Origin of the sequence: Gillisia xinjiangensis (assembly GCF_046298265.1) — a bacterium.
GTDB classification, from domain to species: Bacteria; Bacteroidota; Bacteroidia; order Flavobacteriales; family Flavobacteriaceae; genus Gillisia; species Gillisia xinjiangensis.
The window spans coordinates 115,344-169,725 of the sequence record NZ_JBKAHK010000009.1; the positions used below are offsets into that span (position 1 = coordinate 115,344).

General features: G+C 36.4%; 42 protein-coding genes and 1 pseudogene (1 of these 43 running past the window's edge). 18 read left to right on the top strand and 25 right to left on the bottom strand.

Annotated features, from left to right (window positions below):
* The 12 genes from ACKGJN_RS14610 to ACKGJN_RS14665 form a co-directional block, all read left to right on the top strand.
* A protein-coding gene (locus ACKGJN_RS14610) for a universal stress protein (RefSeq protein ID WP_409540292.1) crosses the window boundary here: on the top strand, positions 1-66 show its 3' portion. The gene continues 783 nt to the left of window position 1, outside the view; the window shows 66 of its 849 coding nt (coding positions 784-849); the start codon falls outside the window, past its left edge; it ends in the stop codon at positions 64-66.
* Positions 67-178: 112 nt separating this feature from the next.
* Positions 179-1,021, top strand: a complete 843-nt coding sequence (locus tag ACKGJN_RS14615; RefSeq protein ID WP_409540293.1) for an ATPase — start codon at positions 179-181, stop codon at positions 1,019-1,021.
* A 109-nt stretch (positions 1,022-1,130) separates the two neighbouring features.
* Positions 1,131-2,504 carry an MBL fold metallo-hydrolase RNA specificity domain-containing protein gene (locus tag ACKGJN_RS14620; RefSeq protein WP_409540294.1) on the top strand — a complete coding sequence of 458 codons (1,374 nt, stop codon included), beginning with the start codon at positions 1,131-1,133 and terminating at the stop codon, positions 2,502-2,504.
* A gap of 80 nt (positions 2,505-2,584) precedes the next feature.
* Complete coding sequence (locus ACKGJN_RS14625) at positions 2,585-3,004, top strand: hypothetical protein (protein WP_409540295.1); 420 nt, start codon at positions 2,585-2,587, stop codon at positions 3,002-3,004.
* Positions 3,005-3,051: 47 nt separating this feature from the next.
* Positions 3,052-3,495 carry a hypothetical protein gene (locus ACKGJN_RS14630; RefSeq protein WP_409540296.1) on the top strand — a complete coding sequence of 148 codons (444 nt, stop codon included), beginning with the start codon at positions 3,052-3,054 and terminating at the stop codon, positions 3,493-3,495.
* Between the two features lie 276 nt (positions 3,496-3,771).
* Positions 3,772-4,218: a hypothetical protein gene (locus ACKGJN_RS14635; RefSeq protein WP_409540297.1), complete on the top strand. Its 447-nt coding sequence runs from the start codon at positions 3,772-3,774 to the stop codon at positions 4,216-4,218.
* Between the two features lie 583 nt (positions 4,219-4,801).
* Positions 4,802-5,608, top strand: coding sequence for a pyrroline-5-carboxylate reductase (gene proC, locus ACKGJN_RS14640; protein ID WP_409540298.1), 807 nt, complete (start codon positions 4,802-4,804; stop codon positions 5,606-5,608).
* A 25-nt stretch (positions 5,609-5,633) separates the two neighbouring features.
* The gene (gene proB, locus ACKGJN_RS14645) at positions 5,634-6,404 is read left to right on the top strand and encodes a glutamate 5-kinase (protein WP_409540299.1); all 771 of its coding nucleotides are present in this window, start codon (positions 5,634-5,636) and stop codon (positions 6,402-6,404) included.
* Positions 6,405-6,480: 76 nt separating this feature from the next.
* Positions 6,481-7,680 carry a glutamate-5-semialdehyde dehydrogenase gene (locus tag ACKGJN_RS14650; RefSeq protein WP_409540300.1) on the top strand — a complete coding sequence of 400 codons (1,200 nt, stop codon included), beginning with the start codon at positions 6,481-6,483 and terminating at the stop codon, positions 7,678-7,680.
* Positions 7,681-7,881: 201 nt separating this feature from the next.
* Complete coding sequence (locus ACKGJN_RS14655) at positions 7,882-9,759, top strand: M61 family metallopeptidase (RefSeq protein WP_409540301.1); 1,878 nt, start codon at positions 7,882-7,884, stop codon at positions 9,757-9,759.
* Positions 9,760-9,954: 195 nt separating this feature from the next.
* Positions 9,955-11,955, top strand: coding sequence for a cation:proton antiporter domain-containing protein (locus tag ACKGJN_RS14660; protein ID WP_409540302.1), 2,001 nt, complete (start codon positions 9,955-9,957; stop codon positions 11,953-11,955).
* Between the two features lie 105 nt (positions 11,956-12,060).
* Positions 12,061-12,372: a hypothetical protein gene (locus tag ACKGJN_RS14665; protein WP_409540303.1), complete on the top strand. Its 312-nt coding sequence runs from the start codon at positions 12,061-12,063 to the stop codon at positions 12,370-12,372.
* Between the two features lie 146 nt (positions 12,373-12,518).
* Here the strand turns inward: ACKGJN_RS14665 and ACKGJN_RS14670 are convergent, their stop codons facing one another.
* Positions 12,519-14,708 (bottom strand): bifunctional SulP family inorganic anion transporter/carbonic anhydrase, encoded by a 2,190-nt coding sequence (locus ACKGJN_RS14670; RefSeq protein ID WP_409540304.1) that lies wholly within the window; start codon positions 14,706-14,708, stop codon positions 12,519-12,521.
* A 302-nt stretch (positions 14,709-15,010) separates the two neighbouring features.
* Between ACKGJN_RS14670 and ACKGJN_RS14675 the strand changes: the two genes are divergently transcribed.
* Entirely contained in the window at positions 15,011-16,681 is a 1,671-nt protein-coding gene (locus ACKGJN_RS14675; protein WP_409540305.1) for an ABC1 kinase family protein, read from the top strand.
* A gap of 45 nt (positions 16,682-16,726) precedes the next feature.
* Positions 16,727-18,211, top strand: coding sequence for a S10 family peptidase (locus ACKGJN_RS14680; protein ID WP_409540306.1), 1,485 nt, complete (start codon positions 16,727-16,729; stop codon positions 18,209-18,211).
* A gap of 59 nt (positions 18,212-18,270) precedes the next feature.
* Here the strand turns inward: ACKGJN_RS14680 and thrC are convergent, their stop codons facing one another.
* The 5 genes from thrC to ACKGJN_RS14705 form a co-directional block, all read right to left on the bottom strand.
* Positions 18,271-19,566, bottom strand: a complete 1,296-nt coding sequence (gene thrC / locus ACKGJN_RS14685; RefSeq protein WP_409540307.1) for a threonine synthase — start codon at positions 19,564-19,566, stop codon at positions 18,271-18,273.
* Positions 19,567-19,651: 85 nt separating this feature from the next.
* Entirely contained in the window at positions 19,652-20,572 is a 921-nt protein-coding gene (locus ACKGJN_RS14690) for a homoserine kinase (RefSeq protein WP_409540308.1), read from the bottom strand.
* A gap of 2 nt (positions 20,573-20,574) precedes the next feature.
* Complete coding sequence (gene thrA / locus ACKGJN_RS14695) at positions 20,575-23,022, bottom strand: bifunctional aspartate kinase/homoserine dehydrogenase I (protein WP_409540309.1); 2,448 nt, start codon at positions 23,020-23,022, stop codon at positions 20,575-20,577.
* Between the two features lie 418 nt (positions 23,023-23,440).
* Positions 23,441-24,904 carry a magnesium chelatase gene (locus ACKGJN_RS14700; RefSeq protein WP_409540310.1) on the bottom strand — a complete coding sequence of 488 codons (1,464 nt, stop codon included), beginning with the start codon at positions 24,902-24,904 and terminating at the stop codon, positions 23,441-23,443.
* A 57-nt stretch (positions 24,905-24,961) separates the two neighbouring features.
* Positions 24,962-26,092 carry a vWA domain-containing protein gene (locus tag ACKGJN_RS14705; protein ID WP_409540311.1) on the bottom strand — a complete coding sequence of 377 codons (1,131 nt, stop codon included), beginning with the start codon at positions 26,090-26,092 and terminating at the stop codon, positions 24,962-24,964.
* A 346-nt stretch (positions 26,093-26,438) separates the two neighbouring features.
* Between ACKGJN_RS14705 and ACKGJN_RS14710 the strand changes: the two genes are divergently transcribed.
* On the top strand, positions 26,439-27,518 hold the full coding sequence (locus ACKGJN_RS14710) for an endonuclease/exonuclease/phosphatase family protein (protein ID WP_409540312.1): 1,080 nt from the start codon (positions 26,439-26,441) through the stop codon (positions 27,516-27,518).
* Here ACKGJN_RS14710 and ACKGJN_RS14715 read toward each other — a convergent pair whose 3' ends face one another.
* The 5 genes from ACKGJN_RS14715 to ACKGJN_RS14735 form a co-directional block, all read right to left on the bottom strand.
* Positions 27,519-27,917 carry a response regulator gene (locus ACKGJN_RS14715; RefSeq protein ID WP_409540313.1) on the bottom strand — a complete coding sequence of 133 codons (399 nt, stop codon included), beginning with the start codon at positions 27,915-27,917 and terminating at the stop codon, positions 27,519-27,521.
* Complete coding sequence (locus ACKGJN_RS14720; protein WP_409540314.1) at positions 27,911-29,683, bottom strand: PAS domain S-box protein; 1,773 nt, start codon at positions 29,681-29,683, stop codon at positions 27,911-27,913. The genes ACKGJN_RS14715 and ACKGJN_RS14720 overlap by 7 nt, the downstream gene beginning before the upstream one ends.
* A complete protein-coding gene (locus ACKGJN_RS14725; RefSeq protein ID WP_409540315.1) occupies positions 29,680-30,123 on the bottom strand; it encodes a response regulator in 444 nt (147 codons plus the stop codon). The genes ACKGJN_RS14720 and ACKGJN_RS14725 overlap by 4 nt, the downstream gene beginning before the upstream one ends.
* Before the next feature lie 37 nt (positions 30,124-30,160).
* Positions 30,161-34,720 (bottom strand): PAS domain S-box protein, encoded by a 4,560-nt coding sequence (locus tag ACKGJN_RS14730; RefSeq protein ID WP_409540316.1) that lies wholly within the window; start codon positions 34,718-34,720, stop codon positions 30,161-30,163.
* Positions 34,721-34,792: 72 nt separating this feature from the next.
* On the bottom strand, positions 34,793-36,130 hold the full coding sequence (locus ACKGJN_RS14735; protein ID WP_409540317.1) for a capsule assembly Wzi family protein: 1,338 nt from the start codon (positions 36,128-36,130) through the stop codon (positions 34,793-34,795).
* A gap of 89 nt (positions 36,131-36,219) precedes the next feature.
* On the opposite strand from ACKGJN_RS14735, the gene ACKGJN_RS14740 reads away from it, so the two are divergent.
* Positions 36,220-36,963 carry a tyrosine-protein phosphatase gene (locus tag ACKGJN_RS14740; protein ID WP_409540318.1) on the top strand — a complete coding sequence of 248 codons (744 nt, stop codon included), beginning with the start codon at positions 36,220-36,222 and terminating at the stop codon, positions 36,961-36,963.
* Here ACKGJN_RS14740 and ACKGJN_RS14745 read toward each other — a convergent pair.
* The 8 genes from ACKGJN_RS14745 to ACKGJN_RS14780 all read right to left on the bottom strand — a co-directional run bounded on the left by ACKGJN_RS14745 (position 36,960) and on the right by ACKGJN_RS14780 (position 47,245).
* Entirely contained in the window at positions 36,960-39,365 is a 2,406-nt protein-coding gene (locus ACKGJN_RS14745) for a GumC family protein (protein ID WP_409540319.1), read from the bottom strand. The two genes, ACKGJN_RS14740 and ACKGJN_RS14745, sit on opposite strands and share 4 nt — an antisense overlap.
* Before the next feature lie 6 nt (positions 39,366-39,371).
* Positions 39,372-40,136, bottom strand: a complete 765-nt coding sequence (locus tag ACKGJN_RS14750; protein ID WP_409540320.1) for a polysaccharide biosynthesis/export family protein — start codon at positions 40,134-40,136, stop codon at positions 39,372-39,374.
* Between the two features lie 87 nt (positions 40,137-40,223).
* Positions 40,224-42,197, bottom strand: coding sequence for a polysaccharide biosynthesis protein (locus ACKGJN_RS14755; protein WP_409540321.1), 1,974 nt, complete (start codon positions 42,195-42,197; stop codon positions 40,224-40,226).
* 17 nt (positions 42,198-42,214) lie between these two features.
* Positions 42,215-43,393: a DegT/DnrJ/EryC1/StrS family aminotransferase gene (locus ACKGJN_RS14760; RefSeq protein ID WP_409540322.1), complete on the bottom strand. Its 1,179-nt coding sequence runs from the start codon at positions 43,391-43,393 to the stop codon at positions 42,215-42,217.
* 5 nt (positions 43,394-43,398) lie between these two features.
* The gene (locus ACKGJN_RS14765) at positions 43,399-43,998 is read right to left on the bottom strand and encodes an acetyltransferase (protein WP_409540323.1); all 600 of its coding nucleotides are present in this window, start codon (positions 43,996-43,998) and stop codon (positions 43,399-43,401) included.
* Between the two features lie 2 nt (positions 43,999-44,000).
* Entirely contained in the window at positions 44,001-44,606 is a 606-nt protein-coding gene (locus ACKGJN_RS14770) for a sugar transferase (protein WP_409540335.1), read from the bottom strand.
* Between the two features lie 126 nt (positions 44,607-44,732).
* Positions 44,733-45,926: a glycosyltransferase family 4 protein gene (locus ACKGJN_RS14775; RefSeq protein WP_409540324.1), complete on the bottom strand. Its 1,194-nt coding sequence runs from the start codon at positions 45,924-45,926 to the stop codon at positions 44,733-44,735.
* 83 nt (positions 45,927-46,009) lie between these two features.
* Positions 46,010-47,245 carry a hypothetical protein gene (locus ACKGJN_RS14780; RefSeq protein WP_409540325.1) on the bottom strand — a complete coding sequence of 412 codons (1,236 nt, stop codon included), beginning with the start codon at positions 47,243-47,245 and terminating at the stop codon, positions 46,010-46,012.
* 303 nt (positions 47,246-47,548) lie between these two features.
* Here ACKGJN_RS14780 and ACKGJN_RS14785 point away from each other — a divergent pair, with 303 nt between their 5' ends.
* Both ACKGJN_RS14785 and ACKGJN_RS14790 read left to right on the top strand, forming a co-directional pair.
* A complete protein-coding gene (locus ACKGJN_RS14785; RefSeq protein WP_409540326.1) occupies positions 47,549-48,187 on the top strand; it encodes an alpha/beta hydrolase in 639 nt (212 codons plus the stop codon).
* A 32-nt stretch (positions 48,188-48,219) separates the two neighbouring features.
* On the top strand, positions 48,220-49,497 hold the full coding sequence (locus ACKGJN_RS14790) for an NRAMP family divalent metal transporter (protein WP_409540327.1): 1,278 nt from the start codon (positions 48,220-48,222) through the stop codon (positions 49,495-49,497).
* A gap of 15 nt (positions 49,498-49,512) precedes the next feature.
* On the opposite strand, the gene ACKGJN_RS14795 is transcribed toward ACKGJN_RS14790, so the two are convergent.
* From ACKGJN_RS14795 to ACKGJN_RS14820, 6 genes and pseudogenes are all read right to left on the bottom strand, one after another.
* Positions 49,513-49,701, bottom strand: coding sequence for a hypothetical protein (locus ACKGJN_RS14795; RefSeq protein WP_409540328.1), 189 nt, complete (start codon positions 49,699-49,701; stop codon positions 49,513-49,515).
* Between the two features lie 129 nt (positions 49,702-49,830).
* A complete protein-coding gene (locus ACKGJN_RS14800) occupies positions 49,831-50,217 on the bottom strand; it encodes a hypothetical protein (RefSeq protein WP_409540329.1) in 387 nt (128 codons plus the stop codon).
* A gap of 284 nt (positions 50,218-50,501) precedes the next feature.
* Entirely contained in the window at positions 50,502-51,080 is a 579-nt protein-coding gene (locus tag ACKGJN_RS14805; protein WP_409540330.1) for a hypothetical protein, read from the bottom strand.
* Complete coding sequence (locus ACKGJN_RS14810) at positions 51,071-52,528, bottom strand: hypothetical protein (RefSeq protein WP_409540331.1); 1,458 nt, start codon at positions 52,526-52,528, stop codon at positions 51,071-51,073. The genes ACKGJN_RS14805 and ACKGJN_RS14810 overlap by 10 nt, the downstream gene beginning before the upstream one ends.
* Positions 52,529-53,097: 569 nt before the next feature.
* Positions 53,098-53,529 carry a hypothetical protein gene (locus ACKGJN_RS14815; RefSeq protein ID WP_409540332.1) on the bottom strand — a complete coding sequence of 144 codons (432 nt, stop codon included), beginning with the start codon at positions 53,527-53,529 and terminating at the stop codon, positions 53,098-53,100.
* Positions 53,529-54,382 (bottom strand): annotated as a pseudogene (locus ACKGJN_RS14820) (hypothetical protein); the annotation flags it as partial. The gene ACKGJN_RS14815 and the pseudogene ACKGJN_RS14820, both read right to left, overlap by 1 nt.

Here is a 54,382-nt window from a genome sequence, read left to right on the forward strand (position 1 = left end):
ACAAAATCCCTGGTAAAAGAAATTGGATTTAAACCTCTTGTTCCTGTTTTGGTAATGCACCCGTAAAAGGATAGAGAACAAAGAAGAATTTCAAAATCAGGTTTACAGGAAACCAGTTCTCATTCTCATTTTGATGATAGAAGAAAATTCAAATTAACAAAATTCAAACATCAATAATATGAACAGCCGGAATCTCCAGATTACAAAAGCTTCAGGAGATAAAGATATTTTTTCAGTTGAAAAAGTCAAGGCGTCTCTAAGAAAGTCGGGAGCAGATGAAGAAGTTATAAATCATATAATTAGCAATCTGGAAGATGAATTATATGATGGAATTTCTACAAAGGAGATCTATAACAGGGCTTTTAATCTTTTAAAGAAAAAGAACCGATCATTTGCCTCCCGGTATAAATTGAAAAATGCTATTTACGAACTGGGCCCCACCGGATTTCCTTTTGAAAAATTTATCGCTGCTATTTTAAAACACAGCGGATTTAAAATAGAGGTTGGAAAAATTTTACAGGGAACTTGTGTAACCCATGAATTGGATGTTATCGCCATAAAAGATAACGTGAAAAATTTATTTGAATGTAAGTTTCATGCCGATCCTGGCAAAGCCTGTGATGTAAAAATCCCACTATATATCCACAGTAGATTTCGGGACATTCAAAATTTTTTAGATAAAAAACATCCGCACCTTCCAGTCTTTAAAGGTTGGGTGGCCACTAATACACGATTTACTGAAGATGCCAGGAATTATGGAAAATGTGTAGGCTTAAATTTGCTGAGCTGGGATTTTCCAAAAGGGAATGCTTTAAAAGACAGGATAGATCATACCGGCCTATATCCAATTACAGTTTCTACGCTGCTTTCTTCAAGGGAAAAGCACTTCCTATTAAGCAGGGATGTAGTATTGTGCAAAGAATTGATAGATGATAAATTTTATCTGGATCATTTAGGTATTTCCGAAGGAAGAAAATCCAGGATTTTAAAAGAGATGGAGATGCTGTGTGCGGGATCATAAAAGAACTTGGAAGACAAGAACTTTTGATGTATAAAAAAAAGATATTTCATAAAATAATTTAAAGAAAGTAGGTAAATACAGCCCTTTGTTAAGATTAAATTATCCAGTTATGAATTCAGAAATAAAAATTCATTTTTTAGGAGCTTCAAGTACCGTTACAGGATCCAAATTTCTCATGGAAACACCCCAAGCCAACATTATGGTGGACTGTGGAATGTTCCAGGGATTAAAAGAATTGAGAAACCTAAATTGGGAACCATTCCCATTCCCCCCAGACAAAATTGATGTAATCCTGCTTACTCACGGACATTTGGACCACTCCGGATATTTACCGAGGCTGGTAGCACAAGGTTTCAAGGGTAAAATAATGGGAACCGCACCCAGCCTGGCGATCGCTTCAATTATTGTTTTGGACAGCGCAAAAATTCAGGAAGAACAGGCTCAAAAAGCAAATGATGAAGGTTTTTCCATCCACACTCCGGCTTTACCGCTTTATTCGGTGAAAGATGCAGAAAATGCGATTCGGCTATTTAAATCTGTAGAACCAGAAAAATGGTCTAACATTACTCCAGATATTAAATTCAGACTGGAAAAAAATGGACATATTATAGGAGCAACCTATATAGAATTGGATATCCTCGGAAAAATATTTCTTTTCTCGGGAGATATTGGTCGGGAACAAGACCAATTACTGGATCCTCCAAAACCACCGGAATGGGGTGATTATATCTTCCTGGAAAGCACGTATGGCAACAGGTTACATCCGGAAGATAGCTCTGATAAAATACTGAAAGATGCTATTAATGAGACCATAAAAAATAATTCGATTTTAATAATCCCAAGTTTTGCGGTAGAAAGGCTTCAAATCTTGATGTATAAATTGTGGCAACTTTACAAGAAAAATATAATTCCGAAGATTCCCATTTTTATCGATAGCCCAATGGGAAACGAAGTCTTTGGGGTTTTTGAACGTTTTCCTTCCTGGCATAAACTCAACCTTCAGGATCTGGCAGCAATGAAAAATCATTTTAACATTATAACATCCTATAAAGATACCTGGAAAACAATAGATGATAAAAGAGCTAAAGTTGTAATTGCAGGAAGCGGCATGGTAAGTGGCGGAAGGGTTCTTACCTATTTGAGATATTTTATCGATAAACCGGAAACAACGGTTTTACTCGTGGGCTTTCAGGCAGAAGGAACCCGGGGAAGACAACTTTTGGAAGGCGACCAGGAGATTAAAATATTTGGAAAATACTGCGAGGTGAAAGCCAAAATAAAAATGATTGAAAGCCTCTCTGCCCATGCAGATCAAAAAGGTATAATCGATTGGTTGGGAAAAATAAAAAACATCCCGGAAAAGATATTCCTGATCCATGGAGAGCCCACTGCCCTTGATGTTTTAAGGGTGAAAATAAAAGATACGTACCAGTGGCCAGTACACATTCCACATTTGAGTGAAACCATCAGCATTAAGCTTTAAATATTTTCCAATCCTGATAATTATCATTTATATTTTCGTTTTAAAAATTTAAATTTAGATGAAAAACAAACTGTACTACAATGATTACATCAGAAAAAGATAATTCGTTTTACAGTGAAAAGAGTCTCAAAAAATACCAATTGGAACTTTTACATTGGAAAGACCTGTTAATATATAATTTAGATGAAATAAGTTTCCTCAAGCTCTTTTTAAATGCTGAAATTTTCAAACCCAATATTCCTAATTTATTTGAAAATTTAAAGGAATACTTAGACAGTGTGGAAGATATAAAATCTCAGAATTCACGATTTTACAACCTGATAGAAAAAAATTTGAAAATACTGAAGGATGCCATAGAAAACGGGAAGGTTCCCGAAGAAAATTTCATTACAGCGTTTGAGAAATTAAGAAAGGATATAGGAAAATATTTTGAAGAATTTTACGATCTCAAACTGGAAATTTTCCATTATACAGGCAGCCTTCTGAAACAAAACGACTAACATGTTTTAATAAGAAACCACCTGAGACAATTTAAATCAAAAATATTATGGATACATCAAATCAAAATTTTCGATATGTAGAATGGAAAAGTTCTGATGAAATGCATTATTCCTGTTTACAATGGATCTCCGAGTTAAACTTTATAAAAGATGAACAAATCTTCTTTCAGGATATGTTAAAAGAATACACCGTTCCAATTCTGGAATCTCACTTGCTTGAAGAAGCAAAAAGTTTAATTTTTAAATTAACTGAATCCGAAAAAGAAGTTGAAAATTTGCTTAAAGAAACCACAAAACATCGAAATGGTTTACAAATACTGGTAGACGGTATTGACCAACCAGAGCAGGAAAAGGAATACAGGGAAGAGCACAGGAGGTTATTAAAAGAAGTGAATAAATTTACCGTTGAATACCAGTCTCTTAAAAAAGGTATTTTTACAACGGTTACCCGGGCTTTGAAACAGCAAAAACAAAAAAGACTATTGGGTTAAACTGAAAAACTAAATGGAAATATATTCCCCAATCAATGGATCTTAATATCTAATTGCAGATTTACATATTTTAATTTTGACCTTTAAAAAATAAGAAATTATACATTGTGAAAAACACCCAGCAGCGTTAAGCTGAAAATAAGTAAAAAGAAAGCTATGACTAATAGCGGCTTTATTTTTACCTATTAACTGTGATTTAATATAACAAGGTTTAATAAACACAATACCTGTAAAATCTTTAAGTAATCTACGTTTAAACCATTAAAAATTTCGATCATGGCTACTCTCGATTATTCCTATAAATCTGTAAATGAAAAAAACGTTGAAGAACTTGAAAATGACACGCTCGAATGGGATAAAACTCTTCAAACCTGTACTGATGAACTGGTGTTTTTAAAGCATTTTTTAACATCCGAAGTTTTTCAAACCATTAACCCAAATACTTCTGAAAAGATAAAATCTTATACTGAAGAATTTGAAGATATAAAAACCGAAAAGATTGAAGTACAACTCGCATTACGAAATCATAAAAATGACCTCAAAGGAATGTTGGAATGTGAGGATATAAGTTGTGACATTTTTTACCAAAATCAGCATCAGGAACTTCTCAACAGACTAAAGGATCTCCTAGTGAATTTTCAGCAATTAAAACTTAGTATTTTCCATTTTAGCAGTCCCTTTCTTAAAAGAAAATCAATTATTTCAAAAGTAGCACATAATTAAACTCAAGGGGATTAAAATTGGAAACAAGCTGATTCTCTATTTTTATTTTATAAATCAAACAGGGATTAAGAAATCAACGGCATCAGAAAAATCAAATGTCTCAGAACGGTTTAAAAGAGCGATGGTATAATAGATTTTGATACCACTAGATAAGTATTTGAGCTGTTATGAGTAGAGTCATCCAGGCATAAACAGGAAAAAAACTGACATAATTTCAGGTTTTCGCCATGGAGTCACATTATAACAAGTTAACCTATGATGAAAAAAGAAATTACGTTTTATTTTTCCAGATATTAGACAGTAGGAGTACAATTCCCCCAATATTTTATCTTTTAAGTGCACCTTTACATAGCAATAGCGATAGTTAACAGCAATTATTTAATACAAGACCATTTTCCTTTTTTAACAAATATTCCCCCTGTCTCAATTTTTTCAGGAAAAAATGGATCGAATAACCAGTTTTTTGATCGATTTCAAAGATTTTTTTTATCAAAACAGCTGGATAGTATGATTTTTGGAACTACATTACTAAAGAAGACGGGTTTAAAAAGCCGGTTAAATTTTATTAATCAAAAAATATAGAATGAGAGTATTAGTAATTGGAGCAGGAAACATGGGATTAACATACGCAGAAGGCATGTCAAAATCTACATTATTAAACCGGCACAATTTGATGATATATGATAAGTCTCGGGAATTGATAGCATCGTTAAGCAAAATAGAATACTTTGATGTTTATGAGGATATTGAAAAGTGTTTACCAACAGCAGATATAGTTTTTCTTGCCGTAAAACCTTATCACTGTGAGGAAATGTTCAAGGAGTTAAAGCCATTGGTAAATAAAGAGCAGGTTTTTGTTTCTATTATGGCAGGAGTTACCATTAATACAATTCAGGAAGGTCTTGATTTAGAAAAGGTAGTTCGAGCAATGCCAAATTTACCCGCACAGGTTGGAAAAGGGGTAACATCCTATACCGCATCCGGTGAAGTTTCAAGAATTGAATTATTAACGGTACGAAACCTTTTAGATACTACAGGAGAATCCATTAAAGTGGAAAATGAGAATTTCATTGATGCCTCTACGGGAATTTCAGGAAGTGGACCGGCGTATATATTTTATTTTATGCAATCCATGCTGGAAGCTGCTCTAAAAATGGGATTCTCTAAAAATGATTCCAAAATACTGGTTAGCAAAACATTTGAAGGCGCGGTAGAACTATTCAACCAATCTGATCTTTCTCCGGAATCCTGGATGGACAGGGTTGCGTCTAAAGGCGGAACTACAAGGGCTGCCCTAGATTCTATGGATGATAATAATGTGAAAGAATTGATAAAAAATGCCGCATATGCCGCTTTTGAAAGAGCTGTGGAACTTGGAAAAGAAAAGTAACCGAAGAACTATTTAGAAAAGAGAGATGGAAAAAAGGAGAATAGTTGTGAAAGTTGGCACCAATGTAATGACCAACAAAGACAATCGGATTTTAGGACCTGTATTAAGCAACCTGGTAGAACAAATAGCCACTTTATATGAAGAGGATATTATGGTGGTACTGGTTTCCTCGGGATCGGCAATAGCAGGAAAAGAGATTCTTGGGGAAATAAGCATAACAGATCCCGCCAAAAGAAGACAGGTTTACTCTGCCGTTGGACAACCAAGAATGATGCGGCATTATTATAGCATTTTCCATAATTTCGGAATGCGCTGCGCACAGGTTTTGGCTACAAAAAGAGATTTCACTCCTGGAATACACCGGGAAAATATGATAAATTGTTATGAGTCTTTATTGGCTGAAGGAATTATTCCAATTGCAAATGAAGATGATGCAGTTTCTGTAACCATGTCCATGTTTTCTGATAATGATGAACTGGCAAGCCTGGTAGCTGAACTTATAAGTGCGGATGCCCTTATAATCTTAAGCGATACAGATGGGCTGTATACCGGTCATCCGGATGATGATAAATCAGAAAAACTGAACAAAGTTCAAGTAGATGAAAATGTCGAAAAATATGTTCAGGAATCAGGTAAAGGTGAAGGTGAAGGCCGTGGAGGTATGGAGTCCAAAATTAAAATAGCAAAAAGTACAGCGGCAAAAAATATTCCTACCTACATCGCTAATGGAAAACAAAAAAATGTGATCCTTGATATTGTTGCAGGAAAGCCTGTAGGCACAAAATTTACAGCCTGATTGAAAAATCAAAATAAATCAAAAATCTTGGGAAATTAAACCCTCAATGAGGGATTAAATTTTAAAAAAAATCAAAATGAAGTTAATAAAGACAAAAGTTAAAAATAACGTTTTGAAATCTATGATGAAAATTCTTGATTTAAGACGCAAAGAAATAATCAAGGCAAATAAAGCCGATCTGGAAGCTTTTGGTGAAACTGAAGGCGCCATGTATGACCGGTTAATCCTAAATGACAAGAAGGTTGATGGGATGATTTTGTCTATAAAAGAAGTCATGGATCAGGAAGATCCTGTTGGGCAAACCATTTCACACACAGTTTTGGACAGTGGTCTTGATATCACCAATAAAACAGCACCTTTTGGGAATATAATGATCATTTACGAATCCCGCCCGGATGTAACAATTGAAGCTGCAGTACTCGCTTTTAAAGCAAATAATAAGATCTTTCTTAAAGGAGGAAAAGAAGCGATACGAAGCAATGAAATTCTGGTAGCTTGTTGGCATGAGGCTTTAAAGGAAAACGGACTGGACACCAATTGGGTCGAGTTATTGAATTTGGACCGAAAGGAAACACAGGAATTTCTGAAAAATCCACCAGTGCAGTTGGATTTAATAGTTCCTCGTGGAGGCGAAAAATTAATTGCATTTGTAAAAGAACACGCTACCGGGGCAGTTTTGGTTAGCGGTAGAGGTAATAATTTCCTATATGTATCACCGGAAGCAGATTTTGAAATTGCCAAAAAAGTGATTTTAAACGCTAAAACCGATAAAATCTCCGGTTGTAATGCCTTGGATAAAGTCTTGATAGATAAAAAACTTCCTGATTATGAAAATAAACTGAAGGAACTTCAGCATATAATGAAGGAACTTCAGGTTGAAATTGTGGTGGATGATGAAGTAAGCAACATATTAAAAGAAGAATCTAAGATTCCGGGAGAAGATACCTGGTTCGAAGAATTCCTTGCTATGAAAATAGCCCTTGGCGCTGTGGATGGTTTAGATGCAGCCATTGATAAGATCAATCATTTTTCAGGAGGACATTCCGCAGTTATCATTACAAAAAATAAAGAAGAAGCTCTGGAATTTATGGAACAGGTAGATAATGCAGCTGTATATCACAACGCCTCCACCCGGTTTACAGATGGTGGACAAATGGGTGTGGGAGCAGAACTCGCAATAAGTACAGATAAACTTCATCACCGTGGACCTCTTGGACTAAAACAACTGGTTACCAACAAATATTATGTCCTGGGAGAAGGGCACATAAGGGAATAATAATCCTATAGAAAATAAGTTCTATGGAGTTTATTATTTGAAAGATCTGTCTGGGTATTAAATCCCGGACAGATCTTTTTTTTAGCAATAGATAATTAAAGAACAAAACCTTAAATTGCGGTCGCTTAAAACCCCTGGAAGGAAAACATATTCCCGGTTTTGAAATTGGAATATCAAATTATAAACAACAAATAATTACACATGAAAAAATTAATCTATTTCATGGCAGTACTCACTGTCACCTATAGTTGTAAAACCACTCAGGATCTTGAAACAATTACACCGGAGCCGGTGGTGGTAAATATCGATTTGGTAAACGTTCAAAATGATAAAGTAAAGGTCACGTTAGACCCTGGTAAATTAACAGGTGCTCAAACCACATTTTATATTCCAAAGACGGTTCCCGGGACCTATTCTGTAGATAATTACGGGAAATTTATTGAAAACATGAAGGCTTTTGATTATCTGGGAAAAGAGCTTTTGGTTGCAAGAAAAGATGATAATTCCTGGTTGATCGATAATGCTGAAAATATGGATAAGATCACCTATTGGGTAAACGATTCTTTTGATGTGGAGGGAGAAGAAGGAGTATTCTCACCGGCCGGAACAAATATTGAAAAAGATAAAAACTTCATGCTTAACCTTCACGGTTTTGTTGGGTATTTTGAAAACTTGACAGAACAACCCTATAAATTGGTTATCCACCGGCCAACCGGGCTTATTGCGGGAACCAGCTTACAAATATCTCATTCAACCACCCAACAGGGTCCTCCCGGAACGACGATTGAATCCTATAACACCAAAAGATATTTTGAGGTTGTGGATAATCCAATAATGTATGCAAAACCTGATACCACTTCCATTAATATTCAGGACATGAAGGTTTTGCTGAATGTGTATTCCCCTAATAATGTATATACCACAAAGGACATTAAAGCCGGGGTTGAGGAAATGATATCGGCTCAAAAAGAATTTTTGGGTGAAATCGATAACACTTCCAACTATGCTATTTTATTATACCTTTCAGATCTGGAGGAGATGGATGCAAGAGGCTTTGGAGCATTAGAACACCACACTTCAACTGTTGTAGTTCTTCCGGAGACAATGCCCCTAGACGCCTTAAAAACTACAATTACAGATGTGGTATCTCATGAATTCTTCCACATTCTCACCCCTTTAAATATTCATTCGAACGAGATTCACTATTTCGATTATAACGAGCCAAAAATGTCTAAACATTTATGGATGTATGAAGGAGTTACAGAATATTTCGCAAACCTTTTTCAGGTAAACCAAAATTTGATCAGCAATGATGAATTTTACGATCGCATCTCTAATAAAATCGAAAGTTCGAAAAATTTCAACGATAGCATTCCGTTTACCGTAATGAGCGAAAACATTCTGGAAGAACCTTATAAAAGTGATTATTACAATGTTTACCTTAAGGGAGCCCTTATTGGGATGGCTCTGGATATAAAGTTGAGGGAACTAAGCAATGGCGGTATGGGTATTTTGGATATGATGAAAAAATTATCTGAAAAATATGGCAAAAACAAACCATTTGAGGACGAAGCCTTAATTCCCGCAATTGTATCGTTAACCTATCCTGAAATCCAGATTTTTTTTGATACCTACGTTAGTGGTACTACTCCAATTCCATATGCTGAATTTTTAGAAAAGGTTGGAGTCAATTATGAAAACAATCAAATTAACACCTCCTATTTTATCAAAGGACAAATTCCATATATAGATGGAAATCCGGAAACAGGTGCTCTTTTCTTCAGAAATAATATTACCTTAAATTCATTTCTTGAACAATTGGGGATAAAAAATGGAGATGTTATTAAATCTGTAAATGAGGCTGAATATACCATTGCAAATGTTTACGAATTGGTGATGAAATCCCAATCATGGTCAGAAGGTGAGGATATACAAATGATGCTACTAAGAGATGGTGAAGAATTAGTTCTTACCGGAAAGATTACACAACCCACAGATAGCCAAATCAAACTTAAAGAAGCTGATCTTCCCGAAACCGATTCAAAGGTTAAATTGAGAAATGCCTGGTTAAAAAATTAAGAATTTCAATTCGTTGATATAGAATTCGCTCATCTTAAATTATTTATTTCACCAGATTCCCACGGGAGATTAAGCTAAAAACCCTATTTTAATACCTTATAAAAATTGAATAAACCGGTATTTTTAATTTTTAAATAAAGATCCTATTCGTATCTTGACAAGCCACCATTAAAGCTAAAAGGAAACAATTTATATATGGAAATACCCATTCTTCAGGACATCGTAATAATTTTAGGACTGTCTATTTTCATTATCCTATTATTTCAAAAAATTAAAGTCCCTTCCCTTCTTGGATTTTTACTCGCGGGAATTATTGCCGGTCCATATGCTTTTAATTTAATAAGTTCCCAACACGAAGTTGAATTGCTTTCTGAAATAGGCATTATATTCCTGCTATTCATAATTGGGATCGAGCTATCCTTAAAAGGGTTGGCTGCAATTAAGAAAACAATTCTTTTGGGTGGTGGAATGCAGGTAGGTGGAACTATTTTAGTCACTGCCATAGTTTCTTATTTTCTTGGTATACCCCTAAATTCTGCAGTCTTTATAGGTTTCCTGTTTGCTTTGAGCAGTACTGCTATCGTCTTAAAAATCCTTCAGGAAAAAGGAGAAGTAACATCCCCACATGGACGTGTAGCTGTTGCAATCCTGATATTCCAGGATATTATTGTGGTGCCAATGATGTTGCTCACGCCCCTATTGGCGGGAAAATCAGATAATATCTGGGAAACGGTTGGAATTCTTCTTATAAAAATAATTGGAGTTGGTATTGTGATTTTTTTGCTGGCGATTTATATAGTTCCACGAATTTTTAAAATGGTTGTAAAAACCAAAAACCGGGAGCTATTTATTTTAACTACAATCGTTTTCTGCTTTGCAATAGCCTGGTTAACCTCTTCGGTTGGTCTTTCTCTGGCATTAGGAGCATTTTTCGCAGGGCTTATTATTTCCGAATCAGATTACAGTCATCAGGCAACAGCCAATGTGTTACCCTTCAGGGAAATCTTCATAAGTTTCTTTTTCATTTCTGTAGGTTCCCTGCTTAATCTTAACTTTTTCTTCAATAATATCCTATATATATTATTGCTGGTGGTAGGTGTGATTTTACTGAAAATGATTATAATTGGCATTACTGTCCTTAGTTTAAAGTACCCAGCAAGAACTGTATTTATGACGGTTTTTGCACTTTTCCAGGTAGGGGAATTCTCTTTGCTTTTATCTACCGTTGGAGTTCAAAATGATTTGCTGCCCGAGAATGTGTATCAGTACTTTTTGGCAATCTCGATCATTACGATGGGGCTTACACCATTTTTGATGAACTTTGCACCAAAGATCACATATTTCCTCGTAAAATTGCCAATTCCTGCTAATGTTAGAAAACGGCTCGACAATGTTAAAAGAGTTAACCAAAATCAACAAACTCCTACAGAAGAACTTACAGACCACCTTGTAATTATTGGATACGGGATCAATGGGAAGAATATTTCCAAAGCCGCTAAAAGCGCTGATATTCCTTATACAATTATAGACCTTGAACCGGATTCCTTCCATGCTGCAAAAGACGCCGGAGAACCAATTGTTTTTGGAGATGCCACGAATCCAGTGATATTGAAACATGTCCATGTTCAGGAAGCCAGAGTCGTTGTAATCGCAATTTCTGATCCCGATGCCACAAAGAAAATAATTAACGGAATAAGGGAGTTGAGCCAAACTGCCTGTGTTATTGTAAGAACGAGGTACGTAAAAGAAATTGAAGAAAATATTCGTTTGGGAGCCGATGAGGTAATTCCCGAGGAATTTGAAACTTCCATAGAGATCTTTAGCCGGGTATTACGAAAATACCTTATCCCACACAATGAAATCCAGGATTTTATAAATCAGGTACGCTCTTCAGATTATGAAATGCTAACGAGCATAAAGGAAGGACCGCATACTCCAGCCTACCAGCATTTAAATATTCCTAATAAAGAAATTGTGACTTTAAAGGTGGAGCAGGGAACCAATTCAATTGTGAATAAAACCATTCAGGAATCGGGTATAGGAAAAAACTTTGGTGTTACTATTTTAGCGATACGAAGAGGAACAACTTATTTAACCGAGATCAATCCGGAAACCTTAATTAAACAAGGTGACTTTCTATATCTTTTTGGCGCACCTTCAAACATCAATAATCTCAGCGAAATTCTTTCCTATTAAAGTTTAAATGACTAACAAATAACTGATTAAAATTTAATAACTTTAATAGAATAGACTTTTTTTTAAGAATAAACAACCTGAAATATTCATTTAAAAACTGAGATCATGAAATTTAAATCAGCAATAGTAATTGCGGCCTTTTTCTTAATTTTCACTTCATGTGGGGAAAAAACAGAAATAGTCGAATCCGGAACTTACCAGGGAACCATAGATGAAGTTGAACCTGCTAAAACTGAGATCTATGTACGAATTCAGGATGATAAAATACTTGAACTTTACTTTAACGAAAACACATCTTTAACCAGAAATGGAGAAACCATTGATTTTTCTGTTTTAGAGGAAGGACAAAATGTAGAAGTTGAAGTAGAAAAAACCGGTAAAAGATTAGATCCCATATCGGTGAAAATTTTAGAATAGATGATGGAATCAATCAGTATTTTAGGCGAACAGAGGAATGTCTTCTGTTCGTCCATTTACCTTTAGAGAAGTTTTGCCTTTCGGGTATCGATATTAAGCATTAAGCTGATGCGATCTTGGCACAAATCAAGAAATCTACATCGGAATTAATCTGGTAAGGATACTTTTGATTTTTGGATTCTATAGATCTCAGAAAAAATGATTTTTCCTGTTTGCCGGTTAAAAAAAGCAGATGCCATTCCTATCCTACCCTGCCCGATTTCGGCTTTTAAATATTCATTTTCAGAAACGATTCTTCTTTTGGATTCTTCAAGATTCCATTGCGTTATAGTGTCGGCAACTTCAAAGATTTGTTCCATCACAATATCCTGTGCTGAAATATTCAGCTCTTTTACAGCATCCTCAATTAACGGACTTATATAGGATTCTCTTCCTTGCATATAGTCCTTCAAAGCTTCAGCATAAATTTTATTTGCCGAATTCCCCATTAAAAGAATAAATTTTGCGCCTTGTTTTTTACAGGCTACTTCAATACTGCGTATAACTTCCTGGTCTGCCAAATTTCCGGCTGTCCTAATGGGAATTAAATCTCCAATCCCGGTATTCATGAGAACGTTTAATGGCTCCCGCATATCTATACAGTTTACCACTGTTGCAAGAGGCGGTGCATTTATGAAATCCATAAGTTCCTTATTCCGCAGTCTTCTGGAAACCAATTTCCCATCTACATAGCGTTGATTCCCATCCATCAAATATTCAAAGATCTCCTCCGGAGTAGATTTTTCTTTAGATTCCTGAATTTCTCCCTTTATAAATTCAAGTTCTTTTCCTACCGAATATTTCTCCTTTAATCCAATAATACTCAAATTAATATCATGTTCTTTGGCAAAAGTGTCTTTAAAATCTTCAAAGATTTCCAGCACATCATGATCTATAAAACTTGCAAATGTGGCATCAATGATTACTGTAGATTTTGGAGGTACACTCCAAAGAGTGTTTTTTATAGAAGCTTTATTAAAAAAAGACACCTCATTTGATAGTTCCAAACGGATGGTTTCACCTTTAAAAATCTTAGTGTTTTCTATAAAAAAGGCATTGTGATAATTGCTGCGCAACAAAAAGAAGATACTTACCAGGCCTCCAATAAATATTCCAATAAGTAGATCGGTAAAAATAATTGCGATTACGGTAACCACAAAAGGAATAAACTGATTCCAGCCTTTTTTAAACATAGACGAGATTACATCCCAGGAAGCTAATTTATAACCTATAACCAGTAAAATAGCCGCCAGGCTTGACAGCGGAATTAGATTCAAAATAGTACTGAGGAATAAAACACTAAGCAAAAGAAAAACACCGTGTAAAATCGCTGATAGCTTGGTTTCATTCCCCGCATTTATATTGACCGAACTTCTTACGATGACAGATGTTATGGGAATTCCTCCAACAAGGCCTGTTATGGTATTTCCTATCCCCTGTGCCACCAATTCTCTATTGGGAGGAGTTTTTCGCTTGTGTGGGTCAAGATCATCTGAGGCTTCAATAGCAAGTAAACTGGCAATGGAAGCGATTAAAGTTATGGTTATAGCAACTCCCCATACTTCCGGGTTGGTTATAGATGAAAAATCAGGAAAAGTTAGCAGCTCTGAAAAATGATCAATTTTTGGAATATTAACCAAATGAGCCGAAGTAAGGTGAAAAGAGGGCATAATATATTCAAAAATGAAATTTAGCAATACCCCTAAAATTACCACTACCAGGGCAGGTGGAAGTAATTTGAATTTTTTTAGCGGAGATTTGTCCCATAATATCATAATCGCAAGGGATAGTCCGGATATTAAAAGTGCTCCAGCCGTGAGAGAATCTACAAAATTCCAAAATGCAGGCTGCATCTGACGTAAAAATCCCAGACTTGGATCCAGATAATTTTCTTTGGATGCTTCAATTCCAAAGGCATAAGGGAGTTGAGCGATTATCAGGATAATCCCAATAGCAGCAAGTAAACCTTTAATAATGTTAGAGGGCATATAATCTGCGATGAGACCAGCCTTAAGAATCCCTAAAATAAACTGAAAGATCCCCCCCAAAACCACCGCCATTAAAAAAACTTCAAAACTTCCCAGTGAGGCTATTGAAGCCAGCACTACTGCTGTTAAACTGGCAGCAGGACCACTTACGCTTACAGAAGACATGCTTACACTTCCCACCACAAGACCTCCAATTATTCCGGAGATCAATCCTGAAAGCAGCGGCGCGCCACTTGCAAGTGCTATTCCAAGACAAAGCGGTAGCGCAACTAAAAATACTACGATACTGGCAGGAATGTCTTTATTCAAACTCGAAAAAAGAGGTTTTCTGGGGTTGAGTTCAACCTTGCTAACAATATTATTAAAACTAGGAATCTTTTTCAATAGAAGGGAATAATTAGCTGCCGGAAATTTAAGCTCCCAAAAGCAAGTTATACAAAAAGCTATAAAAATAATAAATTAAATGCTAAGAACCGTGCTTACCGCTTTTTTACCAAAAAATATTAAATTTTTCTTAAAAATTAACAAGGAACCCTTCCCTGTTCATAATCTGTTTGTTCAATAATTTTAAATAGATACCTTTAGTAATTAAACAACCTAAACCAAAAATAATGTCTGTACTTCCCGATAATTTGCTGAGATACCAAAAGTTTTTTGGTTTTATGCTGAAATACTGGAATAGTGACTTATTCACTCAAACCGCAGCCTCTGCCCTTGGTGATGAAAATAATGATGAAAAAGATGAAGCCGATTATGATCAAACTCCGGAAGAGCTGGTAGATGATCTTAAGCAAATGGGACCAACCTACATAAAACTTGGTCAATTGCTTTCTACGCGTCCGGATCTTTTACCTGATAACTATTTAAAAGCTTTGGCAAGCCTTCAGGATGACGTTCCTTCAATTCCATATTCTGAAGTTTCAAAAATTATCGAAGAGGAATTAGGGATCAGGATCTCCAAAGCTTTTTCTTCTTTTGATGAAGAACCTTTGGCAAGTGCTTCAATAGGACAGGTTCATAAGGCAACTTTGCGTTCTGGAAAACCAGTCGCGGTAAAAATCCAGCGACCGGGGATTAGAAAAAAGTTTCTGGATGATTTGGATACCCTGAAAGAATTAGCAGAATTTACGGTAAAACACACCCAGGTAGCAAGGAAATATGCTTTTGATGATGTGCTTGCTGAATTGCGCCGAATTCTTCTTCAGGAACTCGATTATTTAAGAGAAGCTCAAAATTTAATTAGCCTTGGAGGGAACTTAAAGGAATTTAAACATCTTACTGTACCTCAACCCATTCCGGATTATTCAACTTCCAAAGTGTTGACCATGGAATACATCGATGGAAAAAAGATCACTTCCATATCCCCCTTTAAAAAACTGGAAAATGACTTAAGCCCTTTGGTGGATGAACTTGTAGAAGCTTACCTGAAACAAATAATTACCGATGGCTTTGTACATGCCGATCCCCATCCTGGAAATATCCATCTTACCAGGGACCATAAAATTGCATTGATAGATTTGGGAATGGTGGCAAAGTTCACCCCTAATATGCAGGAAAGACTGCTTCAGTTGCTCATCGCGCTAAGCCAGGATGACGGGGAAGCCTGTGCCGATGTATTGCTGAATATGAGTGAAGTTGATGAGATTTCTGATGTGAAAAATTTCAGAAAAACCGTCAATAATCTTGTGATGGATAGTAAGGACCAAATGGCGAAGGATATGCAAACCGGACGATTGCTAATCCAGATGAACCGGGTAGCTGCAGAAAATGGCATTCACATCTCTGTGGAAGTAAATATCCTGGGAAAAATATTATTGAATATGGATCAAATAATCGCAGTCCTGGAGCCGGAGTTTGATTTACGAAAAGCAGTTAGAACCCACGCTCATAAATTGATGCGAGCAAAGATGTATAAGGAATTAAAACCTGAAAATCTTTTTTCTGTCGCGCTGGAAACCAAAAAACTCACCGAAAATCTTCCGGAACGGTTGAATAAAATTTCAGAAGCTTTAGCCAAAAACGAATTCAGCATAAAAGTGAATGCATTCGATGAAAAGAGATTTACAGATGGTTTTCAAAAAATAGCAAACCGGATTACCCTTGGCCTTATAATCGCAGCAATGATTTTAGGAGCTTCACTACTAATGATGGTTCCCTCCTCCTTCACCATATTTGGATATCCAGGATTGGCGATTATATTCTTTTTTATTGCTGCAATTGGAGGAATACTGCTTAGCTACATTATAATCTTCAAGGATGAAGGCTTCAATCAAAAAAAATAACTTATTTTTCAATCCTTAAAACCATCTTTCAATTTAAACATACCTATGAAATTTTTATATCTCCTAATCTTCAGTATAGCTTCCATTAGTCTTTATGCCCAGAAAATTGAACTTCCGGTAGACACCATGGTTGTTACAAATCATTCGGTTAACATCAATGGTAAAAACATAAATTACACAGCACAAACCGGAACTCAACCGGTTTGGAATGAAGATGGAAAACCAGTGGCGAGTTTATTTTATACTTATTATAAACGCAGCGATATCAAAAACACAGAAAACCGACCTCTGGTAATTTCTTTTAATGGAGGGCCAGGTTCGGCTTCTGTTTGGATGCATATTGCTTACACAGGGCCCCGGGTTTTAAAGATCGATGATGAAGGTTTCCCTGTGCAACCTTATGGTTTAAAGGAAAATAACTATTCGATTTTGGACGTAGCAGATATTGTTTATGTAAATCCTGTAAATACAGGGTATTCCAGATTGATAGAAAAGGAAGATGAAAAAGTGGATAGAAAGGATTTCTTTGGAGTCCAGGCAGATATTAAATACCTGGCCGGCTGGTTAAACACCTTTGTAACCCGAAAAAACAGATGGTTATCCCCAAAATATTTAATTGGTGAAAGTTATGGCACTACCAGGGTTTCGGGTTTAGCACTGGAATTGCAAAACAGCCAGTGGATGTATTTAAACGGAGTGATCCTGGTTTCCCCGACCGAAATGGGCGTTGACCGGGAAGGCCCTGTAGAAATTGCAAACAGGCTTCCCTATTTTGCTGCGGCTGCCTGGTATCATAAAAAATTGCCTTCAGCTTTACAGAATAAAGATCTGGAAGAGGTCCTGGCTGAAGCAGAAGAATTCACCATTAATACTGTATTACCAGCCTTAATAAAAGGCGGATTTACTTCAGAAGAAAAAAAGCAGGAAATCGCTTCCAAAATGGCATATTACTCAGGAATCGGGGAAAAAGTTTTCCTGCAGAACAATCTTGATGTTCCATTCCGGTATTTTTGGAAAGAATTGATGCGGGAAAGTGGAGGTTACACCATTGGACGGCTTGATTCCAGATACCTGGGAATAGATGCGAAAGTCGCCGGAGATTCCCCCGATTATAATGCGGAATTAACTTCCTGGCTGCATTCCTTCACCCCAGCCATCAATTATTACCTTCAGGAAGAATTGAAGTTCAAAACCGATATTAAATACAATATGTTCGGACCAGTTCATCCCTGGGATAGGAGCGGTGACAACACCGGTGAAAATCTACGCCAGGCGATGGCGCAAAACCCGAATTTAGATGTATTGGTGCAATCCGGATATTTTGATGGTGCTACTACCTATTTTAATGCAAAGTATACCATGTGGCAACTGGATCCCAGTGGCAAAATGCGGGATCGATTGAGTTTTAAAGGTTACCGAAGCGGACATATGATGTACCTAAGAAGTGAAGATCTTAAAAATGCGAATGATGATATACGGGACTTTATAGAAAATTCGCTTCCAAAAGCAGGAGATTCCGCGAAATATTAAAAAATGCTATTTTCATATTACAACCCTGCCGGTTAAGTAACCTGCAGGGTTTTTCTATTTTAACCCAATAAATATGTTTTCAGCTCCTCATAGGTTTTAATCTCAACAGACTTTTTCTCATTTTTCATTTGTGACTGAATCGATGCAGGAATTTCTATTTTTTCCCGAATCGCCGCTTCTACAGTTTCCAGAAATTTAACCGGGTGAGCGGTTTCCAAAAAAGTGCCGTGAAACCCTTTCTTTTCCTTTAGAAAGGATTTTAATCCCAAATATCCCACTGCACCATGGGGGTCCATGACATAGCCGGTTTTTTTATACATTTCTGCAATTGCTTCTTTTGTAACAGAATCGTCAAAACTATATCCGGATAAAACGTCCTTAAGATTCCCGAATTTATTCTGAAAAAGCTCCAGTATCCTTACAAAATTACTTGGGTTCCCAACATCCATAGCATTGGACACGGTTTGAATACTCGATCTGGGTTCAAATTTTTCCGTTTGCAGAAAGCGCTCCACCACATTATTTACATTATTGGCTGCAACAAAATGATCTATTGGAAGTCCCATTTCCCTAGCTAAAAGTCCGGCGCAAATATTTCCGAAATTTCCACTTGGGACAGAAAACACCAGTTTTTCATCTTTTTCCATCAACTGCTGATAGGCCAAAAAGTAGTAAAACATTTGCGGCAACCAGCGGGCGACATTTATGGAATTTGCAGAAGTCAGCCTTACTTTTCCCTGAATTTCCTGATCCAAAAATGCCTGTTTTACCATCTCCTGGCAATCATCAAAAACCCCGTCCACTTCAAGTGCGGTAATATTCCTGCCTAAGGTAGTGAGCTGTTTTTCCTGGATTAGACTCACCTTACCTTTAGGATATAGGATCACTACCTCTATTCCTTCAACACCAAGAAATCCATTGGCTACCGCTCCTCCTGTATCTCCGGAAGTAGCAACCAAAACGGTGATCTTTCCTAAATCATCCTTTTTTATGAAATACCCAAGACATCCGGCCATAAACCGGGCGCCCACATCTTTAAACGCCAATGTAGGCCCGTGAAATAACTCCAGAACACTTGTATCACTGGTAATTGGTACCACCGGAAAATCAAAATCCAAAGTGGTCTTAATGACCTTTTTTAATTCAGGTTCCGGGATCTCATCACCCACATATCCTTTAATTACTTCAAAAGCAATCTCATATTTTGACCTGGATTTAAAGTTTTCAAAGAAGGATGGTGGTAGTTTATTTATTTCCTTCGGAAAGTACAAACCCCTGTCCGGAGCCAGACCTTTAAGGACGGCATTTTCAAATGTAGAAACCTGATTTTTATCGTTTAAACTGAAATATTTCATCTTTTTATAGTATTGTTATAGAAGTCAAATTTAACATCCATCTAAACATAATTCTGTGTAGAGATATCCACTTCTGAATGTTTCATTAAATTATTTTTATACCCGTGGTATTTATCTTAGAAAGATGAAGATCAAAATCGATTTCCTTTTGTTGATAGAACTCCTGAAGGGCTTCTTTTACTTTTTCAGCGGCTTTCTCGCCCCTGCACATGGCATAAACCGAAGGTCCCGATCCGGAAATCCCAAAACCCAGGGCCCCATTCTCCATTGCGACTTGTTTTAATTCATGAAAAAACGGGATTAGAATAGATCTCATGGGTTCCACGATTTCATCTACCAAACTCCGGCCCATAAGAGCGTAATCATCGGTATAAAGAGCACTTACCAAAGCTCCTAAATTCCCCCACTGACTAATGGCACTTTTAAGGGATACATTTTGCCTTATCACGGCTCTTGAATCCTTGGTCTTAAGTTCGATTAACGGATGCAGCACAACCACTCTCAATTCCGGAAGGCTTGGTAATCTTAGCACTTCCAGGGGGTCATAACTTTTAACAAGAGTAAAACCACCCAGCAATGCCGGAGCCACATTATCGGCATGTGGATTTCCGCTTGCCAGCCGCTCTCCTTCCATAGCAAAAGGAATAAGCTGGTGTGGGGTAAAGGGTTCATCCAGCAACTTGTTAATTGCAAACACCGCACCGGCAGAACTTGCAGCACTGCTACCAATACCGCTTCCTGCCTTTATATTCTTGGTGATTTCAATATCAAAACCCTGATTGCTTTTTAATTTCTGAAGTAAGGCTATTGCAGAAACCCCGGCAACATTCATTTCCGTTTCCATTGGGAGGTCCTGCCCAAGAATCTTTGTGATCCTTATCCTTTTCAATTCATTTTTCCGAATGATCATTTCATCTCCCACATTTTCCAGACAACAACCCAAAACATCGAAACCACAGGATAGATTAGCCACCGTTGCCGGGGCGAATATTTTTAGTTTTTCCATCCCTATTTTTTTCCAATTCGTATGATGTCTGCAAATATCCCCGAAGCTGTAACATCTGCACCGGCTCCGGCTCCTTTTACAATAAGCGGTTGCACGCTATACCTGTCTGTAAAGAATAATACAATATTATCGCTGCCGTTCAAATTATAAAATGGATGCTCCAGCCCTACCTGCTGTAAACCAACTTTGGCCTTTCCGTTTTCAAGTTGAGCCACATATTTTAACTGGGCCTTATTTTGGGCTGCGCTTTGATACAATTCCTTGAATTGGGGTTCATCTTTTTCCAATAAATCAAAAAACTTCTCGTTTGTTTTTGTATTAAGACTTTCTTCAGAAAGGAAATTATCCTTCTCAATTTCGTCCAGTTCCATCTCCAATCCGCTAACCCTGGAAAGGATCAAAATTTTGCGGGCAACATCAATTCCGCTAAGATCAATTTTTGGATCCGGCTCTGTATAGCCTTCTTTCATGGCTTCTTCCACTATTTTATAGAAAGGTTCTTCTCCCTTATAATTATTGAATACAAAGTTTAGACTTCCGGAGAGCACAGCCTGTATTTTTTGGATTCTATCCCCGGAATCCACAAGATTTTTTAAGGTGTCAATTATAGGTAATCCCGCTCCCACGTTGGTTTCATATAAAAAGGAAGCGCCGTATTCCCTGGAAAGATTCATCAATTTTTCATAGTTCGAAAAATCATCTGCACAGGCAATTTTGTTGCATGTAACTACAGAAATAGAATTTGCCAGATAATTTTTATAAGTAGCTGCAATTACAGGACTTGCTGTATTATCCACGAAAACACTGTTTCGAAAATTCAATTCTTTTACCTTTTCAAAAAATGCATCCTGACTTGTTTCCTCTCCGTCTTCCAAAAGATTTTTCCAGTTTTCAAGATCTATTCCGTTTTCATCAAAGATCATTTTTCGGGAATTGGACATCCCAAGAATCCTTACTTTTAAACGAAGTTTTTCCAGCAGGTAAGTTTCCTGCCGTTTCAATTGTTCAATTAGTTTCCCGCCTACATTTCCTACACCGGTGATAAAAAGGTTAAGTTCTTTAGAAGGAACCTCAAAAAAGGTTTCATGAAGTGTATTCAGGGCTTTTGTAACATCCTTTTTAGCGATCACTGCAGAAATATTTCTTTCTGAAGATCCCTGTGCAATTGCCCTGATGTTGATGTTGTTATTCCCCAATGCACTGAATAGTTTCCCGCTTAAACCGTGATGACTTTTCATACGGTCTCCTACCAGGGCTATAATTGCCACATCATCTTCAATTTGGATGGGGTTTATCTTTTTGTTCCGGATTTCGGCTTCAAAGGCTTCATCCAATGCCACTTTTGCAGCCTGAGCCTCGTCATCCTTCACGGCGATGCAAATACTGTGTTCAGAAGAAGCTTGGGTTATTAAAACAACATTGATATTTTCCTGGTGCATCACTTCAAAAAATCTTTTTGAAAATCCGGAGATCCCAATCATCCCGCTACCCTCAATATTTACAAGACTTATATTGTCGATATGTGTAATTCCGGTAACCCATCTGAAATTATGTTTTCCTGATTTTGAAATCAAGGTTCCTTCCTCCTCCAATTTGAAGGAGTTTTTTACAAGAATTTCTATTTGTTTTTCCAGTAGGGGCTGAAGCGTAGGTGGATAAATCACTTTTGCTCCAAAATGGGATAATTCCATAGCTTCCTCATAGGACACATGCTTAAGCGGATAAGCCTGGGGAACAATTCGTGGATTTGCAGTGTACATTCCGTTAACATCGGTATAAATATACAAACGGGGAACATTAAGGGCAGCGGCAAGAATAGCAGCGGTAAAATCGGATCCGCCGCGTCCTAAAGTACTGGGGACTCCTTCATCATTTTTGGCGATAAATCCGGGAACCACATATAATTCCGATCGATTTTCAGCAAAGAAACGTTCTATATTTGTATTGGTTTTGGTGTAATTCACCTGTATCTTATCATTGGTGTTCTTACAAATGATCAATTCCCTTGAATCTACCGATAAAGCATCAATTTCGAGGCTTTTAAAATACTCCGCGATAATAAGGGAAGAAAGGATCTCTCCAAATCCCGCAACCATATTTCTGGTCCTGTTGGAAAGCTCATTTAAAAGATAAACCCCTTCATATAAAGTTTCAAGTCGGTTAAATTCGGTTTTAATCCTGCTCAAAATTCCGCTTTGTGCATTCACAGGAATCAATTCTTTAATGGCTTCCAAATGCCTTGTTTCATTTTTCTGAAGAATTTCCTTGTAAGTAAGATCTTCCCTGGAAGCCAGGAGTGCCATTAAGATAAGATCATCTGTTACTCCACCAAAAGCAGAAAAAACCGCGATGGTAGTATCTTCTTTTAAATGTTTCTGAATACAGGCTGCTACTAATTTTATTCTTTCAGGAGTGGCTACAGAGGAACCACCAAATTTTAAAATATTCATGAGAATGTTGTTAAATGTTAAAAAAAGAAATGGAAATCCATTAAGGTAATTGCGGGACGGAGAAACTATAGCTTTTTACCCCAAAGGGGTAATAGTAGTGAAAGTAGAAATATACATGCCCATAACAGCCATCGGAGAGATGGTTATGCCATAATATGTAATTTCCTTAAGTGCCATAGGTTTTAATCTGGAGTTAAAAGTATACAAATTAATAGAAGGAAAAAATTAATAGAAGGAAAAATACATTAAAAATGAAAAACCTATCTATTTTTGACAATAGATAGGTTAATACTTTATATGAAATCATAGTTCTTTCACCGGTTATGCCTGAATAACAAAACCTGTCTCAAATTCGGGTTTTATATATTTCCCCAACCCTCAGCCGCTTTTTTGCACTTAAAAGGACCGGAAAAGAATTTTACAACCCACTTATATAACTCCCGTAAAGATCTTTAAACTGAATTCCTTCAGCAGACCTGTATTTATTTAATTTTTTATACTCTACCAGGCCCCACAACAAAAATTCTTTCAGAAAATAACTGTCCTCTTTAGATATATCAGATTGATATTTCTTTATCAGATCATTTAAAGGAGGAACAGAATCCAGTTTCTTTTTGTATTCTTTTTCGGTAAGATCATCTAATATTTCAAAACCGCTTTCGGCAAAAAACCATTCCACCAAATCATTGTAGGGATTATCGGTATTTGGCTTTTCCAGTTTTTCGATCTTAGGGAAATACTTAGGGAAGAGGGTTTTCACAGCATCGCCAATCAATTGCTCTGCAACAAAAGCGCTTCCCTCCTGTTCGCCTTCATAAACCAGTTCGATTTTACCGGTTATCGCCGGTATTACGCCCAGAAAATCTCCAAACCTTAACAAGGTCTTTTCTTCTTTGTTCTTAATGGCCCTTCTTTCTGCAGTACTCAAAAGATTTTCAAAAGCTGAAATGCTCAACCTGGCACTTATTCCGCTTCGGGAATCAATATATTCGTTATCCCGTGCTTCAAAACTTATTTGCTCCAGAAGATCTTTTGCAAGATTGGGGACATGGATCATTTCAGTTTGACGACTGTCCAGCCGGGCTTCCTGCTGAGTAATAGTTTTTGCGATTTCTATGGTGTGCGGATAATGCGTTAAAATTTGCGACCCTATACGGTCCTTCAACGGAGTTACGATACTTCCCCTATTTGTATAATCCTCCGGGTTTGCAGTAAACACGAATTGCATATCCAGGGGCAATCTCAATTTAAAACCGCGTATTTGAATATCCCCTTCCTGCAGGATATTAAAAAGTGCCACCTGTATCCTTGCCTGTAGATCGGGAAGTTCATTGATTACAAAAATGCTCCTGTTGGCTCGCGGGATCATTCCGAAGTGGATCACACGGTCATCTGCATAGCTAAGTTTTAAATTTGCAGCTTTTATAGGGTCTACATCCCCAATAATATCTGCCACAGTAACATCGGGCGTAGCCAGCTTTTCAAAAAAGCGTTCCTCTCTATGAATCCAGGCAACAGGTGTTTTTTCGCCCTTTTCTTCCATTAAATTTTTCGCAAACCTTGAAATTGGGTAAAAAGGATCATCGTTAATCTCGGATCCTTCAACGATAGGCATCCATTCATCCAATAAATTCACCATCAAACGGGCCAACCTTGTTTTTGCCTGCCCCCTTAAACCGAGTAAATTAATATTATGTTTAGACAGGATTGCACGCTCCAGTTCCGGAATTACTGAATTTTCATACCCATGAATTCCTTCAAATGCAGGTTCATCATTCCTAATTTTTTCAAGTAAGTTTTGCCTTAATTCTTCTTTTATACTTCTGCTTTTATAGCCTGAATTTTTCAGCGCTTCAAAGGTTTTTATATTTTCTGTTTTCATGTTATTTGAGTATTGAGTAATGCGTAATGAAATTTTGAATTTTGAATTCTGAATTATTTACCCTTTAATTCTTCTTTTTCTATTGCTTTCATAATCTTCAAAGATCATTTCACCCAATCCCTTTAATCCGGTAAAAAAAGCTTTTCCCTGGTTTGCCTGAGTAAACTCACGAACAAATCTTTCCAGATAAGGATCTTGTGCGATCATAAATGTGGTTATAGGAATATGAAGTTTTCTGGCTTTTTGGGCCATATTATAACATTTATCGATAATATATGGATCAAGCCCGACACTGTTTTTATAATAAGTTCCATCCCGTTCTCTTATACAGCTGGGTTTTCCATCGGTTATCATAAATATTTGTTTATTGGTGTTGCGTTTCCTTCGAAGAAGATCCATAGCGAGTTCCAATCCGGCCACCGTATTTGTATGATAGGGTCCTACTGTAAGATAAGGCAGATCGCCAATGGAAATTGCCCAGGCATCATTTCCAAAAACAAGGATGTCCAGCGTATCTTTAGGATATCTTGTGGTGATAAGTTCCGCTAATGCCATCGCAACTTTCTTAGCCGGAGTGATCCTGTCTTCCCCATAAAGGATCATACTATGACTTACATCTATCATTAAAACCGTACTCATTTGAGATTTATGATGGGTTTCCTCCACCACCAGGTCAGCTTCAGTCATTTTAAAATCTCCCGTACCATGATTGATTTGGGCATTTTTTAAACTCTCGGTCATGGAAATTTTATCCAGGGAATCGCCGTAATGAAACTCCTTGAATTCCCCGGTATGTTCATCTCCCAGCCCCTGCTGTCTTGTGCTGTGATTTCCGGATTTGCTGCGTTTTAATTTTCCGAAAATTTGATTTAAGGCCTGTTGACGAATGGCTCTTTCGGTTTTGGCGGTAATCGCCATCCCGCCTTTTCCATCGGGATCAATTTCCTCGCGGATGTAACCCTTCTTTTTCAGATCTTCAATAAAATCATCAATGGTATAATCCTTATTGGTGAGTTTATATTCAACATCCAGCTGGCGTAACCATTCTATCGCTTCATCAAAATCTCCAGAGGTATGGGTTATCAATTCCTTAAAAATTTCAAAAAGCTTATCAAAAGGAGATTTTTCCGGTTCTTCAAATTTTTTGAATACAAAACCTTTTCTTATGGTAGCATGCTTCTTCTTCATAGTAGGTTTTTTATTTAAGCCTTTCAGAAAATACAAAATTCCCGAGTATAATTGGTAAACTAGCTCAGAATTATTTTTGATTCTTAGCAAGAAAATCAGGCATATTTCACAGCATTAAAGTTAAAACAATTAAACCCAACCTAAAAAATGATCTTTATAAACACAGACTAAATATTTGTTAATAATATGACGAAGTTTAAACCCTCATTTAGGATTAACCAGTCTGACGGAAGGGCAGGTTCCCCGATCCCGAGAATATTGGGAACTTGTGGGCTTACCCTGAGGTTTTTGATTTTTGGGAAGAAATCAATTTTATGATGTAAGTTTACAGTTAATAGCATTTTTGATGAGTATACCCGAAATAATACTTGCCTTTTTTAGTATATTGATGTTGTTGCCAACCCTTGCATCCCTCACCAAGTACGATAAATGGTGGATTAGAGGTTTTGATTTCCCCCGAATTCAAATAAGTTTCCTCATTCTACTTATTATCTCACTCTCGCTAGTCTATTATACATTTAGGGATGCATGGCATTCTATTTTGGTGATTTTATTAATTGGAAGTTTTATCTATCAGGCAGTAAAAATTTTCCCCTATACCATTTTTGCAAAAAAACAAGTCCACAAATCTAAGGGGAGCGATCCAAAAGGGATGATTTCACTTTTAATAAGCAATGTGTTAGCCACGAATAAAAGATCCGATAAATTAATCGCTCATGTTCAAACTTATAAACCCGATTTATTATTAACCCTGGAAAGTGACCAGCGGTGGGAAAATGAACTATCTGTTTTGGAAGATGAATATATTTATAAGGTAAAAATTCCCAAAGATAATTTCTATGGAATGCACCTTTATTCAAAATTAAAGCTGGAACATATTGAAATAAAATATCTCATTAGCGATGAGATCCCTTCAATTCATGGGTATTTATGGTTGCGCAACGGCGTAAGGGTAAGGTTTCACTGTTTACATCCTAAACCTCCAAGTCCATCTGAAGATGACACATCAACAAACCGGGATGCAGAATTGTTACTGGTTGGAAGAGAACTTAATGCAGAGAAGGAATCTGTCCTGGTATTTGGAGATTTAAACGATGTTGCCTGGTCGAGAACCACCAAATTATTCCAAAAATTAAGCGGTTTACTGGATCCAAGAATAGGAAGAGGATTTTACAATACTTTTCATGCAGATTATTCACTTTTACGCTGGCCATTAGACCACGTTTTTCACACAATAGATTTTACATTAATAAAATTAAAGTGTCTAAAAAGTATTAATTCTGATCATTTCCCTGTGTTTATTAAACTAAATTATGATCCAGGAAAGAAATCTTTTCAGGAGAGGCCCGAAAAAGCAAATGGAGATGAAAAAGAATGGGCAAATGAAAAAATAGAAGATGGAAACCCCCAGGAAACCGATATATAATTAATTTAAAAGAAATTGCTTCAGTTCAGGATGTTCTTTTATTTTAATACAATTATCAGCTGAAATTGGTTTTTCTATAAAACTGATTACGTTTTTATATTTTTTTGCCTTTTCCTTGTCGTAACTATCTATGGAGGAAGTTACCATAAACACAAACACTTTTTCCGAAATCTCCATCCTCTTAATTTCGTCTAAAAAATCCCATCCATTCATCCCGGGCATATTGATGTCCAGTAAAATTAAAAATATATCGTCAGATTTCTGAATCTTTAGAAAAGCAATTGCTTTCCTGGCATCCTGAAAAGAAAATGGGGCATCTGTGACCCCATACTTTTTAAGCATTTTTTTCTGGATGAAAAGCACAATGGAATCATCATCAATAATCAATACTTTTAGCATTCCGAAATTTTTTGGGTTACCTGTTCGGTTTGATTTGTGATCTTTCGTATAATTCCATCCAGTTCCGTAGCAGAGGTCAGGATATGCTTCAATAAATCTTCCTGATCTTCAAGATCATTATCCGTTTGCAATAAATCTATAATCCCCATAATCCTTGCCAATGGAGCGCGAACCACATGGGATTGGGTCCAGGCAATGTCCTTTAGGCGTTCGTTGTGATCTTCAATGGTTTGTATATGATTTTGTATTTCTGTTATATCCTGCATAGACCCAATCATTTTTAAAGGCTTTCCCATTTCATCGGTAACAAGATAGGTTCGATCCAATATATATTTATAACTGCCATTGGCGCAGCGAAACCTGTACTTTATTTGTAAACTACCATGTCCATTCCTATAAACCTGGGCCACCTTGCTTTTAACACGTTCTGCATCTTCTGGATGGACTTTATCATCCCACCAGGAACCTTTTGTACTAATTTGATCTCTGGTATATCCAAACATTAATTCCATACCCTGATTGAATTGCATGATATCCTTTTGCACATCATAATCTGTAATTGTATCACTTGTTGCCTTTGCAACGATATCATAGCGTTGCAAACTATCCATAAGTTTTCGCTCCTGATTTACAAATTCAGTGACATCCCTTGAATTAGCCACTAACCCGTTAACGGCAGTATCTGTTAAAAGATTTGTGAACACTGTTTCAATCCACCTCCATTCATTTGATAAAGTTTTAATACGATAGGAAGGTATCTGGATCCGTTTTCTATTTTCAAGCCTTAAAATATTTTTCTTAACCTGATCCAAATCTTCCGCATGGATAAGATCGAATAAATTCATTTTAAGCATTTGATTTGCAGGAATGCCCATCACCAATTCTGAAGAAGGACTCACATGAGAAAAATTTCCATCAAAATCCAGTATCATTACAAGATCTGATGCTTCCTGAACCAAAGCTTTAAATCGTTGCTCGCTATCAGCCAAAAGTTTTTCGGCTTTAATCCTGGCGGTAATATCATTTAAAAGAGTAACCCGTGCATCCCTGCCATCAAAAGATATTGGATTGCTTTGAAGTTCCAGATGAATAACCTCCCCTGATTTTTTCTTATGAGAAATCTGAAATTCAAAATAATCGTGCCTCTTGTTATTTACAAGATGATCTATTTCCGGCTCCTCTTTATTTAGCCATAAGTCACTTACTTTTAGGTTGAGAAATTCTTCCCCGGAATAGCCATAAAGCTTTATTGCTGCCTGGTTTACACTTAAAAATTCAAGAGTATTCCTATCTAAAACAAACATAGGCACAGGACTGGAATTGAATAAAGATTTATATTTTTTTTCAGACTCAAAAAGCTGTATTTCAGACTTTTTACGTTCGATACTATAAAATATACTTTTTGAAAGTTGAGAAATGGTAAGTTCATCTTTCAGCAAATAATCTGAAATCCCTAAAGACAAGGTTTTAACTCCAAAGTCCTTATCCCCAAAACCGGTAAGTACAATTACGGCACATTTGTTCGAAAATTCAACAATATCTTTAACCAAAATTTCCCTGTCATCAACATCCGGCAGGGAGAGATCCAATAAGACAGCATCCAGCTGAATATCAGATTTTAAAATAGTTTTGGCTTCCTCGAAAGTGGAGGCCCTTTTAATATTCACATCCGATTGGATTTCATTTAAATACTCTTCTATTAAAATGAAATCCCCCAGATTGTCTTCAATTACCAAAATTTTTAAAACAGATGGAATGTACGTCATAAGGCGATTGAATCTTTTTTTGGTAATTGAACCACCGAAATCCAAAAATCCTCAATGGATGAAACAACTTTTAGAAAATCGTTCGCATCTACAGGCTTGGTTATATAACAATTAGCATAATTTTTATAGGAATTCATCACGTCCTCCTGAGAAGTAGAAGTGCTGAGAATAATAACCGGCAGATGCCTGAGGTGGTCTATAGCTTTAATTTTTTTTAAAACCTCGTGACCATTCATCTTCGGTAAATTAATATCGAGTAAGATCAAATCCGGAGTTAAAGCATCCTTATAATCCCCTTTTTTCTCCAGAAAATCCAAAGCTTCCATTCCATCTTTTACCACTGAAATTCTATTGGCTATTTTTCTTTCCTGAAGGGCTTCAGTAGTTAATACGATATCGCCTTCATTATCTTCAACTAACAGAATATCAATTAAGTTCATTTGCAGGGTATGATTGGGGTTGATAAATATACTAAAATTATTTTTTGATTGTAAAATGAAACGTAGTTCCTTTACCTTCTTCAGAGGTCAACCAGATTTCACCACCGTGATTTTCGACGATTTTTTTACAGATCGCCAGGCCAATACCGGTTCCTGAATATTCATCCCGGGCATGCAAACGTTGGAAAATAATAAAAATTTTATCGAAAAACTGGGATCGAATACCTATTCCATTGTCGGCTATTATAATTTCCCAAAATCTATTGTGTTCAACGACTTTAATATCAATAACAGGAGGAACATCTTTTTGGTGATATTTAAAAGCATTGCTTATCAAATTTGAAAACACGCGTTGTAAAGGAGTTTTTGCAGCCTCAATAGTTGGCAGTTCCCCATAATTAATAACGGCATTAGATTCTTCTATTGAAGTTGCGTACAATTCCGTAATCCCTGAAATCAACTCATTTAAGTCTATTTTCTCATACCGGTAATCCATGCGTCCTACCCTTGAATATTCAAGGAGATCCAGAATAATTTGTCGCATTCTCACGGCACCATCTGTTGCAAAATGAATGTACTGCTGTGCCTTTTCATCCAACTGATCTTCATATTTCTTCTGAAGTTGGGATAAAAAACTTGTTACCATTCGCAATGGCTCCTGAAGATCATGCGAGGCAATATATGCAAACTGCTCTAGCTCTGCATTGGAAACCGCCAGCTCATTTGCCCGGCTCTTAAGTATAAAGTTTAGTTCTTCCAGGGCTCTTTCATTTTGCTTAAGTTCGGTAATGTCCTGCATGGATCCAATCATTTTAAGAGCTTTACCGGTTGTGTCCCTTATAATATAACCGCGCTCCAATACAACTGCTACATTTTTATCCCCCTTAATTACTCTGTACTCTATTTGCCACTGAGATCGAGAAGCAGTTTTCAACACGGTATTTAAGTTATCTATCAAGTCCAATCTATCCTCAGGATGAATGATACTTTCCCAATTTTCTACAGTTTCAGTAGAAGTTTGCCTCTGGTATCCAAAAATCGAATAATAAGCATCACTCCACACTAAGGTGTTTTCAATAATATCCCATTCATAAACAGCCTCTTGTGTAACTTTTGAAACCAAATCATAGCGCTCTTTGGTTATCCTAATTTGCTCATTTACATTTTTCCTGTCTGAGACATCCTTGAAATAAACAGATAATCCATCCTTTCCAGGGTATGCATTCACTTCAAACCATTTTTGTAAAGGATCAAAATACTCCTCAAAGGAAACTTTCTCCCCTGTATCCAGAGCTTCCTTATATTTGGAATAAAAAAGCAACTTTTTAGCATCGGGAAAATAATTCCATAAATTTTTATTTAAAATGGTATTCGTTTTAATCCCCAATAAATTTTCCGCCTCTTTGTTCCAATATGTAACCTCCCAGTCCCTGGAGACTGAAAAGAAACCATCTGTGATGCTTTCTAAAATATTATTGATTTGGGTTCCATATTTTTTAAGAGCAGCTTCGTGAGCGATTCGTTCACTAATATCTGTATGCAAACCAAAAATGGCTATGAGCTCTCCTGTTTCATTAAAAACAGGACCTGCACTTAAATGAAAATCCAAGATTTCACCATTTCTATTTTTTAGCTGAATATCCCCATCCCAGAATTTTCCAGCAAGAAGGCTGGAAAATATAGAGTCTGCAAAAACAGAATCAGCATATAATTTTTTAATAGAAGTAATACCTTTTAATTCAGAATCAGAAAAACCAAGGGTTTCTTTCAAAGAACTATTAAGGTATACCTCATTGTTTTCAACTGAGATAAGGCCAATTCCATCTTTTGTGCTCTCTATGATATTCTTATATTTTAGAAGCTCAAGGTTTGCGGTTTTTATTGGGGTAATATCTATTCCAAATAAATGCACAACCCCTTCTTCTTCAATAAACTCGGAAGGGGTCCAGGAAATCCATTTCCAATCTCCATTTTTTGCCTGGCATCGGTTTTGAAAAGATTGGGGTTTAAGGCCTGCTGCAACTTCTTTTAAACGTTCTACAACTATTGTACCTTCATCGGGATGTAAAAACGTTTTAAATGGTTGGGATAAAAGTTCTTGTTCTGTATATCCAAAAACATCAAAAAACGCAGGATTTACACGTTTTAAATATCCATCCAATCCTATTACAGCGATAAGATTTGGAGTATGCCTAAACATATTATTCAGCTGGTTTTCAGTAACCTTTCTTTGAATCGCTGTGGATATTTGAATTGAAAAACGTTCCAATATTTGTTCGGCCCCAGCATAAGGCTCTATTTTATTTCCGAAAAAAGTAAGAACTGTAATAACTTTATTCTTAAATATAAGAGGAACTCCTATCCCAAAAGCTATATCGGTGTTCTGAAGTGATTTTCTTCTTATAAATCGTTTGTCTTCTGACAAATTATCCCAAATTTTTAAGGCTTTTGTCTCCCAAACAATTCCAGGCAGGCCTTCTCCTTTTTTACAAAATTTCAAAGAATTCCTCATCATCAAATTTTCTTCGTCCTGAACAAAATCTGTTATTTTTCTAATCACAGATTCATCATATCCCACTTCCCAGGCTTCAGCAACCTGAAAGTTTAAAAACCCAGCGATCTTCTTAATTGTTTTACTTAAGCCGGAAGTTAAATTTGAGGCTTTGCTCAGGGAGGCTATTATCTCATAGATTAACTTTTGTTCCTGCTCAAAATAATAGGTAGCTGTAATATTTCTGCCTATTCCCACCATTCCTTCCACCTTTCCCCCTTCAGTCCTTAAGGGTACTTTAGACAATAAAATAACCTCTTTTCTTCCTCTGTAATCATAAATAATATCCTGCCGATTGATCACACTCATACCGCTTTCCATTACCTTTTCATTATCTTCCATTATTTCAAGACCCTCATCTTTTGGGAAATAATGGATTGGTTTCAAATTTAATGTGACCATTTCGTTAGAACCTCCCAGGTAATCAGCATAAAATTTCTTATTGGAAAGTAATGTTTTGTGATCCCTGTCAATTACAAAGATATAATCGGGAATATTATCGATTATTGCCTTTAATAAATTCCGCTCGCGTATTAAAAGTTTTTCAGCTTCCAGAATTTTTGATGCATCTTTTGCAATGCAATACATTAACCTATCCTCCTCATTCCATTGCACCGCCCAAATATTGGAAACTATACTTCCATCCTTCCTTATATATCTATTGATAAAATTATTTACATAGGAGCCACCTATTATTTCACCGGCTACTTTTTTTGTAACCTCACGATCATCAGGATGAACCAATTCTATATAATCCGCACCAATAAGTTCTTCCGGAGTATAACCCCAATTTTTAAAACTCGCGGCACTAACTTCTGTAAATTTACCTTCTTCATTTATAGCGCAAATTACATCAAGGGACTGATTTAAAATTTTCCTGAGACGTTCTCCGCTTTGTTCCGCTTTCTTTTTATTTTTTTCAGCCTCTGTTATATCACGTGCAATACCGAACACGCCTGTGATCTTACCATCAGAAATAATTGGGAAATTGGTAATATGAAGCCTTCTTTTAGTTCCTTTTAAACTATTATAACCCGTATTGTAGCTTTGGGTTTCTCCCCGGCAGGCCCTTTCAAAATGCTTATAAACCCTTGGAAGATCTTTTTCCGGGATCAAGGCTGAAAAATTCATCTTTGTAACCTGTTCTATTGACCCTTCACTTAAATTTAATGCACTGGGATTTAAACTGATGAAACGTCCTTCCAAATCAAACGAGTATACAGGATCGGGATGACATTCAAATAGTGATTTAAAAATTTGGGTGGTTTTGGAAAGTTCAATTTCCTGAAGTCGTTGTTTGGATATATCAATTAATACATTATTTGCAAATTCCTCACCGGAGATATCCTTATAAATTGAGGAAAACACCTTTACAGGGAATTTGGTTCCATCTTTTTTGATAGCAGTTAGTTCACCTTTTACAAAGCCCTTAATTTTTCTGATCTCTAACATCTTCATCAATTCTCCATCACTGGAATCGAAAAGGACATTTCTTCCATTTTCCCGGAATTCCTCAATACTATAATCAAACATACGATTAGCCGCAATATTGACATCAAGAATTTCTCCAGATGGTTTGGTTAAAAAAATACCAATTGTAGAATTATCAAACAGTTCTTTTAAATTATCTTCAATTATAAACTTATTCTTTACCAAGCTTTCCTTATAAATGATTACGGTTTGAATAAATTTCACCTTATCGAATTCATCAAAAACAGGAGAAAATATAAAGGTGACAGCTTCCCGGGAGCCTTTGGAGGGAATTTGGTATTCATTAAATATACCATTACAGGCAGATTTAAGATGTTTTCCGAAAGTTTCAAGATTTTTTGTAGGAATAATGCTGAATATCGAGTCACCTTGGGAAATGTTTGACTTGAATTGATCGTTAATAATTTTTGCAGCCGGAGCATTAATTGTTTCCAAATCTCCATTCAAACGCAGATTAATTAAAGCATTTGTAGGTTTATCTAAGGATGAACAGCCCACAAGAATGTCCTGAATTATCTTTTTACGCGAAGCACTTTCGTTAGGTTCATTTTGCATGTACGTAGTTTTGGGGGTACGTATTACTGATAAAAAACTCAAATTACAAAAACCTTGGAGATAACAAAATTATCAGAAAAAGCTTTTGCTAATCTGTAAACCAATGCCCAGGTTTGTTGAAGAATCTGAAATAATATCTGCACCCAGTTGTATATTCACATCCAATAAATTCTGCCATACCTTTAGATCAAGATAAGTCGATAGAATATTGTTTTTATTAATAGAAGTACCCTTACCTCCATAATTTCTCCTGTAGCTGGTCAACAATTTATAGGGAAGCTTTTCAAAAGCAATTCCAGTGATCCCTATATGGTGTGCAACAATTTTATTGTTGTTCACCCTAAACCTGTTTTCATCCAGGGTAATGAAGGGAACGCCTAAAATTCTGTTTTCATAGGTCCATCCGGAGCGGTATAGATTGTTATTAAAATAATTGTCTTCCCCATCGGTGGTAATATCGGTATCACTTTGATCTTTGGTGTAATAAAATTCATATATAAAGGCATCGATCCATTTCTCGGGATTTGGATCTTCTATATAGACACCATAACGCCCGTCTGGAGTATTCCTTAAAACTCTCCCCGATCCATCCTCGAATAAATGATTATATATGAACTGAACATTGTAATCGGCTATTTTGGTATCTATATATATTTCGTAGCTTCCAAGATGGTTCCCAAGTGCATTAGCTTCCTGCCCACCAACAGTATCATCCCCTTCTTTTCCTGTAACAACATTGATGTAATCCCTGAAACTGCCCGGTAATTTTCCAAAATCAGGTGAAGTACCTCCCCATTGAACAAAATGTTGCAATCCCGCGGTGATTTGAAAATCTTCAGACGCTTTATATACCAGATGGAAACTTTTATGATGCAGTCTCGTATTATCTACATAGCGATCATCGTCCATAAGATATTCCTCCAGAGATGCTTTAAAACCTAAGCCCTTGTTATTTTTGAAAAAGATAGGCCTGGTAGTTGAAATTTGAATTCCCGGAAGCGGCCTTGCATTGAGAGACCATAAGATGTTTTGATTGGAGGCACTCAACCCTTCATAAAGTTCAGCGCGTTGTTTTCTTCCTGCAACAATAGAAAGCCAGGGATTTTGAAAGGCCAAATAAGATTCATCCAGCTGAAGTTTATCCGTATATCCATCCTGATACAAAACGCCAATACCAATTTCCAACCCGGCATTTTCACTTATCTGATATCTTGCCTGCCCATTGATCCATCCGGAGAAATTGGTAAGCTCATCTACTCTTCCCCGCTGATTGCTGTGCATCCAGAAAGGGGATTCATCTTCAGAATAAAATACAGCTTTGGTATTAATAGAACCTGAAAATTCTACTTCCTGTGCATTCAAAAATCCAAGGCAAAGAAAAAATATGGGAGTAAGTAATTTTATTTTCATATCGGGGAAAAATACTATTATGATTAAACTGGGCTTTTAATTTATAATGGAGTTAAAAATATGTAATTTTACAGGATAAATGATGTTTTATGTTTTCAATTTTTGAAAGGAAAAAGTTACTAATAGATCAGCTGGAAGGCATAACCGATATTCATAATCATATTCTTCCTGGAATAGACGATGGCGCAGCCAATATTGAGGAATCTATTAATTTGCTTTTAAAATTTCAGGAGATAGGGGTTACAGAGTTTATCGCTACTCCACACATAATGAACGATTATTACCCGAACACACCTCAAATTATAAACGCTGCGCTTGAAACGCTAAAGCAAGCTATTTCTGAAAATGAACTACTGAAAAAGACTGAAATTAAGGCCGCTGCCGAATATATGATGGACCAGAACTTTTTGGAACTTTTAGAAAATGAAAAGTTACTTGTTTTGAAGGGTAAGTTTGTATTGGTGGAAATGTCCTATTTCCAGGCCCCTATAAATTTAAAAGAGATCTTGTTCAAACTCCAAACACATGGCTACAAACCAGTTTTAGCCCATCCCGAAAGATATTCCTATTACCATACAAAGGATCTGAGAAAGTATGAAGAATTAAAAAACCGTGGATGCTATTTTCAACTTAATACGCTTTCTCTTACTCCGCATTACGGGACTAACATGCAAAAAACCGCACTTCTATTATTGGAAAAAGGAATGATCGATTTTATAGGAAGTGATGCCCACAGAGAACAGCATTTGCAAAAACTAGCCTCCATCAAACTCAATAGAAAAACGGAGACTTTGGTTAAAAAAGTTATTGAGAAAACAAAGGAATATTTTTAACCTTTACTTTTTTCGAATGGTTTTTTCAAAATCCTCTTGATTTTTGATTGCTTATCTACTCCGTATCCATATCCATATCCATATGAATAACCATATTGGGCACCGTATGAAAATTTAGAATAATCCACATCATTTAAAATAACTGCCAGACCTTTTAATTTCCCCTGTTGTTTTAGTTCTTTTGGGAATTCAAGTAATTTCTTTTCGGTGTAACCGGATCTGGTAACATATAGCGTGGTATCTGCCAACTGGCTTATAAGCAAGGTATCTGTAACGATCATTGTTGGCGCCGTATCTACAATTACGAAATCATAGGATTGGGCTAGTTCCTTCAGAAGCAACTCCATCCTGTCATTCATGAAAAGTTCTGCAGGATTGGGTGGTATAGTCCCAGACAGAATTAGATCAACCTGAATTTCCCTGTCTTCCGAAGAAGCAATAATATCTCTAGGGTTGATTTCAAGATCATATAAATAATCCGATAAACCTTTAGTTTCCATAGTCGCTTCCACATAACGGTGTAATTTCGGATTCCTTATATCCGCCCCAATAAGAATTACCTTTTTCTTTGTTGTAGCTAATGTTCGGGCAAGGTTATAGGATACAAATGTTTTTCCCTCACCTTTTATGGTGGAAGTCACAAAAATGATCTCTCCTCTATTTTCCTTTTTTGCCTTTACCAAATAAGCCAGGTTGGTTCTTAATATCCTGAAAGACTCCGCCAAAGGAGAACGGTCATTTAACTGGATTACTTCTTCATTTTCGCCAGCTACTTTAGGAACCTCCCCTAAAAATGGAATATTTTTTATTAACGGAGCCAGATCACCTTTATGATGCACTTTTGTGTCGAGCATAAATTTAGCGAACAAGATAAGCAAAGGCAGGATCAACCCTATAAGAAAACCTCCCACTAAAATAAGCCAGGGTTTAGGATCCACGGGGGATGCCATAGTAAATGCCGGATCTATGATCTTTGAAACCGGGGAGGTAACCGCAAAGGCTATAGCAGCCTCTTCCCTTCGCTGTAAAAGAAATAAATACAATTCCTCCTTTATTTGCTGTTGACGTTCGATTCCCCTCATTCCTTTTTCCAAACCGGGAAAAGCACTGAATTTGCTTTGCGAACTTCTGTCCAATTTATTTAATACTCCCAGTTGAATATTCAGCGAATTAACAGTACTACGGATATTATCACTTAAGTTTTCCTTTAATGAATCCAATTGGGCCGTTATAGTTGCCACAACAGGGTTTTGAGGGGTGGATGTTCTTAAATATGCATTCCTTTCCAAAACAAGGGAATTATAGGTGGATATCAATCCCGAAATCCCACCGTCCTGAATTCCCAGACTTGCCGGAAGCAATTGATACTCTTCCCTTTTGTTTAAAAGATCCTCAATAGATCGTATGATCATCAATTGGGTTTCTATTTCAAATACCTGCTGTTCTGCCTGGGTAGATTTAGAATTGTATTCCTGTGCCCCGCTAACGACATCCATAAACTGATTTTCTCTTTTAAAATCGGCCATTCCACCTTCAACAGAATCAAGTTCTGAAGTGATCAATTCCAGCCTGTCCTGGATAAATTCAGTAGTACTTAGAGCTACTTGTCTTTTGTCGGTAACACCATCGGCATTAAATTGGTACATCAGATTGTTGAGAAAGTCTTCAGATTTACTGCTTTCTTCCTGCACGATTGCCAGTGAAAGGATGTCCGCCGCCTTTCCCTTTGGGGCAATTACCAATTTCGCAATATAATCTCCGGCAACCAAATCAACAGGTCTAATATTTATTTGGACAGTTTTTGTGTTTTTAAATGAAGTATTTGCTCCAGACCTGGGAATTATTGAAAAATTCAGTCCGTCAAGTTCAATAATTTCACCAATCTCATGGGTTTTACTATAGTTCTGAGATTCATCGACCAGAGTAAAATTGGTGTCGGATTTTGGAGTGACGAAGAAGGTTTTTGAAGCTCTATTTACAATTGAATCTGGGGTGATAAACTGGATTACGACAGGGCTACTTTTATATGCCTCTATGGTAATTACATTTCCCTCGATAAAATATGAGATATTGTGATTTAATTCGTCTACAACCTTTTCCACAAGGCGTTTGGATTTCAAGGTAATAATTTGATTATCAAGACTATTATCCCCAATAGACAAAATAGACCCACCACCTGAAGGCAAAGCACTTGCAATATTATTTTCATTATCCTTTAGCACCATTAAAGATGCTTGCGTCGAATACTGAGGTATCGTATATCGGTTATAAAGATAGGCGATCAACCCTCCCAACAAAAGTCCGAAAAGCAACCATTTCCAATATGCGAGATACTTAAATATTTCTGCCTTTAAGTCAAAGTTTGATTCCTTTTCCTCTGTGAAATCCTGTAATTCCTCCATGAAAATCTATTTCGTAAAAAGTATAATTAAACTAAAAATGGTAGTTCCGATAGAGACAAGCCCCATAGGACTGGTTATCCATCCGGCCGATTTCACCTTTTTTAATGTGGGTTCTACATATACGATATCGTTTTGTTTTAAGTAATAAAAGGGATTTGAAAAAACATCGGCGGTAGTCATATCTACTCTGCCTATAGACCTAACACCATTCACTTCCCTGATCACCAAAATATTATCCCGCAGACCATCGTAATTAATTCCTCCAACGCTAGCCAGCAATTCTGGCACACTTATTCGCTCGTTTTCCACCTGAACAACAGTTTCGCTTCCCGCTTCCCCAAGTACAATTACCCGAAAATTTAGAAGTCTTACTGCCACTACAGCATCTGTTACATATGATTTTATCTCTTTCGTCAAATAAGCTTCAAGCTCGCTCCTGCTTATTCCTGCTGCTGGAACTTTGCCCAATACCGGGAATTGAATATTCCCATCAACATCAACCATATAACCCATCAGGGAAGGATTTTGCTGTCCTCCACCTCCCTGAGACTGTCCGCCGGTGGTCATTTGAAATGGTGCTACCACTTCTTCATTTAAAGAGGAAACCTTAACGTGAAGAATATCATTAACCTCAAATACAGGCTCAAATTTCATAAGGCTTTTCATATTTTCAAGCTCTTCAGCTCCCTGAAAGTAAACGATCTCTTTTCGGGTAGAACAACTGCTTAGAACAAAAAAGCCAATTAAAACAACAAGTAAATTATATTTCATAAAATTTGGTAAAGTGCAAATATAGCTGGATAAAATTAAGCCGTTAAATCACAGATATAAAAATGTGTTAAATAACTACTGGCCAAATCATTTTAAAACACTTACAGGCTTATCAAGACTTTCGTAAGTGGAATTATTACTGATAAATTCGGGTATAAGCTCTTTCAATTTCGCAACCACTTTGTTATTTTTCAGTTTATGAGCAGATTTTATAATTTTTAAAATCTTTTCATTTATTTGATCATAATCCTGAACTTTATCAATTCCTATCATTATTTTCTTATGATGGGTTGGAAGCGTTTTACATTCTTCAGTAAGCAATTCTTCATATAATTTCTCACCGGGTCTTAATCCGGTGATCTTTATTTTTATATGCTTATTAGGTATATAACCTGCCAGTTTGATCATTTTAATAGCCAGATCCATGATTTTCACAGGCTCTCCCATATCGAAAACAAAAATCTCACCTCCTTTTCCCATTGTACCCGCTTCCAGAACCAATTGACAGGCCTCCGGAATTGTCATGAAATAACGAATAATATCCGGGTGGGTAATTGTTAGCGGTCCACCTTTTTCGATTTGTTTTCTGAATAAGGGAACCACCGAACCATTAGAGCCTAATACATTCCCGAATCTGGTAGTGATAAATTTTGTAGTCCTGAATCCATTTCCAACCTGGCTGTGATATAAAGATTGAACATACATTTCGGCAGCTCTTTTTGTAGCTCCCATCACATTGCTGGGATTTACAGCCTTATCTGTGGATACCATTACGAAATGTCCAACATTGTATTTCACAGAAAGATCGGCTAAATTTTTGGTCCCACTTACGTTCACAAAAACGGCTTCGTGCGGATTTTCTTCCATTAAAGGCACATGTTTGTACGCAGCGGCGTGATAAACCACATCTATTTTATGGTTTTGAAACATAATCTCTAGACGTCTCAAATTACCAACATCACAAATTATGCATTTGTAATTCAGTTCGGGAAATTTAGCTTCTACCTCCAGTTGTAAATTATGCATTGGTGTTTCGGCCTGATCGAGAATAATAAGTTTTTTGGGATTATATTTAGCAACCTGCCTTACAATTTCACTTCCGATAGATCCCGCACCACCGGTAACAAGAATAGTCTTCCCTGTCAATTGTTCTACCTTGTTTTCCCTGTCCAGGGTTATAGGTTCCCTTTCCAATAAATCTTCAATTCTCAGCGATTGAACTTTTTGCGATATAGACTTGTCCTTATCCTCCCAATCGGAAATAAGCGGGGCGTTAAAAATCTTGATATCATTTTCCAAACAATCTTCTATAATTGCGAATTTTTCTTCAGAAGTAAAACTATTTTCAGATAAAATTACTGCCGAAGCGTTTAAGCTTTTAACCTGGCTATGTATTGAATCACTAAATTTCATCACCGGTTTATCCAAAATACGGATGCTGCGGTTGTGTTTTGTTTTGGTTAAAAATCCAACTATTTTAAACCTTCTGGGGTGCTCAATATCAAGGGCACCTGCTATGGAGATTGCATTTTCATCGGCTCCCAAAATTAAAGTCCTGATGATATCATCCCCACGTCGGGCCATTTTAAAATATTCATATACCTGTTTAACTCCCAATCGAAATAAGAATAACAGAGAGAAAGAGATCCATAAATTGATCAGTAAACCACCTATTAAATAGATCTTTTCGCCTATTACGAAAAAAGTGATATAGTTGATAATAACTAAGGTTAAAAATGTACAGGTTGTTGCCAGAATAAGTTTTAAGGCATCGATATTAGAAGAATACCTAATGATCCCGGCGTAGGTCTTAAATACAAAAAAGAAGAAAATGTTCACCAGAATTCCTAATGCTGCTTTCATTGGAAAATCGAGCAGAGTATAGTAATTAGGGGTTAGATCCAGAATTATTATAATGGTAAACAAAAAAGACAGAGATACTAAAAAGATATCAATAAGAAACACCACCCATCTGGGTAAATATTTAATATTGCGCAATCCCAAAGCGGTATCTTCTTTGGATAAACTAAATTTTAGGGCACTTTTTAATCGGTTTCCCATATTTTGGTGTTATATAACTAAATCTTAAAACATTCACGAATAGCAATAGCAATTCGTTCTCTCTCTTCATCACTCAAATTTGATCCGGAAGGAAGACATAATCCATTCTCAAACAGTTCCTCTGCCACTCCACTTCCATAAAAAGGCATCTTTTCAAAAACCGGTTGTAAATGCATTGGTTTCCATAAAGGCCTGCTTTCAATATTTTCTTTTTCAAGGCATAAACGTAAATCTTCACGGGAAACCCCATTTGTTTTGGAACTATCCATTGAAATCACACTAAGCCAATGATTCGAAAAATAATCTTCTGATGGTTCCGAAAAAACATCCACCCCATTTACAGATTCAAATAAATTTTTATAAAATTCGTGCATTTTTCTTCGCAATGCAACATGTTTATCTAATATTTCCATTTGACCACGACCAATTCCTGCAGATATATTACTTAACCGGTAATTGTATCCTATTTCACTATGTTGATAGTGAGGCGCATTATCCCTGGCTTGGGTAGCAAGAAAAACTGCCTTTTGCTTTTTTTCTTCGGTAGGGGAAACCAAAGCTCCCCCTCCGGAAGTAGTGATGATCTTATTTCCATTAAAAGAAAGCACCCCAAAATCTCCAAAAGTACCGCATTTTTGACCTTTATAGGAACTTCCCAAAGCTTCTGCGCTGTCTTCTATCACAGGGATATTATATTTTCTTGCTAGTTCTTGAATTTCTTCAACTTTGTAGGGCATTCCATACAAATGTACAGCAATTATTGCTTTTGGAGTTTTTCCTTTTGAAATCCTGTCTTTAATAGCCTCTTCAAGGTGGTTTGGACAAAGATTAAAAGTGTCTTTTTCACTGTCTATAAAAACAGGGATGGCTCCTAAATAGGCTATTGGGTTTGCAGATGCTGCAAATGTCATACTTTGACAAAGCACCTCATCGCCGGGTTTCACATCTAACAAGATTAAAGCGAGATGAAGCGCAGCGGTTCCGGAACTTAGAGCCGCAACTTCTCCTGAAGCCCCCTCCCAACCTCCCCCCACGGGGGAGGAGTTTGAAAACAAATATTTTTGAATATCTTCTTCAAAAGCATTTACGTTGGGTCCTAAAGGAGCTATCCAGTTTTTTTCGAAAGCTTCATGGATATAATTGATTTCTGTTCCACCCATATGCGGGGAAGAGAGCCAAATTTTACTTTTTTGCATAAATATTATTCTGTATATTTTATAATCTTACCTGGATTACCAACAACTGTAGCAAAATCGGGTATATCTTTAATTATTACTGCTCCTGCACCTATGGTAGTCCATTTCCCAATTTTTATCCCCGGAATTACTACAGCACCAATCCCAATATGTGAACCTTCTCCTACCAGTACCCCTCCTGCTAGAGCGGCATTGGGGGAAACGTGTACAAAATCGTCAATTTCACAATCGTGCTCCACAGTTGAACCCGTATTTAAAATACAATGTTCACCTATTACAGTTTCTGCATTTATGGATGCATTTGCCATTACAACAGTTCCTCTCCCCAATTTCACGGAGTCCGAGACCGAAGCAGTACTATGAATAACAACTTCCTGTATTTCACCTTTAAACTCCTCAGCAACACTTTTTCTAATCCTGTTATTGCCTATTGCGATTACTGTACCTGAATTTAAAGCAGCTTCAGGAAAAGAATGAATAACGGGATGGTTTAAAACTTCGGTAATATTTTCATTATCATCAAAAATGATATCAATTGGGCTTCCAATGGAATTCATAATCTCAATTATAACTTTTGCATGTCCGCTTGCGCCGTAAATATTCATCTTTAATTCCTTCCATTAAAAGGCTCTGTAGTAGCCATATTAGCAGTATTGATACCTTCTGAAACAAGTACCTTTTTAACGGTTTTCAATAATATTTTTAAATCCAGTGTAAAAGATATATGTTCAACATACCAGACATCATATTCAAATTTTTGATTCCAGCTTATTGCATTCCTGCCATTCACCTGGGCCCAACCTGTAATTCCCGGCCTTACCAAATGACGTTTCCTTTGACGTTTATTATAAACCCCAAGGTATTCTGGTAATAAGGGACGGGGGCCTACAATACTCATTTCGCCTTTTAAAACATTCCATAATTGCGGGATCTCATCGATAGAAGTTTTTCTAACAAATTTACCTACTGCAGTCAGCCTTTTTGAATCAGGCAGTAAATTTCCTTTACTGTCCTTTTCATCCGTCATTGTTTTAAACTTAACGATCCTGAAAATGCTACCATTTTCACCCGGCCTGTTTTGGAAGAAAAATGGTTTTCCGTTATTTGCTAAAGCTAATAAGAAAGTTATTATTAACAATAATGGACTTATTATAAATAAGGCTGTAAAAGCGACCAAAAAATCTATGAAAGGTTTTATATAGGTTTTGTACATAAAAATAATACTTGAAATTTTGAAAAAGACCATATAGTCTATTCCAATATTCATGTCTGGATTTTAAACAGCTGCCAAAATTACAAAATTCAATTTAAACATTGTCTTAATCTTTCTGAAAGCAATTTATCCGGTAGTTTTATTTACCGATGAATTTGTTTCAGGGCGTTTGATTTCTTCCATAGTTTTATATTCATTCAGAAGCACTTTCCAAAACGCCTCACGTTCATAATTAGCAGTTATCTCCTCTCTGGCCTTCAGTGCCATTGATCTTCTGAATTTTACATTTTCCAAAAGCCTAAGCATGGCCTTATATAAAGCCTCTTCATTCTTTGGCGGAATAATGAGTCCATTTTTTCCTTCTGAAATTATTTCATTGCATCCATTTATATTTGTAACAATTGCCGATATATTCATCGCTCCCGCCTGCATCACAACATTTGGAAATCCTTCGCGGTAACTTGGAAATGTAAGAACATCTGAAATTGCCAGATAAGGTCGTACATCCTGTTGGTAACCAACTTCAATAATTCCCGGATGGGTTTGGATAATATCAAGGGTTTCCGGACTTAAAGGATCCAATTCCTTTTCAAAAGGCCCAACAAGGAGCAGGTTGCAACCTGGATTTGATTGGTGAAGTTTTCTGAAAGCCTGGATCAGTTCATTAATTCCCTTTTCTGAAACCAGTCGGCCAATAAAGATAAACACCAAATTGGCCTCAGGAATATTGAGTTCCTGCTTCAATTTCATTTTAAATTCTTCCGAATATTTTGCAGGATCAAAATAAGAAGTATCAATCCCGTTGGAACTTCCTTTCCCCAGAACCTTCAATTTTGAGGGAGAAGCAAATTTTTCCTTCAGAATAATATCATATAAACCCTTGGAATTGGGATACACTTTTGTGGCAAGGGCATACGTAAGTTTTTCTACAAAATTCAAAACTTTTCTTTTTGAACCTGTAGTTTCCATGAGTGGAAGGCCTGCCACCGTATGCAACCTGATTGGTACACCGGCTAATTTGGCTGCAAGCATGCCAACAATCCCCGCCTTTGGGGTATGAGTATGAACAATGAGAGGGTTTTCGCTTTTAAAGAAAGTATAGAGTTTGTAAACCGCTTTTAAATCTGTTACCGGAGTTATAGCCCGTGTCATTTCAACCCAAAATGTTTTAATCCTGTTATCGCGACCATACTTTTCCAAACGTTCCTTTTCCGCAGAAACCGCAGTTACCTTAAAGTATTGATTCATAAAAGTTAACTGCCCTTCCAGGAGCTTTTCAAGTGACAGGGGAATAGTAGTGATGCGAATGAGTTTAAACATATTAGGTTTTAAGAACAGTACCAAAAGTAAACATTATTTTTAGCCTGTATTACAAAAGCTGTATTCAATAAGATGTTATCCCTTTAAGCAGCCTGAGGTAATCTTGCATTTGAATGTGATAAAGACTTAATTTTCAACCCAAGTGAACGATTTTTCTCATCTGCAAGAAAATAATAAATCACGAAGAAAAGGAAATACATAATCATTGATTTTTGCCTGATTATAATTCCCAGGTTAGACATTACGAATGTCATTGCAAAGGAGGTTGTAAGAAACATCACCAGGCTCATTTTTACATTCACAGGTGCGCTTTTCAGGAATTTAAAAAAATTCTTCCTGAATATTTTTAGGAAAAGCAAAATATAAATAAGATTTTCTATGGATACAATTACGCCCAAAATCCCTGGAGCATCAAAAAATAAAGGCCTGAACCAGAAAGTAAAAATTTTCTCGGGCAGGGAATATCCTGCCATATTTACTCCTGAACCTGCATTATCAAGTGATGCCGAACGGCTGGTGGTAAATTCAATAAAATCACCAATTAGATTTTCAGAGTCATTAAGATTCACTACTGCCAGGATTTGATCCTGAACAAGAAATAACCCTGTAATAACTGCCAAACAGAAAGCAGTTCTATGTTTCCAGGAAATTGCCGAATTACCGGTCATAAATCCTATTACAGCCCCACCTGCAAGAATTAAAAAAACATGAGGCCTGATAGAAAAAACTATAAGAGATCCAATGATCAATTCCCACATACGGGTTTGTGGTTTTAGGATTGCGTAAGCGAATAACATTAATCCCAGAAAGATAGGAGCTCCTTTTCCAAGAGAAGCAGTCCAGAAATGCATATTGGGTAAAAAAAGTATAAGCGTAAGCAAATCTACCTTTTTAAATACCTTTACATTTAAAGGAATATTTTCTTTAAAGAACAGGTAAGCATACACAAATCCAAGAAAACCTACCCAGGTAAAAAGCATCATCATCATCTCATAGCTAAAACCTAAACCGTTGATGAAGGGATAAGAGATGAAATCAATAATGGTGGTTTCAGTTCCAAAAAAATCAATCCAATTTTTCCCCTCTTTTTGTGGAACACTAAAATATCTATGAGAATCAGATCGGTTAAAAATCGAATAGGTATAATAAGCAGCACCAAAAGCCAGATGATAAAAGAACAATATATTCATCAGTTTCACGGAGAAAAAATCATGTTTTTTCCTGAGTTGCTTAAAGATGTATTGGGTAAGCAGATATAAGAAAGGAATCAAAAAAATTGCCTGGGCTATATTGTAAAATTGATTGGATTCAAAATTCATTCGCGGTTATTCTCTTTTTTCAGAAGAGTTGCAATTTTGCAACCAATAGATTATTGGAATTTAAAGTGAGTAAGCCGCGTAGTAGTATAGACCTATTAACCAAGTGAAGAAAGGGCTTTCAACGTGATTATTTTATAGAAACCGAAGATTAAATATTTAAATAGACTTAGTTTTTAAAAAGAATCTACATAAAAGTGTGGAATTATTACATAAAAAAACAGTAAGAATTATCCATCTAACCCTAATTTATTGACTCTCAATTCCCTTAAGATTGTTTCCTTTGTGAAAACAAAATACAGCAGAATGAATCCAGTCGAAAAAAAGGTTTCTTACCAAATCAGTAATTCCTACAGTACTTTAAATGAGTTTAGCTCAAAAACAAAAAATGTTTGGATGGTTTTCCACGGAATTGGATATCTAAGCCGCTACTTTTTGAAATATTTTAAGAATCTCAATCCGGAAGAAAATTACATCATCGCACCGCAGGCCCAATCAAAATATTATTTGACTGACCAATACCGCCACGTGGGAGCATCCTGGCTTACAAAGGAAAACACCGATGCAGAGATCGAAAACATGCTGGCATATCTTGAAGAGATTTACAAGGCAGAGCACTTGAAAGATGCACCAAACCTTATCCTGATGGGCTATTCCCAGGGTGTTTCAGTTGCAACGCGTTGGATGGCCAGAAACAAGATTGAATGCTCAAAACTAATCCTTCATTCCGGCGGACTTCCGAAAGAACTGCAGCCGGAGGATTTTCAATTTCTAAAAAATACTGAAGTAGTATTGATTTACGGAACCAAGGATCCATATTTAAATGAAGAGCGATTAAAAAAAGAACACGCAAGGGCAAAAGATCTTTTCGGAGAAAGGCTTGAAATTATCTCATTTGAAGGTGGTCATGAAGTTAATGTAGAGGTAATATCCAGATTTGCTTAAATTGCCTCGCAATAAACGTTTTCTTTTTATAAATGGAACAACAAACATCCCCCACAAAAAAACCTGATTCTCTTTTAAAAAGCATTGGACCTGGTTTTTTACTTGCAGGAGCGGCCATAGGGGTTTCCCACCTGGTGCAGGCCACCCGTGCCGGTGCCGATTATGGATTCATCCTAATTTGGGTGCTGGTTTTGGCCTGTGTTACCAAGTATCCCTTTATGGAATTTGGCTCACGCTTTGCCGCTGGAACCGGAAGACATCTTATATCGGGATATAAAAGCCTGGGGAAATTTCCCTACTGGATTTATGTGGTGATCACCTTTGGAAGTATGTTTATCATTCAGGCGGCCGTGACCATTGTAACGGCCGGTTTGGCAGAACGCTTATTCAATGTTGGACTCTCTCCTTTTATCTGGAGCCTTATCATCCTGGGCGCCTGTATTGCTGTGCTTATTATTGGGAAATATCCGGGGCTGGATAAGAGCATGAAAATTATTGTCACCATTTTAACTCTCGCAACCCTTGCGGCAGTTCTTATGGCCTTTGGTGCCGGCACTGCTGGCAAGGCACTAGCCACTGAAGCTCCTTCTCTATGGGCCACCGCCAGCATTGGGTTTATAATCGCATTCATGGGTTGGATGCCTATACCATTGGATGCTTCGGTGTGGCATTCTATCTGGACCAAAGAGCGGTCCCTGCAAACCAAACAGAAGCTTTCTATAAAAGGCGCTTTTGCCGATTTTAACGTAGGCTATCTTTCTGCTACGTTTATAGGTTTGTTGTTTTTCCTATTGGGGGTATTGGTTATGTTTGGAAGCGGCACTTCATTTTCTCTGAACAGCGTAGAGTTTTCATCACAACTAATAGATCTTTATGGCCAAACCCTGGGGAATTGGAGTAAGCCACTTATTTCTGTCGCGGCTTTTATAACCATGTTCAGTACCGTTCTGACAGTTACTGATGCATACCCGCGGGTGATCTCAGAATTAAAAAACCCGGAAAAAGACGAGCCACAAGATCTGAAAGAAAAATGGAAAATCTATAAAATAGCTATCTTCATAATTCCAATGCTTTCCCTTGCCATATTGTTCTCCCTATCCGGTTCCTTTACAATTTTGGTGGATTTTGCAGCAGGCTTATCATTTTTATCCGCTCCTTTTATCGCCTGGTTTAATTACAAGCTTGTAACCGGAAATCAAATGCCGGAGAAAGACCGGCCTGGAAAAGCTTATCGGATATTTAGTCTGATTTGTTTTGGATTGTTGGTGCTATTTAATTTTGTGTATTTGTATTATACTTTCTTTATGTAATCCAGTTTATCTATTTTAAAAAGTATGTTCACAAGACGGAATAGCATTTCCATTAATTATATCAAACTCATAAGATTTTTCTTTGCAAAAATCAAAAAAGCGCAACCAAACTAATGGTTGCGCTTTTACCGCTTTGGTTAAATCTGCAGAGTCTTTTTGAGCTGTTTCTGGAAAATCCATTTTCCAGCCTGTTACTTGTCCCACAGCATCTCTTAATGTTGTTGTTTTACAAGGTTCAAGACCTGAGGACGAAGTTTTTCTGTAAAAACTTTAAAGCAATTGTTGGATAGTAGACCTGGTGTGTCCTATTTATAACCTTATCCCTGATAATATTTACTCTTCTATGGTTACGGGATAGACTTCTATCAACCTTTTATTATATTTACAGTCGCATAGAAAAATTTTAAATTTTCTCAATTCTGAAGAAAGTTCACCGGAATCAATTTTGTTATCTCCATATTTTTTAAAAAGAAATTCGCTAAAACTTTGGCAAATTTCGGGTTTTAATTCGACCCTCATTCTTCGCTCAACTACGAAAAAAGCGAAGGTGGACGATAAGTTGCCCTGTAAGTAAAAATAATCATTTTCAAATTTATTTTGAATTAATAATTTCTTATCAAGATGAAAAAATAATGAGTCCTTCTTTTCAACATCTTTTTCCTGGCCTAGGGATAAATTACAGATTAGCAAAAACATCGAGATCAATATTTTTTTAACCATTGGTACAGTCTTTTGTCAATATTCCTATTCTGGCCTGTAATTCTTCCAGGTAACACTGTTGTTTTCATCTATCAGGTCAGGATTATAGCTACCTCCCGAACCTCCAATGCTTCCCCCGTCATCACATGTAGAGCCGGTTTTGAAACTTACCTTATTGTTTTCCCGTTCTATGGCACCATAAAAATCATCAATCCAATTTTTTTAAACTAAAATTTTTATTCTTAGTAATACAGTTATCCGAAAGTGCACATAGGATATTTATTTCAAAGATCACTATTTAGTATTTATGAAATAAATAGTAGTTTCGATTTCTCGATTATCCAAATATCATTCACTTTTTTCAAAAAATATAATACCTTTGAAATACTCATAGAACCACGACTATTTGCTACCTCAACAATTGCTTTATTATGATTTTCGTTAAAATAAACTTTTGTAAACTGAAGTAAAATATCATGTTTCAATAGATCCTTCTTTTTAAGTGTATCAGGATCATCGGTAAAATATAGATTAATATTATTTTTAGTGATTAATTTTTCTTCTCCTATGACATCAGCTTCCAATAATTCACTAAACTTATATTCATTTTCCACTATTTTTTTACTCTCCTCCGATATATCCTGAAATCGAGAATAAATTAAAACATTTACTTTCTTATTTTTCACCAAGTATTCTAGTGAGTCTTTTGCTTTCAATAATTTTTTAGGAGAATTTAATTCTTCAAAAGATGGAGGAGCAATTAACGGGATGGAAAGTTCATTAATCAATAATGAAAAAATATCATATTCATCATCCGAAATTTTATTGGTATTATTACAAGAAATTATAACAAAGGCCAGAATTATATTTAATGTTAGTCGCATGGTAAGTTTGAATTAGAATTTATTATGTTTCTGTATTGACCATTATTTGCATCTTCTACCATATCTAAATAATTAGATGCATCCCAATTTCTTAATCCATCCCAAGCGAAGGAATTATAATTCTCTTTTGGATATGTCTTTCCATCTAATTCCCACAAGGCATTTTGAATTGGAATTACATATTTTTCTGTCATGTAAATATGCTGAGTATTAGAAGGTAAATCCTCTGGATCGTAGATATTTTCATAAAACAAATATAATTGCAACATTCTTGCTCTCTCATTTGGATTTTCATTAGGATCAATTGTGTCTACAATTCTAAATAGTTCTGCATGAATTGCTTCATGTAAAATTAATCCCGCTAATTCAACGGATGAAAGTGTTAGTGAACTGGGATGTATTCTAATTTCTAAAATCCCACTTGAAACAAGTTTTATTGGATCAGTAACAGCTGGTGCATCATTTTGATTGTCGCCAATTGAAAGGATTAATTTATAATTTGGATTATCTATAAATTCACCTATTGTAGTCCTAAATAAATTACCGTTCCCAGTTTTTAATAGTTCGTATACACATTCCGCTTTTGTTCCGATAAAGCTAGGATCTTTTATAATTTCGTTCTCAAAATCCACTTTTCCACCAGTTATAAAGGCACGAATGGCTTCCAATCCAAAGAATGTTGCTTCAGTGGTTTTATCCTCAATGAAAAATAGAGAAAGGTTATTTACCTGCTTTATTTCTAAATTTGTTAATTCACCATTGAGCCAAACACTTTCTGGAGAACTTTTAGCCAAACCAATTCTTTTTATAATACTCATTTTTATGGAATAATCTATTACCCCAACTGCCCCATCATCCACTGGACAATCTCCTGCAGCTTTTGTAGGATTTTGAGAACTTAATTGTTGGACAGTAAAACAATCACTTACATCAAAAGTTGTATAACCATCTGCAGACGTTATCCTCTTTATTTCGCAAGGTCCATTGGGATTTGAGGATGATTTTTCTGTTATAATTCTTACTTCATCTGTAGAGCCATAAACCTGGTGTGTCATAATTGTTGCTGTTCCATTGTTGTAAAAAATTTCACCACTGGTAATACTATTAACCGAAGCAGTTTCTGTTCTGCCTGTCGAAACGTCTCTAACATCAACATGTAAATCATAACCGCCTGTACCACCATAATGGTTCCAGGAACCGGAAGGCCTTGTATAACCGGTCTGCCCACTATCTGTCCAGGTAACACTGTTGTTTTCATCTATCAGGTCAGGATTATAGGTTTCTCCCGAACCTCCAATGCTTCCCCCGTCATCACAGGTAGAGCTCGTTTTGAAACTGACCTTATTGTTTTCCCGTTCTATGGCACCATAAAAATCATCAATCCAATAATTTTTGTAGCTGCCTTCAAAATAAAGAAAATCTCGATCATGAGCCAAATAATTAGCCATTGCTTCAGGGTTAACAATATACCTTTTAATGTAAGCTTTTTTATCACGTCCCGGTAAGGTTGAGCCATTTGTTGACCAGTACTTAGCTTAATCAATAGCTCCTTCGTTTCTCCAAATAACCGGATATCTCACAAATTTACTTTTTAAAATATTTTCTATAAGATAAGTTTAAAAAACTCCATTTCCAGTGGCCCGAGGCCTTTTGTTACCTAAAATCCATTTATTCCTTCTATCATTTATTTCCTCTAAATCAGAAAAATGAGAACCTTTTAAATGTTTTATACAGAGTGTGTCTGCTTTTTCTGTATATGGATAAAACAAAGTCATATTGCCTTTTCTGGTTTAATTTTAAAATAAACACCTAATTTTTGATTATATTTTCTTTCAAATTTAGCGTCGCATTTTGTATCCTTAATTTCTTGATATTTCACATAAATGGTATTCTTTTGGATACATTGATTTTTGCCCAAAAGAAAGTATCGGGCAAAAAATCAATATAAACCTTAAAATTTTAATGGTATTCATTATTGTAGTTATATCAAAGGTTACCCCTTACTTCAATAGCCAGCTTATTCTAATGAAATGGCTTTCCAGACAAAATATTCATTGTCTAATATTTTCTTTATAAATATTATGCTACTGCTTCCAGTATCTTCTGGGTATTCAAAATTCCTATGCCTAAACTTTTCGACTGATAAAAGTAGCGCGCAACTATCTATCTTAAAGGATTTTTTCCGATAAAACTCTCCAGCAACATATCCAATAGTAAATTTTGGATAGTTATAAGGTCCCCTTTCTTTATATGCTTCCATAGCCTGGTCACGATCTTCTTGCGTTTCAAAACCTGGTTTTGCAATAGAAAAGCTAGCTCGCGTAGAATCTTTGCTCATTTTTAAGGTGATGTGTTTTGTGTTTTCCTCAAAACATATACAAATTTTTTTTTGAGCGAAGGCTGATGCACTTAAAAGAAATATCAGTGATATATAAATATAATTTTTCATTATTGACAATTTGAATTAATGGCATCAAAGGTTCTTAAGGCGTTAATTACATTTAACCTATAAGTTACAGATTTTTCTTCCCAAGCTCTAGTTGGGTTTGGAGGTAGCCCTGTATTTGGGTCGATAGGACTATCACCAATTAATCCCCTCCAAGTTAATGCCTTATAAACATCATCTGAAAAAGAATTATCGTATTCCCTTAGTGCATTTTCTATTATATCTCTATAATGTTGAGCCATCATTTCGTGCTGCGGGTCTCCTAATGGTATTCCATTTGGCATATCGTAATAATAACGCATATAATAATCATATAAACCCGGATAGTCATTCTCCATGCTTTCTATAAATTGTTTGCTCCAAGGAATTTCTTGTGCCTGTGCTTTTGATAATAGTAAACGATATATTTCGGCGTGTATCATCTCGTGTATAAACGTCCATGCTACGTCTAAAGAAGGTCTGCCTAGTTCATTTGGATTAAACATTATTTGGATTAAATAATTTTGCGGGTTATCTGTTACTGCAGTTGCGTTGGGATAAACAGGATGAACTCCGGTAGTTAGTATTAAATTTGCAACAGGGTTTGTGAAATTTTCATCAAAATTTTGAAGATATTCTTTAAATTTAGTTGCTTTCCCCATCGCCGTGTAAACTCCATAAAGGCAGTCATTGTCAATAAAGGATTTATCCAATATCACCTGCTCCTCAAAATCCACATCCCCTTTGGCCATAAAGGCTCGTAGGGATTGCAACCCAAACATTGTTGCTTCAGCGATTGTGTTAATATTTAAATAAAGATAAAGGTTATTTACCTTTTGTATTTCTATACTGGTTAAATCCCCATTGAGCCACATAG

Bases quoted from the DNA above. Each gene is read 5' to 3' on its own strand.
- ACKGJN_RS14730 (WP_409540316.1), bottom strand. From the start codon at position 34,720: ATGCAAAATGAACCTAACGAAAGTGCTTCGCGTAAAAAGATAATTCAG.
- ACKGJN_RS14810 (WP_409540331.1), bottom strand. From the start codon at position 52,528: ATGGCTAATTATTTGGCTCATGATCGAGATTTTCTTTATTTTGAAGGC.
- ACKGJN_RS14675 (WP_409540305.1), top strand. From the start codon at position 15,011: ATGTCTGTACTTCCCGATAATTTGCTGAGATACCAAAAGTTTTTTGGT.
- ACKGJN_RS14735 (WP_409540317.1), bottom strand. From the start codon at position 36,130: ATGAAAATAAAATTACTTACTCCCATATTTTTTCTTTGCCTTGGATTT.
- ACKGJN_RS14650 (WP_409540300.1), top strand. From the start codon at position 6,481: ATGAAGTTAATAAAGACAAAAGTTAAAAATAACGTTTTGAAATCTATG.
- thrC (WP_409540307.1), bottom strand. From the start codon at position 19,566: ATGAAATATTTCAGTTTAAACGATAAAAATCAGGTTTCTACATTTGAA.
- ACKGJN_RS14815 (WP_409540332.1), bottom strand. From the start codon at position 53,529: ATGAAAAATTATATTTATATATCACTGATATTTCTTTTAAGTGCATCA.
- ACKGJN_RS14625 (WP_409540295.1), top strand. From the start codon at position 2,585: ATGATTACATCAGAAAAAGATAATTCGTTTTACAGTGAAAAGAGTCTC.
- ACKGJN_RS14635 (WP_409540297.1), top strand. From the start codon at position 3,772: ATGGCTACTCTCGATTATTCCTATAAATCTGTAAATGAAAAAAACGTT.
- ACKGJN_RS14630 (WP_409540296.1), top strand. From the start codon at position 3,052: ATGGATACATCAAATCAAAATTTTCGATATGTAGAATGGAAAAGTTCT.
- ACKGJN_RS14660 (WP_409540302.1), top strand. From the start codon at position 9,955: ATGGAAATACCCATTCTTCAGGACATCGTAATAATTTTAGGACTGTCT.
- proC (WP_409540298.1), top strand. From the start codon at position 4,802: ATGAGAGTATTAGTAATTGGAGCAGGAAACATGGGATTAACATACGCA.
- ACKGJN_RS14760 (WP_409540322.1), bottom strand. From the start codon at position 43,393: ATGCAAAAAAGTAAAATTTGGCTCTCTTCCCCGCATATGGGTGGAACA.
- ACKGJN_RS14720 (WP_409540314.1), bottom strand. From the start codon at position 29,683: ATGACGTACATTCCATCTGTTTTAAAAATTTTGGTAATTGAAGACAAT.
- ACKGJN_RS14785 (WP_409540326.1), top strand. From the start codon at position 47,549: ATGAATCCAGTCGAAAAAAAGGTTTCTTACCAAATCAGTAATTCCTAC.
- ACKGJN_RS14715 (WP_409540313.1), bottom strand. From the start codon at position 27,917: ATGCTAAAAGTATTGATTATTGATGATGATTCCATTGTGCTTTTCATC.
- ACKGJN_RS14725 (WP_409540315.1), bottom strand. From the start codon at position 30,123: ATGAACTTAATTGATATTCTGTTAGTTGAAGATAATGAAGGCGATATC.
- proB (WP_409540299.1), top strand. From the start codon at position 5,634: ATGGAAAAAAGGAGAATAGTTGTGAAAGTTGGCACCAATGTAATGACC.
- ACKGJN_RS14775 (WP_409540324.1), bottom strand. From the start codon at position 45,926: ATGTTTAAACTCATTCGCATCACTACTATTCCCCTGTCACTTGAAAAG.
- thrA (WP_409540309.1), bottom strand. From the start codon at position 23,022: ATGAATATTTTAAAATTTGGTGGTTCCTCTGTAGCCACTCCTGAAAGA.
- ACKGJN_RS14655 (WP_409540301.1), top strand. From the start codon at position 7,882: ATGAAAAAATTAATCTATTTCATGGCAGTACTCACTGTCACCTATAGT.
- ACKGJN_RS14805 (WP_409540330.1), bottom strand. From the start codon at position 51,080: ATGCGACTAACATTAAATATAATTCTGGCCTTTGTTATAATTTCTTGT.
- ACKGJN_RS14690 (WP_409540308.1), bottom strand. From the start codon at position 20,572: ATGGAAAAACTAAAAATATTCGCCCCGGCAACGGTGGCTAATCTATCC.
- ACKGJN_RS14615 (WP_409540293.1), top strand. From the start codon at position 179: ATGAACAGCCGGAATCTCCAGATTACAAAAGCTTCAGGAGATAAAGAT.
- ACKGJN_RS14750 (WP_409540320.1), bottom strand. From the start codon at position 40,136: ATGAAATATAATTTACTTGTTGTTTTAATTGGCTTTTTTGTTCTAAGC.
- ACKGJN_RS14740 (WP_409540318.1), top strand. From the start codon at position 36,220: ATGTTTTCAATTTTTGAAAGGAAAAAGTTACTAATAGATCAGCTGGAA.
- ACKGJN_RS14705 (WP_409540311.1), bottom strand. From the start codon at position 26,092: ATGAAGAAGAAGCATGCTACCATAAGAAAAGGTTTTGTATTCAAAAAA.
- ACKGJN_RS14790 (WP_409540327.1), top strand. From the start codon at position 48,220: ATGGAACAACAAACATCCCCCACAAAAAAACCTGATTCTCTTTTAAAA.
- ACKGJN_RS14770 (WP_409540335.1), bottom strand. From the start codon at position 44,606: ATGTACAAAACCTATATAAAACCTTTCATAGATTTTTTGGTCGCTTTT.
- ACKGJN_RS14680 (WP_409540306.1), top strand. From the start codon at position 16,727: ATGAAATTTTTATATCTCCTAATCTTCAGTATAGCTTCCATTAGTCTT.
- ACKGJN_RS14620 (WP_409540294.1), top strand. From the start codon at position 1,131: ATGAATTCAGAAATAAAAATTCATTTTTTAGGAGCTTCAAGTACCGTT.
- ACKGJN_RS14755 (WP_409540321.1), bottom strand. From the start codon at position 42,197: ATGGGAAACCGATTAAAAAGTGCCCTAAAATTTAGTTTATCCAAAGAA.
- ACKGJN_RS14745 (WP_409540319.1), bottom strand. From the start codon at position 39,365: ATGGAGGAATTACAGGATTTCACAGAGGAAAAGGAATCAAACTTTGAC.
- ACKGJN_RS14665 (WP_409540303.1), top strand. From the start codon at position 12,061: ATGAAATTTAAATCAGCAATAGTAATTGCGGCCTTTTTCTTAATTTTC.
- ACKGJN_RS14780 (WP_409540325.1), bottom strand. From the start codon at position 47,245: ATGAATTTTGAATCCAATCAATTTTACAATATAGCCCAGGCAATTTTT.
- ACKGJN_RS14710 (WP_409540312.1), top strand. From the start codon at position 26,439: ATGAGTATACCCGAAATAATACTTGCCTTTTTTAGTATATTGATGTTG.
- ACKGJN_RS14765 (WP_409540323.1), bottom strand. From the start codon at position 43,998: ATGAATATTTACGGCGCAAGCGGACATGCAAAAGTTATAATTGAGATT.
- ACKGJN_RS14800 (WP_409540329.1), bottom strand. From the start codon at position 50,217: ATGGTTAAAAAAATATTGATCTCGATGTTTTTGCTAATCTGTAATTTA.
- ACKGJN_RS14700 (WP_409540310.1), bottom strand. From the start codon at position 24,904: ATGAAAACAGAAAATATAAAAACCTTTGAAGCGCTGAAAAATTCAGGC.